Consider the following 57,671-nt stretch of genomic DNA (forward strand, 5'->3'; position numbering starts at 1 on the left):
GATCATCATCCACGCGTCGGGTAAACAGACGCGTATTGCACTGCTCGAAAACAACGAACTCGCCCAACTATTCATAGAATCCGATGAGAACCAGCGCACGGTAGGCAACATCTACCTCGCCAGGGTTCACAAGGTGATGGCCGGCATCCGCGCCGCCTTCATTGACATGGGCACCCCCAAGGACGCCTTCCTTCACTTCTCCGACGCCGGGGACCATCTCAGGGAGTATGTTCAGATGCTTAATGGACGGGACGCCATCAACCCGCGTGTCCGCGCTCAGCTGGAGAAGACCAACTTTGACAAAATCTCCAACTACGAGAAGCAGAACTGGGCTGGAAAGATCCTGCAGCCCGGCCAGCAGGTCATGGTGCAGATCGTCAAGGAACCCATCGGTTCCAAGGGGCCCCGCGTTTCCACCGACATTACCATCGCCGGACGCTTCCTGGTGCTCATTCCCATGGGCGACTATGTGGCCGCCTCCCGCAAAATCAACAACTACAAGGAGCGCCGCCGCCTCAAAGGCATCGTAGGATCCATGCTGCCGGAGGGTTTCGGAGTGATCATTCGCACCGTGGCCCAGGAACAGGACAAGCAGGCCATCGAGGACGACATGCGCAATGTGCTCAAGAAGTGGGAGCGCATTCTGGAGCGCCTGGAAGAGTCCAAGCCCACCTCCCTGCTCTACAAAGATCTAGACATGACCGAGAGCCTGGTACGGGACCTCTTCGCCAAGCAGTACGATCGCGTACTCATCGACGATCCCAAGATGCACAAGAAGATCAAGAACTATGTGGGGCAGATCGCCCCGCAGATGATTCCCAACGTGGAGCTCTACAACGGCAGGGAGCACATCTTCAACTACATGAACATTGCCAAGGATGTGGACTCCATTTTCTCGGCGCGGGTACGTATGCCCTCCGGAGGCTACCTGATCTTCGAACAGACCGAAGCCATGTATGTGGTGGACGTCAACTCAGGTCCCTATGCAGCCAAGAAGCGCCAGGAGGACAACTCCCTGAAGACCAACCTGGAGGCCGCCCGCGAGGTGGCCAAGCAGCTCCGGCTGCGCGACATCGGCGGAATTATCGTGGTAGACTTCATCGACCTGCGCAGCGACAAAAACCGCAAGAAGATCTACGACGAGATACAGAAGGAATTCAAGAAAGACCCGGCCAAGACCAACGTCATCGGGATGAGCGACTTTGGCGTGGTGCAGATCACCCGGCAGCGTATCCGTCCCAGCGTGGTCAACTCCGTCTCCAAGATCTGTCCCATGTGCGGCGGCTCGGGCAACGTGGTCACCCAGAACACCATCGTGGCCGACCTGGACGCATGGCTCAGCAAGTTTCGCCACAACACCGGCTACCGGGCGGTGGACATCTACATCAATCCCTACCTGAAGTCGTTCCTGGAGAAGGGCTTCATCAGCATCAAATGGAAATGGATGCTTCGCTACAAGGTGAAAATCTCCCTTGTCACCGACGAAACCATCTCCCTGAACGAATTCAAGGCTACCCTGGCCGGCTCCGACATCGACATCACGACCGTGGTGATGCGCGGCGAAAATCTGGAGGAGGTGATCGCCGACGCACATGAGGAGCTGGAGGAGCTCGACTCGGGCAAACCGCGGCGGGGACGCGACAAGCTGGATTACGACGATGAAGAGGAGGAGGGCGGACCCTCCACCAACGGGAGGGAGCACCTACCCGAACGTCCCACGGGGAACAGCTTCGGCTCGAAGTATTAATGAGGCCAACTAGAACGCGAGGCAGACGTCTGAACGCAAACATTCTCGATGAGCATATCCCCTCTTAAAGCCACCACCGTGGTGGGCGTCATCCACAACGGGGAGGCCGCCATCGGCAGCGACGGACAAGCAACCATGGACAAGACCGTCATGAAGGCCACCGTCACCAAGGTGAGACGGCTCTACGAAGGCAAAATCGCGGCCGGATTCGCCGGATCCACCGCCGACGCCTTTACGCTCTTCGAGAAGTACGAAGAGAAGCTGGAGCAATACAACGGTAACCTGAAGCGGGCCGCCGTCGAGATGGCCAAGGAGTGGCGCAGCGACAAATTCCTGCGCAAGCTCGAAGCCCTGCTGGTGGTCATGAATCGCGATCAGGCCCTGCTCATTTCCGGACAGGGCGATGTGATCGAGCCCGACGACCAACTTCTGGCCATCGGAAGCGGGGGATCCTACGCCCTGGCGGCCGCCCGCGCCCTCAAAAACAACGCGCAGAATTTAAGTGCCCGCGAGATCGTTGAAAAATCGCTGCACATCGCAGCCGATATCGACATCTATACGAATCACAACCTGAGCATCCTCGAGATAGAAGAATAGACTGTGAGCCCATTCCAACAGACCGTCAAACAACAGAATCTCACCCCGCGGCAAATCGTCTCGGAACTGGACAAGTACATCATCGGCCAGCATGAGGCCAAACGCTCCGTGGCCATCGCGCTGCGAAACCGCTGGCGCCGCATGCACTCCGATGAGGAGCTGCGTGATGAAATCCTCCCCAACAACATCCTTCTCATCGGGCCCACCGGCGTGGGCAAGACCGAAATCGCCCGCCGGCTGGCCCGGCTGGCCGACGCCCCCTTCATCAAGGTGGAAGCCTCCAAATTTACCGAGGTGGGCTATGTGGGACGCGATGTGGAGTCGATGATCCGCGATCTGTGCGACATCTCCGTAAACATGGTGAAGGAGGAGATGCAGGAGCGGGTGCGCGAAAAGGCCGAGAAGATCGTAGAGGAGCGTATACTGGACATTCTCATCCCTCCCGTAACCAAGGGAGGCGAGAACAACAGCAAACCGGGTTTCCAAAAAAAGGACGGCGACTTCAATCCCGAGCAGGCCAGCGACCGCGAACTCAACCAGCGCACGCGCGAGAAGTTCCGCGAGAAGCTGCGCAACGGCGAGCTGGAAGACCGCAAGATCGAGATCGAGGTGAAATCCAGCCGCGCTCCCATGATGCAGGTCTTTGGTCCACAGGGCGGCATGGAGGAGATGGGCATCAACCTGCAGGACATGCTGGGCAACCTGGGCGGTAAAAACAAGACCAAGCGGAATGTCACCATCGAGGAAGCCCGCGAGATTCTCCTGGACGAGGAAGCCGAAAAGCTGATCGATCACGAATCGGCCGTGCAGGAGGCCCTTGAGCGGGTGCAGACCCAGGCCATCGTCTTCATCGACGAGATCGACAAGGTGGCCGAATCGAGCAGTGACGGCAAGAGGGGCGGCGGCGGACCCGACGTGAGCCGCCAGGGCGTGCAGCGCGATCTGCTGCCCATCATAGAGGGCAGCAACGTCTCCACCAAGCATGGTATGGTCAAAACCGACCACATCCTCTTCATTGGCTCCGGCGCCTTTCATGTCTCCAAGCCGTCGGACCTGATTCCTGAGCTGCAGGGACGCATGCCCATCCGCGTGGAGCTGAATTCCCTGACCGAAGACGACTTTTTCGACATTCTCACCAAACCCAAGAACGCCCTTACCAAGCAGTACCAGGCCATGCTGGCCGCCGAGGGCGTGACCATCGAATTCACCGGCGAGGCCCTGCGCGAAGTGGCCTCCATTGCGGCCCAGGTGAACCAGGCCGTCGAGAATATCGGGGCGCGAAGGCTGCATACCATCCTCTCCTCCCTGCTCGACGAGCTGCTCTTCGCTGTGCCGGACGACATCGGCAGCGGGGAGATCACCATCGACCGCGACTACGTGAACAAACAGCTGGACGACCTTGTTAAGGACAAGGATCTGAGCCACTATATACTCTGAACCGTCCCGGGCGTTACGGCCGCAGGACACGCGCCCGTGCGGCCCGGGTATTCGGTCTACAGTTGCTTATAACCGCAGAAAGAGGGTTATTACCCGTTGCGGCCCTTTTTAAAAGCCGTCGTAAATAATTTGACCTTACCTGCGTTCTTGAACGAAACGGAACCCTACGGATAGCTTTCATGACCTTGAAAAAATTTGCAGCCCCCAATATCGCCGTCCTGCTTCTCCTGTCCCTTTTCTGGATCGGGGGGATAGACCGCGTCGTGCAGACGGACGAGGACGAGCTCAAAAAGAACCTGATGAAGTACGTGCAGACCACCAAGAGCGTACAGGACAATTACGTGGAGCCGGTGAGTCTCACCTCACTCTTTAAAAGCGGTATCAAGGGACTGGTCAAAAACCTGGATGACAGCACCGCCACCCTGGAGGGCACGCCGGCCGACACCACCTTTTCCGGGGAGCTTGACATCAGCAGCATCACCGAATCCACCCGTCGCTTCGAGAACGCCTACCTCTACCTGGCCAACAACTACCCGGACGAAAACATGACCGAGCGTACGGAGGATGCCATACGCAGTCTTCTGAGCACCCTAGATCCCCACTCCATCTACCTGGAACCCGAAATAAGCGAGCAGGAGCAGGAGGCCTTCGAAGGTAAATTCCAGGGCATTGGCATCCAGTTTAACATCATACAGGACACCATTACCGTGGTGACGGCCATTAGCGGTGGGCCCAGCGATCAGCTGGGAATCCGCTCGGGTGACCGCATCATCGCCATCGAAGACAGCAGCGCCCTCGGCTTTCAAAACGAGGACGTTCGCAATGCTCTGCGCGGACCCAAGGGCAGCGAAGTTGACGTGACCATCAAACGGCCCGGAACCTCAGGCACCCTCAAATACACCATTACGCGCGATGAGATTCCGCTCCATACGGTAGACGCGTCCTACATGCTGGACGAGCAGACCGGCTACATTAAAATCAGCCGCTTCGCCGCCACCACCCACGAGGAGTTCATGACGGCCATGCGCAAACTGGAAGATCTGGGCATGGAGCGGCTGATGCTCGACCTGCGCGGCAACGGCGGGGGGTACATGAGCCAGGCCGTGGCCATCGCCGAAGAATTTTTTCCCGGCGGCACCAAATTGGTCTCCACCAAGAGCCGCCACGCTCGTTTTACCCAGGACTACTTCTCCAGCCGCACCGGCAACTACACCGATATGCCCGTCATCGTGATGGTCAACGAAACCTCGGCCTCCGCCAGCGAAATCGTCAGCGGGGCCATTCAGGATCACGACCGCGGACTGATCGTCGGCAAGCGTACCTACGGGAAGGGCCTGGTGCAGCAGCAGTACGCCCTCTACGACACCAGCACCATAAGAGTGACCATCTCACGCTACTACACCCCCTCCGGCCGGCTTATCCAGAAACCCTATGCTGACGGGCGCGAGAATTACGTCTACGAAATATACCAGCGTGATAATGCCAGCAGCGACGCCATGGAGTTCACCGAGCACGTGCCCGACTCCCTGAAGTATCACACGGATGCGGGCCGTACCGTCTACGGGGGAGGCGGGATCGTCCCCGACCACCCCATCCAGGAGGATACCACCCAGTCGGCCGCTGTGGTTAATTTCATGCGCGGCAAGCAGGTGGCCTTTGACTTCGTACGGCAGTACCTCGACGAAAACGGCGACACCTTTCGATCCGAATGGGCAAACGACTACGAAGGTTTCCGGGAGCAGTTCCAGTGGACCGATGCGCAGATGGACCAGGTCTACGGCATGCTGCGCGAAAACAACATGGTGGTCACCGACACCGTCCAGAGCCCTGAATTCCGTTCCGATTCCCTGATGGTGCCGCCCGGCCATTTCGAGAAAGTTCGCTGGATGTCCGAAGGAATCATGAAGGCCGAATTGGCCCTGCAGGTCTGGGACCGCAAGCACTACTTTCCCGTGTTCAACGACGTCTTCGACAACATGCTCGACAAGGCCATGAACCTGTGGGACGAAGTGCGGGCACTCGAAGAATACGCCGCCGCCCACACCACCGGCGTCAATCGCGGGGAAGGCGGCTGAGGCAGGCCCCTCCCTTCCACCCTACCCTTCCGGCAGCATGCGGCTGAGCAGAGCCACAGCGGCGGTCTCCGTCCTCAGGCGATAACCGCCCAAGCGTACCGGCTCGGCACCCGCCTCCAGGGCATGTCGCATCTCCTCCTCCGAAAATCCCCCCTCCGGTCCCACCAGCAACAGGAAGCTGTCCCCCTCCCTGTCAGGAAGTTCTTCAGGATATCCGCCCTCCCCCTGGCGGGCGAGCAACGGGCGGGTATCTGGATGACTCTCCAGCACCTGCGCAAGAGAATCGTGCAGCGTGATCCCGGGCAGCCAGGCGCGCCGGCTCTGCTTCATGGCGGCCAGGGCCGCAGACTCCAGGCGGTCCATGCGCACATTCTCCTTGACCGTATGCTGGCTGCGGAAGAGAGCCACGTCCCCCGCACCCAGCTCCACCGCCTTCTCGACGGCAAATTCCATGCGGTCCCTTTTTTTCAGGATTCCCATGGCCAGCACGCAGTAAGGGTCCGGGCGCGGCAGCTCCTCGCGGGAGGCCCACTCCACGATCACCCCATTCTTGCCTGCGGAGACGACGCTGCCCTGGTAGCGAGTGCCCCGTCCATCAGCGACTGCCACCGGATCGCCCGGCCCCAGGCGCAGTACCCGCGCGGCGTGATGTGCCTCCTGTCCCTCGAGCCGTATACGGCGGCCGGATACCTGTACGGGGGGAGCATAGAATAGCGGTCCCATTTATACGTCCTCCTTTTTCCGGTAAAACTCGCCGGGCTCGAATACCGTCCTGCCGCTGCACAGCAGGTGCGCAACGTAGGGTTCGCAGAGGCCGCAGCTGTCGGAACAGTAGGACCTCTCCTTGAGGACCTCCACCGAGTCGATGTCGTTGCGGCGCGCGTAATCCCGAATCTCTTCGAAAGAGCGATTGCGGCAGATGCACCGATCAACCTTGTAGCGTGACATGCGCGTGCGTGGACCTGGCGTTGCGGTTACTGTTTGAAGTGCTTGCCCAGCTTGAGTCCCTGTCCCTGGTAGTTGCTCTCGATATCCTCCCCGTAGATATACTCGGGAACTTCGGTGTTGGGCTCAAAGCGCATGCTGCAGAAGGTCTGCCCGTCCTCGATCAGGAAGGGCACGTCGTGGGATCGCACCTCCAGCACGGCGCGTGCGCCGCCCGCCTTCACGCTGCCGCCGAAGCCGCTGTCAAAGAAGCCCGCATAGTGGGTGCGCAGCTCCCCGGAGCCGGTGTCGTAGGCAATCATTTCGGCGGCCAGGGTCTCCGGTATGCGGCATCGCTCCTTGGAGGCAAAGATGTAGAAGGCCTCGGGTTCCAGGATCAGATGGTCGTCGCGGCGCGCTTGGATGGGCTCCCAGAAATCGGCCACCTCGTAGTGACCCACCTTCTCCAGGTCGATGATGTCGCGGTGCTTTCGCGCCTTGTAGCCTACGATGTCCCGGCCGCCGCCCAGCAGGTTCACGCTCAGGAAGAGTCCGCTGCTTACCTTCACCTCGTCCAACGGCAGGGGATCGCCTGCCGCATTGAAGAGCAGGGGATCGGTGCCGTGGGTGTGCAGGATATCCTGGTCGCTGAGCACCTGGTGTCCATGGCGTATACGCAGCTGGTTCAGCCGCTGGCCCGTTTGCACCCGGATGGGAAAGGACTTGGGCACCACCTCCAGGAAAAGGGGTCCGCTGTAGCCCGGCCGCACCTCCTCGAAACGGTGGGAGCCGTCGGTGACCACCCGCGTGAAGATGTCCAGGCGGCCCGTGGTACTCTTGGGATTGGCCTTGGCCGAGAGACGTTCTTCGGAGACGATACGAAAGTATTCCTCGGAATCACCGTTGAAAAGAGACTTCTGCGGTGAGATCTGGGCCGGCAGGTGCACCTCCTCCAGCAGGGGGATGATATAGACGCAGTTGGTTTCCAGGATGGCCCCGCCCTCCAGGGATATTTCGTACTGGCGGAGTTTGTCCAGCTTGTCCTGCACGCTTTCGTCTTCGGGCAGGAAGCTGCTGCGCACGCGGTAGGCGGTCTCTCCCAGGCGCAGGTCAATGGAGTTGGGCTGAAACTGGTCCTCCTCGATGGGATAACCCTCCCGCCCGCGGATCACGCCGGCCTCCACCAGCGTGCGGAGCTTCTGCACGGGCAGGATGCCCTTGGTACGAAAATAGACGTCGTTGGAAACTTCGCTCACGGCCGGCCTCACAAAAGGGGTTCGGCGCCGGCCATCTCGTGGATCTTCTTCCACTCGGTTCCGGTGACCGGGGTGATGGAGAGGCGAAAGCGGTTCAGCAGCACCATGTCCTGCAGGGTGGGCTCCCCCTTGACGGCGTCGCGGGTGACGGGATCGTCGAATTTCTGCACAAACTCCACATCCACCAGCTCCCAGGTGGGGTCCGACTCGCTGCTGTCTTCGTCAAAATATTTGGAGTCGGGGTTGAACTGGGTGGGATCCGGGTACGGCTCGCTGGCCACCTTCATCGTGCCCACGATGACCGGGGGACGCACCTGCGAGTGGTAGAACAGGATGCCGTCGCCCACCTGCATATCGTCTCTCATATGGTTGCGGGCCTCGTAGTTGCGGATGCCGTCCCAGGGCTCCGTACCCACCTCCTGCAGGTCGTCAATGCTGAATGCGTCCGGCTCCGATTTCATCAGCCAGTACTGTCGGTCGCTCATAGGAAGTCGCTGCTAATTGTTATCTTTTCAAATGCCCTTGAATATAGAAGTTAGAACAGAGAATTCAGAATGAACTACCTCTTTTGGAGTGGCGGCAAGGACGCCTTCCTGGCCTGGCATTTCTGGCGCGAGCGCCGGCCCGAGGCGGAACTCACCCTGCTGACCACCTACAACGAAGAGACCGGGGTGGTGCCCCACCAGCAGATCCCGATGGAGAACATCCGCCGGCAGGCCGGGATGATGGCTCTGCCCCTGGCGGAGGTGGCCCTGCCCCCGGAATGTCCCAATGAAACCTACCTGGAGAAGGTGCGGGAGGCCTTTGCCGAGCACGGACAGCCCGGCGAGCTGATCTTCGGCGACTGGAAGCTGGAGGAGGTACGCGCCTGGCGGGAGAAGCATTTCGGGGAGCGGTGCCGGTTTCCCATCTGGAAAAAGGACCTTGACGAGCTTATGACGCTGCTCACACTGCTGCCGGTGGAGGTGCGCATCAGCGCGGTGCGCGAGGAGTTCCGCCACCTGCTCAAGCCCGGGGAGCGCTATGGCCAGGGACTGGTGCGCCAGCTGCTGCACCTGGGCGGGGAGATCGATCCCATGGGCGAAAACGGGGAGTTCCACACGGAGGTGCGGTTCGCCGATCCGCCGAAGCCGGTGTGAAGCCCGTGCGCCTGCCGGCGCCGGAGGGAGAGGACGAATCAGCCGGAACGGCCGTAGCGGTCGAGGTACCACTGCAGGGTCTCCCGCAGGCGGTCCTGGAAACTGCCCTCGGCCTTCCAGCCCAGCTCGCCCTTGATCTTGGAGGCGTCGATGGCGTAGCGGAAGTCGTGTCCCGGCCGGTCCTCCACAAAGGTGATCAGCGACTCGTGCCCGCCTTCGGGCGCATCGTCCGTCAGCTCGTCGAGCTGCCGGCACATGAGGCGCACCAAATCGATGTTCTTCCACTCGTTGTCGCCCCCCACGTTGTAGGTCTCCCCGGAGCGCCCTTCCCGGAAGGCGAGGTCGAGGGCCCGGCAGTGGTCGACCACGTAGAGCCAGTCGCGCACGTTCTCCCCGCGCCCGTAGACGGGAATATCGTCGTGCGCCAGGGCCGTGCGGATCACCGTGGGAATGAGTTTCTCGTCGTGCTGGTGCGGGCCAAAGTTGTTGGAGCAGTTGGTGGTCACCACATTCATGCCGTAGGTGTGATGGTAGGAGCGCACCAGAAAATCGCTGCCCGCCTTGGTGGCCGAATAGGGCGAATTGGGGGCATAGGGAGTGGTTTCGGAGAAGGCGCCCTCATCACCCAGGGTGCCGTAGACCTCGTCGGTGGAGACGTGCAGGAAGCGGCTGTCGGACCAGCGCTCCTGGTCGCCGCTCCAGAGCCGGCGGCACTCCTCCAGCAGGTTGAACGTGCCCACCACGTTGGAGAGCACAAACGGTTCGGGTCCCTTGATGGAGTTGTCCACGTGCGATTCGGCCGCCAGGTGAAATATCCCCCGGGGTTCAAAGTCGTGCACAGCCTTGCGCACGGCCTCGCGGTCGACCAGGTCGATCTTCTTGAAGTAGTAGCGTCCGGACGATTTCACCGGCTCCAGGTACTCGGGGTTGGAGGCGTAGGTGAGCTTGTCCAGGTTGAGGATCTCCCAGTCGGGGTGCTCCTCGAGCAGGTGCATGATGAGATTGGATCCGATAAAGCCGGCTCCGCCGGTCACGATGATACGCATGTCAAAACAGGTCTTTGAAGGTTACTTCGTTAAGGGTGGGCAGCTCGCGATCCTTTTCGGAGAGGACGGGGTCCTCCACCTGCCAGTCGATGGCCAGGTCGGGATCGTCCCAGCGAATGCCCCGCTCCCCCTTCGGAAAATAGTAATCGCTGCACTTGTAATACACCACGGCGCTTTCGGAGAGCACGGAAAAGCCGTGGGCAAAGCCCTCGGGTATGTAGAGCTGGTACATGTTGGTGCCCGAAAGGCGGTGGGCCGTATGCAGCCCGTAGGTGGTGGACCCCTCGCGTAGGTCCACCGCCACGTCGAGGATCTCCCCGCTCACGGCCATCACCAGCTTGGCCTGCGGGTGCTCGATCTGGTAATGTAGCCCGCGCACTACACCCTGCCGGGAGCGGGAGAGGTTGTCCTGCACGAAGTCCAGGTCCGCGGGAAATTCCTCACGCCGGTAGGTCTCGGTAAAAAAACCGCGGTCGTCGTCGTACTTCTCCGGCACCAGCAGGAGTACGCCGTTGAGAGGGGTTCGTTGAATATTCATGTGGGGCGTCAGCTTTCGTGGTTTTCCTTGAGTTCCTCCAGCAGCGAGCCGAGCCCCTCTTCCCAGGAGGCCATGGGGCGGCCGGTCGCCTCCTCCAGCCTGCGGCAGCAGAGCTTGGAGAAGGCGGGCCGGCGGGCTCTGCTCTCAAAGGCCTCCGAGGAGACCGCCTCCAGCTCCACCTCCAGCCCGGCCCGATCGAAGATGGCCTCCGCAAAATCGTGCCAGGTGAGGATGCCGGCGGAGCTGCAGTGCCAGGTGCCCTCCGCCCCATCTTCCATCAGTGCCAGGCTGCGGCGCACCGCCTGCCGGGTGAAGGTGGGGCTACCCCACTGGTCGTCCACCACCTGCAAATGGTCCCGTTCACTCGCCAGCCGCAGCATGGTTTTCACGAAGTTGCCGCCGCCGGCCCCGCAGAGCCACGACAGGCGCAGGATGAGGTGCCGGCAGCCGGAGGCGCGGATGGCCTCCTCACCCCGCCACTTGGTCTCCCCGTACCAGTTGAGGGGACTTGTGCGGTCCTCCTCGCGGTAGCCCTCCGGGCGACGCGCGCGGTCGTCGGCGCGGCCGGGAAAAACATAGTCGGTGGAGTAGTGCATCAGCATGATGCCACGTTCTGCGCAAAGATCTGCCAGGGCGCCCACGGCTTCGGCGTTGACCTGCAGGGCGCGGTCGCGCTCCTCCTCGGCACGGTCCACCGCCGTATAGGCGGCGCAGTTAACCACCGCGTGGGGCTCCTCCCGGTCCAGTTCAGCACTCACGGCCCCGGCGTCGGTAATGTCCAGCCCGGAGGCGTCACGGGGCGCCAGACGCAAACCGGAACCCTCCGGCGAACGGGCGTGGCGTACCCACTCCACTCCCAACTGTCCTCTGGCGCCCGTAAGCAGTATATTCATCAATAATTTCGTATCATTAAGCAATGTTGAGGGGCCCGCAGTCCGCATCAGGAGGGACACGGAAGAGAACACGGCAAACCGCCTGTAAATATATTGCGTATATCAAGAACTTCACAACGACTTCCGGGAAAGGGCACAGCCGCCGGAACACACAGACTTTCCCGCTAAAGAAGAATGGTTACAGGGTCGATAATTGCCGTAAAAACAACCTCTTGCGGCCCTCCGAGGTTAAGACATTCTAATTGAGGGCTGAGGGCGGCACTCGTTATTTTTTTATACTTCGGTGGATTCCCAATATCGCCCCATGCGTAGCCTGACCTTACTCCGTACCCTGGTACCCCTGCTGGCTCTCCTGTTCGGCGTGAGCGTGGGATCGGTCTATGCGCAGCCGGAAGACATCACGCTCCAGTACAAAAACAACAACGCCAACAACCCCACGCAGTCGCCCCAGCCCCACATGCGGCTGATCAACAACGGGTCGTCCACCCTTAACCTGTCGGACCTCACCATCCGCTACTGGTTTACCTCCGAGCCTTCGGGACAGGACGTCTACGCCCTTTACTCGGCGGCCGTGGGCAACGGCGAGGTGAACGGCACCTTCGGGACGGTCAACGGCCAACGCTACCTGGAGATCAGCTTCACCTCCAACGCGGAGATTCCGGGCTACCTGGGCGGCAACGGCAATCCCAACGACTTCCCGGCGGGTGCAAGCACAGGCAATATTCAGAATTCCTTCCACGACGACGGCTGGAATAACTACGACCAGAGCGACGACTTCTCCTTCGACCCGAACGAGACCTCCTACCCGGGCAACACCACCACCGCCAACAACACCAACATTACGGTGTACTACCAGGGCAGCCTGGTATCGGGATCGGGTCCCCCGGGCACGGCACAGGCCGAGGAGATGAGCATTACCCAGCAGCCCACCGGCGGCACAGCCGGGCAGATCTTTTCGCCGCCCCCCACCGTGCTGCTGGAAGACGCCAATGGCAACCCGGTGGAGGGCGTAGAAGTGACCGTCACCCTCAACCAGGGCAGCTTTGCGGGGGGCAGCACCACCATACTGACTACCGACGCCAGCGGAGAAGCCACCTTTGACGACCTGAGCATCAACACGGCCAACACCGGCTATGAGCTCACTTTTGACGCCGCCGCCGACCTGGTTTCCGACGAAGTCTCCAATTCCTTCAGCATTAGCGCCGCGGCGGCCGACCAGATCTCCATCTCCCAGCAGCCTCCCGCCTCCACTGCCGCGGGACAGACCCTCTCTTCCGCCCCGGCCGTGACCATCACCGACGCCTTCGGCAACCCGGTCTCCGGCTCCGACATCACCATCACCCTCAACAAGAACAGTTTTGCCTCCGGCACTCTCACCCGAAGTACCAACAGCTCGGGTGTGGCCGCCTTCAATGACCTGGTGATCACGACCAAGGCCACCGGCTACAAGATCACCTTCGACCCGGCCGCGGGGGGACTGTCCGACCGCATCACGGGCAACTTTGCCATCACGGAAGCAGCCGCCAGCCAGATGAGCGTCACCACCCAGCCGGGGGAATCGGTAACCAACGGAACGGTCGAGGGTCCCCCCACGGTGCGGGTGACCGACACCTACGGCAACGGCATATCCGGGGTGAACGTAACCGTTTCAGAGACAGGGGGCTACACCTTCGACGCCGGCACGCTGACGCGCGCCACCGGCTCCAACGGCTTCGCCGCCTTCGACGACCTGGAGATCCATACCGCCGACACCGGCTACCAGCTTACCTTCGACGCATCAGCCGGCGGGGTGTCGAACGTCAATTCCAACACCTTCGATGTGGTCTCGTCAGGCGGCAGTATGACGGTGAATGCCAGTCCCGGACAGAGCATCGCCGGAGTGACCCTCTCCCCCTCCCCGCAGGTGACCCTGGAAGACGATCAGGGGAATCCCCTCTCGGGCGTGGACATCACGGTCACCCTTAATCAGAACAGCTTCGCGTCGGGCACCCTCACGCGCACCACCAACGGTTCGGGCGTAGCCACTTTCAACGACCTGGTGGTCACCGCCGCCGAGAGCGGCTACCAGATCACCTTTGACGCCGACCAGACGGGCGTAGCCAACGCCTACACCTCCAGCTTCGAGGTGGTGGCGGCTAGCGCCTCCTCTATGAGCATGGAGACCCAGCCGGTCAACACCTCCTCAGGCAGCATCCTGGGGGGACCACCGGCCGTTACGCTCGTCGACACCTACGGCAACCCCGTCTCCGGGGTGGACATTACGGTCACCCTCAACCAGAACAGCTTCGCCTCGGGCACCACCGTGGTGGCGACCGACGCCGGCGGGGAGGCCGAATTCAATGACCTGGTGATCAGCACGGCCGATACCGGCTACGAACTCACCTTCGACGCGGACGCCAGCGGGGTTTCCAACGTGATCTCCAACAACTTTAACGTCACGGCGGGCTCGGCCAGCAACATGTCCATCTCCCAGCAGCCGACGCAGTCCACTGCCGGGGTGACCCTCTCCCCCGCCCCGGCCGTGACCCTTACCGACGGGCAGGGCAATCCCGTTCAGGGCGTGAGCGTGACGGTTAGCCTCAACAAGAACAGCTTTTCTGGGGGCAGCACCACCGTAGTCAACACCAATTCCAGCGGGGTGGCCACTTTCGGCAACCTGAAAATCGGCACGGCCGCCTCCGCCTACCAGCTCACCTTCAGCGCCAGCGGGGTAAGTAACGCCGTCTCCAACACCTTCAACGTGGTGCAGCCCAACCCGGCCTTCGGCTCCATCACCGTGGAGTACAAGAATGACAATACCAGCAGCACCTCCCAGCAGCTCGAGCCCTGGATGCGTCTCAACAACGAAAGCAACGTAGACATCAACCTGAGCGACCTGACCGTGCGCTACTGGTTTACCTCCGAACCGCCGGGGCAGGACGTGCACGTGGTGGATTTCGCGGAGATGACCAATGACGATAGCAACATCACCGGTACCTTCGGCACCATCGACGGAAACCACTTCCTGGAAGTCGGTTTCGACTCGGATATCGTGGTGCCTATCGGACTGGGCGGCGATGGCAGCACGCCGGACCTCTTTCCGGTCAACGCCAATACGGGCGCCATCCAGCAGCGCATCCACGACGACGGCTTCGCCAACTACGACCAGACCAACGACTACTCCTACGACGCCACTAAGACCAGCTACACCGAACACGACAAGATCACCATCTACTACAAGGGCAGCCTGGTCTGGGGCACCCCGCCCTCCGGCGCTGCCGAAGCGGAGGAGATGACCATCACCCAGCAGCCCACCGGCACAACCGCAGGGCAGTCTCTCTCCCCCTCGCCCACCGTGCTGCTGGAAGACGCCCAGGGCAACCCGGTGGAGGGCGTGGACGTGACGGTGACCGTCAACCAGAACTCCTTCAGCGGGGGAAGCACGACTGTGGTGACCTCCAACGCCAGCGGGGAGGCTGTCTTCGATAATCTGAGTTTCCAGAACGCGGCCTCCGGCTACGAGCTTACTTTTAATGCCGACGCGAACCTGGTAGACAACAAGACCTCCAACTCTTTTACCATCAGCGCCGCGGCAGCCAGCCAGATGAGTATCACGCAGCAGCCTCCCTCTTCGGCGACCGCCGGCGCCACACTGAATCCGGCGCCCAAGGTCACCCTCACCGACGCCTACGGCAACGTAAAATCGGGCGAGAACGTGACGGTCTCCCTCAATAAGAACAGCTTCTCCTCGGGTACACTGACCCGCACCACCAACAGTTCAGGGGTGATCACCTTTTCGGGACTGGTCATCACCGCTGCCGCCTCGGGCTACAAAATCGTATTCGACGCCGCCGCCTCCGGCGTAGCCAACAAGGAGTCCAATACCTTTACCGTCAACCCCGCCGCGGCCAGTACGGCCACCATCACCACCCAGCCCGGGGAATCGGTGACCACGGGCTCGGTCGAGGGGCCTCCGGCGGTCAAGATCACCGACACCTACGGCAACCCCATTTCAGGGGTTAATGTCACTGTTTCAGAGACCGGAGGCTACACCTTTGACGCAGGAACGCTGACCAGGGCAACCGGCTCAAACGGTATCGCCACCTTCAATGACCTGGAGATTCACAGCGCCGCCTCCGGCTACCAGCTTACCTTCGAACCGGCGCCGGGCAGCGTCTCCAGCCTCAACTCCAACACCTTTACCGTAGTAGAGCCCGCAGGCTCGATGACCATCGACGCCGAGCCGGGTCAGACCACCGCGGGACAGACGCTGAGTCCCGCACCCTCGGTCACCCTGGTGGACGGCCAGGACAATCCCCTCCAAGGGGTAAACATTACCGTGAGCGTCAACCAGAACAGCTTTGCATCGGGGACCGTAACCGTGCAGACCAACAGTTCGGGCGTGGCCACCTTCAGCGACCTGGTGATCGAGGCGGCGGCCTCCGGCTACCAGATCACCTTCGATGCCGACGAGACGGGAGTACCCAATGTGGTGACCAGCTCCTTCGAGGTGGTGGCGGCCAACGCCACCGCACTGAACATTACCACCCAGCCGGCCAACACCGAAACGGGAAATACCCTGGAGGGTCCCCCTGCGGTGGTCCTGACCGACAACTTCGGCAACCCCGTGCAGGGCACCAATATTACGGTCAGCCTGAACAAGAACAGCTTCGATTCGGGCACCACCACCCTGGCGACGGACGGATCCGGTGAGGCGGTATTCGACGACCTGGTCATCTCCACTATCGCCACGGGCTACGAGCTCAGCTTTGACCCCGATGCCCAATACGTCTCCAATGCCCTCTCTGACGATTTTGACGTGACGGCAGGGGCGGCGGACGACCTGGAGATCACCACGCAACCCAGCGAATCCACCTCCGACGTAACCATCTCCCCGGCCCCGGTGGTGCTGGTGACCGACGGCGGCGGCAACCCGGTTTCAGGAATAAATGTGAGCGTCAGTCTGAACAAGAGCAACTTTACGGGAGGAAGCACTACCGTAGCCACCAGCGACGCCAGCGGCGAGGCCGTTTTCAACAACCTGAGCATCAGCACGGCCGACACAGGCTACGAATTGAGTTTCAGCACCACCGGCCTCACCTCAGTCACCTCCGACGCCTTTGAAGTGGTGCAGCCCAATCCGCCCTTCGGCAGCATTCGCCTGCAGTACCGGAACAATGCAACCAACACCACCAGCGAGACCATCCAGCCCTGGATCAAGATTTTCAACGACAGCAACCTGGACATCAACCTAAGCGACCTGACCGTGCGCTACTGGTTTACCTCCGAACCTGCCGGATCGGATGAGTATGTGGTAGACTTCGCCGAGATGACCAACGACGAAAGCAACTTCAGCGGATCCTTCAATACCGAGGAGGGGCGCTACTTTCTGGAAGTCGGTTTCGACTCGGATATCGTGGTGCCTATCGGACTGGGCGGCGACGGAAGCACGCCCAACCTCTTTCCCGCCTCGGCCTCCACGGGCGGCATCCAGCAGCGCATTCACGACGACAATTTCCAGAATTACGACCAGAGCGACGACTATTCCTTCAATCCCACCATCACCAACTACTCCGACTTCGACTCCATCAACGTCTACTACAAGGGACAGTTGATCTGGGGCGACGCACCGCCCATGACCGAGACCTATTACAGCCGGCAGACCGGCAGCTGGGGCAACGCCACCAACTGGTCCACTGTCAGCCACACTGGCGCCGTGGCCACCGTGCCTCCGGGCCCCGAGGACGAGGTGATCATCGGCAGCGGACACAAGATTACCCTGACCGACAACATAACCAACGATAATTCGGTCACCGTCTCCGGGACCGGCAAGCTCTACACGGGCAACTGGGTGCTGGACGGCACGGGAGATTTCGTACTGGAGCCAGACGGTACGCTGCAGGTGGGCTCAGTCAACGGAATCAACGCAAACATCTCCTCCGGCAGCATCCAGAGCGATGGCACGCGCAGCTACAGCGCTTCGGCCGATTACATCTTCCAGGCCGGGTCACCCCAGACCACCGGCGACGGGCTCCCCGCCACCCTGCAGGGCGATCTGACCATCGACAATTCCACCGGCGTGACGGCCGACAAATCCTACGAGGTAAACGGCACGCTTTTCCTCAATAGCGGTCCCTTCATCTTCGAAGACGGCGACGAGCTGCTCGCCAACGACAAGACGGTCAGCTCAGGCGAGCTTACCTTCCGCCTGGAAGTGGACAGCCCGCGCGGCTACCGCCTGCTCTCCTCCCCCATTGACACCGATTTCGATAACTTCCTGGACGGCGTACACACCCAGGGCTTCACCGGGGCGACCTACGGCACCAGCTACCAGCCCAACGTGCTCTGGTACGACGAAACCTACGAGGGTACCGACAACCAGCGCTGGCGGGCCCCCTCCAACATTACAGACGACGTGGGCACCGGCCGCGGCTACCACGTCTACATGTTCGGCGACATCCCATCCGACAGCGACTACAACGACCCTTTCCCCTACACCCTGGAGGTGAACGGGCAGGAACACGAGGGACCGGTGGACCTGAATGTCACCTTCACGGCGGCCGCCGACAGCGGCTGGAACCTGGTGGGCAACCCCTACGGGGCCACGCTGGACTGGGAAGACGCCTCGTGGACCAAAACGAATATCGATCCCAACATTTACGTGTGGGATCCCGCTACCAACCAGTACAAAACATGGAACGGCGCGGCCGGTGACATTACCGACGGACTCATCGCCCCCTTCCAGGGCTTCTGGGTGAAGGCCAACGACACCAATCCGCAGCTGGTGGCCAGCGAAAACGCCAAGACCACCGGCGGCGAGTTCATCGGAAGCGACCCGGCGGCGGGCGCGGAGCGGCCCGAGGTCCCCAGTATCAGCCTGCGCGCCTACCATTCGAAGAACCTGCAGTCTACCGTGCACTTCTCCTTTACCGAGGACGGCACGACCGAGCTCGACCGCATGGATGCCTACAAGCTGCTCCCGCCTCCCAACGTCACCGACTACGTGGAGGCCTACTCGCGGGCAGAGAACCGCGAGCGCCTGGCCATCAGCAACCTGCCCCGCTGGTTCGGCAAGGTGATTGAAGTTCCCATCGAGGTAAATGCTTACCGCGACGGACAGCCCCTGGCCGACGAGCTCTGGCTGAAAGTAGACAAGGTACGCAACCTCCCCAACCACTGGGAAGCCGAGCTGGTGCACCAGGCCAGCGGGAAACGCATCGCCGTGAACAACCTCAGGGACTCCATCCGGGTTTCCCTTGAACACCTGGCCGGACAGCAGGCGCTGGCGGCCCCAGCCACGGGCGGCACCATCACCACCAACGACGAACGAAACCACGTTCGATTTACCCTGCGCATACAGTCCATCCAGGTCACCTCCGACTCCCCGCAGCAGTACGAGGTGGGCAACAACTATCCCAACCCCTTCTCGGAATCCACGAACCTGCGCTTCGGAACCCCGCGCGAGGGGCGCGTGCGCCTGCACGTTTACACCGTGATGGGACGGAAGGTCGAAACGCTGGTGGACGAGGTACTGCCGGCGGGCTACCATGAGGTGCCCTGGCGGCCGAGGGGACTCTCCAGCGGGGTCTACCTCATCGTGCTGGAATCGGAGCATGGCGCGGCCAGTGGCAAGGTGACCTACATCAAGCAATAATCATGGGTGCCAGAGCATTATAATGTGCTAATTCCAGTAATTAGTCCGCAATGTTAAATGAATATTGAAAAATCTTTGTTAAATTATATAGGAGTGCCTGGATCATCCCGGACGGGGACATCTGAATTGGTTGTCTGCCGGGAGAGACGGTAGTGTCAAATGTTGACTGACCGCACATGTTAAATTACTACACGGCAAAAATAACGAGTTTTGCGACGCTGAGGCACGCCTTGGGGGCGATCCTATTTATATTTTTGTTGCTGGCTGGATTCAGTTACACGACACATGCTCAGGACAATATCCCCCGTTCTTCCAGTGCTTCTGCCGAGGTATCTGCAAATATCCTGGAAATCAACATAACGCTGGTCACCTTGCGAGATATTCAATTTGACAGGGTGCAGCCCAGTCAAGGCATTATATCGGTGAATCCCGTCAGTAATTCCAATGCCGGACTTATGATGGCGGACGGATCCCCCAACACCCCTATCAGCGTAAGATTCCAGCGGCAGGTTACCCTCGTACACCAAACAGGCGTGAACACCCTGCAGTTTGAATACCAGCTCTCGGGTTATTCGGAAAGAAACCAGTCTGCTTCGGAACTCGTCGCGGGCAATTCGCAGAACTTCCGTCTGAACGAGGATGGCGAATTCTACATATGGGTAGGAGGCCGGGTGGATATCACCAATGCAGTGAGCGGTAACTACGAAGGTGATTTAACCGTGGAGGTCGAATATATTTGAGGTACTGCATATACCTGATATGCCTGTGCGTTCTGTGTATGCTGGCACCCAGCCAGGGTACAGCCCAGGAAATCGATTTCAGTCAGTTTGGAAGTTACACGATTACCCTTGAACCCGTTCCGGGCTATGAATCCCTTGATTTTGGATCGGTAATCAACGGAGAGGGTAATGTTTCCGTTGACTTGGGTGACGATCCCGGAATGGCGGTACTCTCGATCACCGGTGTCAAATATCTGGACGTGGTGGTCACCATCACCAAACCTGACGCCCTTCTGCCTATCGACCCCGGTGTTACAGACGAAATTCCGTTCACCACCCTGGAAGCAGCATACGCCAACCACGGAGACAACGACTACCTCAAAGCCAAGATGATGGGAAACCTTCAAGCCCGATTCCCCATACTTGAGCGACAGTTTCTGCCACCCGGACCACCGCCGGATCCCCCCATTGAAGGGGTGTCACCTCCCTCGGAGACTGCCTATATCTATTTATGGGGGAGTATAAATGTAGGCAACGTAGCTGCAGGAGACTATTCAGCCACCATTGACATCACCGTGGAATACAACTGATCGTCCCATGGCTGTTCCAAAGCGCATACGAACACATTCGAAGCGTCTGATTTTCCTTTGGATAGCAGCTTTTATGCTGGTATTGCTTCCCGCAGAAAAATCGGAGGCGCAATTCCTGCGCATCGTTATGGAAGTGGAACCGGAGCTCAGTGCCCAGACCCTGCAGCCCCTGGATTTTGGTCAGCTGTATCAGAACGCAGGCCCCATCGAGGTTAATATGGGAGAGAATAATATGGGTATTTTCACCGTCATGGGATATCCGAACCAGAGCGTACGTGTATCTCTGCATAGCCCCGAGTTGCTTCGTCACGCCGACAGATCCTTTTCTGACAGCCTGAATATATCCATCCGTGCAGCCTACGCCAACCGTGGAGTAAACCGTATAGAAGACGCCCGTTTGTTTAATGGAAATACAGCTCAATTTCAAATGATGGAGAGTACCGGGGGCCTTACTCCCACCCAGATGATGCAAAATGCCACCGCATATATATTTATTTTTGGAAGCATATCGGTTGGCGATGTGCAGCCTGGTCATTACGATGGTATGGTCGTCATGGAAGTAGAATATCTTTAAGTAAGGGGAAAAATTGTGCGATAACACTTGTTGAATCTTAGTTACGGAACCTATAATATGCTGTTCATTTTGAATATTTGGTCTTACGGTACATGAAAACAGTATCCAAATCCCTGCTCATAGTATTTTTGGCCACCCTTTTTGGGACTGTTCAGGGTACAGCTCAGATTACCATAGCTCCCACCACCCTGTATCTGGATGACCAGAACCGTTTCGGTACCATGCTTGTACTTAACGGTTCCAGCCAACCCCAGGAAGTAAGCATTGAATTTGAATTTGGTTATTTGGCGGCGGATTCAGCCGGAAATCCCGAAATGGTTTACGATGATTCGCTGGCGGCCTCCGAGAAGTCCGTCGCGGATCGCATTCTGGGCTTTCCCAGCAACTTTACCCTCCAGCCTAACCAACGCCAGGTGGTCAGATTGACCGTACGCAATACCGGCAGCCTGGCCGACGGCACCTACTGGTCCCGCATACGGACTATTTCCAACCCTGTCAGCCCCTCCATTGAAGAGCAGACATCCGAGGGCATCTCCGCGCAAATCAACTTCCGGTTTGAGCAGGTAACCACCGCCTTTTTTAAAAAAGGAAATGTCACAACCGGCCTGGATTTTGGTGAGAGCAACGTATCTATTACTGACGATACCGGAATTATTCATACCCGGATGAGCCAGACCGGGAATTCCCCATACATCGGTACCATGAATCTTCGTATTCTCAACGAGCAAGGGGACCTTGTAACCGAAAGCAGCAGCACCGTCGCCATCTATTTCACGACGCAGCGCCAGTTCCAGTTCGATGCCAGCGAGATGCCCCCCGGGACCTACACGGCCGAAATGGTCTTTGAGACCACCCGAACCTCCATTGATGATGCCGAAATGGTGCAGGCGAGCCCCATCAATCACACCGTTACCTTCCGTATGCAATGACTACGGGCTTTTATTACTTAAAACCTGCATTTCCCCTTACAGGCTATCATAAAGGAATTTATTCGCCCCCCCATTAAAAATATTTAATTCACAATGCCGTGGATTAAGGCATTTTAACTTTCTGGTATGCACGCCAATAGCTATTATTACGGGTGAAATTCTCCAACACTTCAAACCAATGCAAGGACAGAGTCATGAAGAAATTACTCACCATTACCTTTATTCTCCTGCTCTTCAGCTATTCCGGGGAAGTATTTGCCCAAGACAGCGACAATACAACCGCTGACGCCCGCGTACTCGCTGATATCACCGTAACCGCTAACCGCGGCTTGAATTTCGGCGATCTCACCGCTACCGCGCAGACGCCTTCCATTTCACCGGGCGACGGAACGGACGATGCCCAGTTCGAAGTGGAAGCCGACGAATCCTCGAGCGTTACTCTTGAGTTCACGCAGCTACCCGAAGGAGCCAGTGGTGGCGACGGCAGTACTTTTACTTACTATATAGAAAACGGTGCCGGCGATGACATGGAAATGACCTTTGCCGCCACCGACGCCGCATGGACGAACAACGACACATTTACCGGCGAAACCTCCTTTGATCCGACGAGTGCCACTCCCACCGCCACCATTGACGGCGACGGAACCATCTACGTATGGCTCGGCGGTGACCTGGCTGTTACAAGTGGGCAAGCCTCAGGCGACTACACCGGTACCATCACGCTGGAAGCCACCTACAACTAGTTCCCACTTTTCCCTTTGTACGCTTAAAAGAGCCGCCCCTGTGGGCGGCTCTTTTTTTGTTTAGACGGTGGACCCTGCCGAAAGCCCCGCCCACCCCTCCAATCATAAAGCAATATAATGGTCTCCTTGGAAAAGGTGCGTTATATTGTCAGGGTTAGGGTTTATTTCCAGATGACCAGGTTGACAACTACCGTTTCCTTATACGGCGGCTTACCCATGCGACTATTCGTACGCCCCATACTTGCGTCGGTACTGGGCATGCTGTTGCTTTTGACAGCCATGCCGGAGGGGAAGCTGCATGCCGTCCCTGCAGCCCATGTCATGCAACAGTCGGACAGCCACGATCCCCAGGAAATATTTCTCTCGTTCAGCTACCGGGGCACCAAGAGCATGGTCATCACCGCTCTTTATCATAACGACCAGGTCTATCTGCCAGTAGGCGAGCTCTTCGACTTTCTGATGATTCCCTACCACACCGATACGCAGTCGTTCGTGATCTCCGGCACCTACCTGTCGGAGAACCAGGACTATGAACTGCACTTTGATGCAGAAGGGGATCCGCGTGGCAGGGTGGGCGACCGTGAAGCCGCATTCGGTGGACAGGATTTTCTGATCGGTGAACTCGATTTCTACCTGTTGCCCAAGCATTTCGAGCAACTCTTCGGCCTGAACTTCACGGTCGACATGAATAATCTCACCCTTTCGTTGACGACCGACAACGTCCTTCCGATAATCCAGCAAATGGAGCGCCAGCGACGCAGAAACCAGATCACGGAACAGCGGGAGCGCTTTGATTACTACGACCTCGCCTTCGACCGGCAGCGCCACTTCCTGCGGGCCGGTTTCGCGGATTACGCTCTAAACACCACCCTGGATCCTACAGGCACCAACCAGTACAACTACACCCTGGATGTTGGAGGCGAGCTTCTCGGTGGAGACGTGCAGGGGGCGCTGTATGGCGGATATAACAGTTCCATCGGGTTTCAGAATTATTCGGACAATCTGCGCTGGCGCTTCGTACCGGGAAACCGAAACCTGGTTTCCAACATAAGCGTGGGACAGATCCGTTCCGGAGGACTACTGACCAGCTCCAATTTCCGGGGCATCAGCATCTCCAACGAGGACATCCAGCCCCAAATCCTCTTTCAGGACTATGTAATTGACGGCACGACCGTCCCTGAATCGGAAGTGGAGGTCTACCTTAACAACAGCCTGATCGCCTTTAAGACGGCTGATATGAGCGGTTACTACCGTTTTCAGATTCCTATAACCTACGGTACGACCCAGTTGTCCCTCCGGATCTACAGGCCCGACGGTACCATTGAAACACGATCAGAACGTATACAAATACCCTATACCTATCTCCGGCCGGGTCAGGTGCGCTACAATGCCAGCGCAGGCCTTGCGGAGAGCTCGCTGCTGGAGGACCAGGACCAGTATTTCCAGGGACAGGCCAATGCGGCCGTAGGTATAGCGTCGTGGCTCACCCTGCGCACAGGGATGGACTATCTGGAGGCTGACCCTGCCTTTCAACCCCTGCTATACAGCTCCCTTTCCACCCGGTTGGCCTCCAATTTCCTTTTTAATCTGGACCTGGCCCCCCAGGCCTATTACCGGGCAGACCTGAGTGCCGTGTATCCTTCCTCGGCCAGTCTGGGGGCCACGTACACCCATTACACGCGTGACCGCAGCCTCTTTAACCCAACCTCTATCCAGCGGATCTTTCAGGGCAATATCTACCTGCCTTTCGATCTATGGGGTACACCACTCAGCGCCCGCTTATTCGGCGGCTACCAGCAGAGTAGAACTACCGACCAGACGCAATACCGGCTTGACCTGTCAGGACGCTTCGGGCGTATGAACGTACGACTTTCCATCCGGGACCGTCAGAACGGTGCGGTCAGGCCCGAGTTTTCAAATCGTGCCAATGTCAGCGCCACCGCATCCTACGTTTTTCCCCGCGGTCCCGCCACAGCCGGATTGCTGAAAGGGCTCTACTTGCGATCCCAAATGGATTACAATCCCCACCTAAATCGTATCACGCAGGCCTCCACGCAAATCTCCAAGGAACTCGGACAAAATCTGCGATTCCAGGTCTCCATGGGACAGAACTTTCTTACCAATTCGCTGTCGGGCTACGTAAACCTGACCTTTGAGCTCAACCGGGTACGCGCCACGTCCACGGCCCGCATGGCCCGCAACAGCGTACAGTTCTCCCAGAATCTGAGCGGATCGGTGGGATATGACGGCAATTACAAGGAGCTATACTTCACAAACCGGCGCCAGGTCGGACAGTCGGCTGCCTCAGTGCGACTGTTTCTGGACGAGAACGACTCCGGAACCTACAACGAAGGCGAAGAGATTCTTCCCTACAACGCTGTTCGACTGCAGCGCTCCGGGCGCACCCAGCTCGAGGAGGACGGCATCATCCGCGTGACACAGCTCCAGTCCTACTACCGGCACAACATGGAGATCAACTACGCGGCGCTGCAAAATCCAACATACGTTCCAAAATTTGATGAGTTTTCCTTTATAGCCGACCCCAACCAGTTTAAGCCCATAGACATTCCCTTCTATATCACGGGCATCCTGGAGGGCATGGTCTACCGGCAGCAGGATTCCGGACAGCGTCAGCCGGCGGCCGGCGTTCGCATCTATATGATTTCGGAGGATGGGGAGTTTGAAAAAACCTTCAATACCTTTTCCGACGGTTCCTTCTATACCTACGAGGTCCCGCCCGGGGAGTATGACATGTTCATCGATCCTGCGCAGCTGCAGCGCCTGGGCGCTGAAGCGGTCCCGGACACCATCGATCTTAAAGTGGAGTCGGTGGAGGGCGGCGATTATATTTCGGGATTGGAGTTTACCATCGTCCCCGAAGGTACTGGCCGCCCTGAAGTCATCACGGCCGCCGACCAGGATACCGCAATGGACAAACAGGGATTATCCCCGCTGGATGTATACGGGGAATACAACCACAGTGTGCAGCTGGCTAGTTTTTCAAATTTTGAAAACGCTGACCGGGCCCTGGCCACCGCCCGTGAACAATTCAACATCCCACTGACGGTCAGTCACACAAATGATCTCTATGCCTTGCGGACCCATCCCATTCAAAACCGGCAGCAAGCCATCACCCTGCTTCACCGAATAGCTGACAGCCAGTTCAGCCAACCGGTCCTGGTCCTTACGCGCAATGGGAATACCGCGATGCAGAAGGGTGCGGACCCATCAGAAACCCGAGAGGTCGTCAGCGAGGTCTATTCTCTGCAGATAGGTGCTTTCAGCAGAAAGCAGAGCGCACAGCAATTCGTCTCCGGGTCGGAGAACCCGCTGGGCGAACCGGCCTCGGTTGTTTTCGATTCCACACGCGGCCTTTACAAGGTATATGCCAACAGCCATCCCTTTGATTCACTGGAGAGGGCCCGCAATGCCCTGACAGATCTGCGCAGCCGGCCAGCGTTCGACAACGCTTTTATTGACCGGCGAACCGTACGCAGGAAGATTGCGGCTGAGCATTCTTCCCAGGATCCTGACCGAAGCTTTACTTACGAGGTGCACATACAGGGGGTGAGTGACATCTCCCGTGAGCGATTTCTGAGTGAGGCCATAACGAGCAATTTCAATCTCCTCAGCAACGGTCCCAAAGAAGAGCTGGTTGTTTTTCAGGATATTCCCGACTGGCAGACGGCAGTGGACCTAATCGGTAAATTGCGTCGCATTGCAGGAATGGGCCAACCTTTCATCGTGCTGCTCGAGACTGACAATGGGGAATAGCCTCCATTCCCACCCAGCATATAATCAGACCTGAGTCTGTCGTTCAAACACCTAATTGTACTCGATGGTAGCCATCAATTCTCCCCTGCTGTCTGTCCGTCCTGTGCTGTGGTCACTAATCCTCTCCGGCAGAATATCGTAGGTGGCGCTTCCCCCAAGCTCAACCATCGTATGGGAAATCAAATTTCCATGGATCATCTGTCCCGTATCGCTGCGAAGGGCCAGGGGTCCAGTGATCTTCAGGCTTAAAATTGCATAATCGATAGAGGGGAGCAATAGCCTGCCAAAGGAAGTAGTTAGATCAACGTCATCCCTGAAAGTTGTGTCGGGGAAGGTCACCGTGACAGGCTCCGGAGCAGGAAGCACACGTGCTGTTACTTTCATGGTGGCGGAATCGTAACCCTGGGCCCATACTATGGAGGGCAAAGATGGCACCATCACCAAGAATAATATTGCGATAAAACGCGTCATGTAATTGCTCGTAGGCGGGGGATGAATGTGTCAATCCCAATGTATTAACTTTTTCTAATATTAGAAAATATTAATATTATATATACCAGTCCTATTCAAGCAATATCGTATCTTGATGTGTTTAAGCTTCGTTTTTACATATATTAGAATTTCTAATTTATGTAAAATTACATTTGGGGGGGGTAATGGAATAAGGTAAGAAGGGAAGTCAGCGAACCAGGGTGAGCTCCTGTGAAAGTACAAAGCGGCTTCCGTCAGAACCCAGGGCCTCGAGGCGGTATATATACAACCCGCTGGCCTGATCGCGCGGACGCCAACGGACGGTATGTACACCGGGGGATATAACCTCTCGGTCCACAAGGCGAATCACTTCCCGTCCGAGCAGATCGTAGACCGTGATTCGTACCCTGGCCCGTACAGGAATCCAGAACTCGATGGTCGTCTCCTGATGAAATGGATTCGGATAATTCTGTTTGAGATCGTAGACCTTGCCGGGTACCCCCTCCACAGGAAGCACATCCAATCGAAAAACCTCCTCATCGGATAGTCCTTCGGGATCCTCGACGAAGAGACGAACCGGGATGTCACTGGCGAAGAAGAGGCGCGTAGTAGAAAAGGTCAATATTCGAGTTTCTTCGTCCAGATCCACCTTCAGGTAGTGGTCACTCTCCGTATCTGGGTTATCCAAGAAGCGCTCATCCAGCACTTGCACTTCCCATTCCAGTTGATCGATGGTCTCCGCCTCATCGCTAACAAGTGTATCGAGCGCGACCCTGAGCGTATCAATCTGGTAAAAACTCAATACCTCCAGGTCGTCAATCTCAGGCGCCCGGATATGTGCGGTAGCCCTCGCCGGTCCATATCCAACATCCAAGGTGAGGGTACCCGGAGCTGTAGCTATTTCTTTCTGAGATTCAGGGGCGTCCTGCCCCACCGCAGTTGCAGACAAGGCCGTTTCCAGCAGCACCAGAGCCGCGCTCATGAATAAATACTTCAGCGTAGATACCGTTGGAATCTGTCGGGTGCCCCATCCCGGAAACTGCCATGGATGCATGTGCCGTTGCATTAGTTCAGGAGTGTTTCTGTAGAGTATCGTTCAAAATAATCACCATGTTGAAGCGGGAAGTTTTAGGGGGAGGAAGGTGATACTTCACTCACAAGAATGATCTCTGTCCTTAGCGAAGGAAAACGGTCCTCCGATATCTCGGCCTGCTGTCGCAACGGTCCCCAATCGGTACTCATATAACCAAGTATTACCCTTGATTTTTCACCCAGATAGTGCCAGAGTTGAAGGTTCCAATCCACCCGGGGCTGCCATACCCGGTATTGGGACAGGCCCTCCTCAAGGGTCTCATAATTTCCAAGCTGCAACAGATACCGGTACGTCGGCCGGTACGTACGGGGGGGCTCTCCTCGCGCCACAAACATTTCAGCCCCGATCCCTGCATTCTGAAGCTCGTCCAGAGCCTGCTCCGCCTCAAGTATGGAGTCATAAGTCCTGCTTCGAACGCGGTACACATCGCCCTCATCAGACCGCTGAATCTGCAAGGCTGTCCCGTGACGCCGATTAACATTATCAACGTAATTGCGGGCTCGCAGACTGTCTCCGAAGGCGGCAACCTGCACCTGATAGGGTATAGGAGTCGCTTCACTTCCCTCACAAGACTGGTATACCATGGCATCCTCAAATTCTTCGGCTTCCCGCACCTCAGCCAAAAACTCCAGGCTTTCGGCCAGACTGCCCCGCTCCGATGTTCTTACGACATAGAGCATCCGGACGGAATCCAGGTAAATCCGGGGATATTCTCCTGTAAGATCCGACAAGGTCCTGACGGCCTGCAATGCGTTTGAATAGGATTCGTAGCCTCCAACCTGCACGCTGAATACACATGATGACTCATAGAGTGTATCCACCCTTACGGAGGAGTGAGGCATCTCTCCTTCACGTCCGGTACTATCCTCCTCGGCTTCTTCCTTGCCACGCTTGACCTCCACTATCTGTGGCGGAACATCTGCCTCGGGGGGCTGCGGTTCCTCCACACTACCAATCCCGTCGCGTCGTCCTCCCATGCGAATGTTTAACCCTATCGAAAATTCCATATAGTCATGGTCATACCCCTTTCCCCGAACGGGAATTTCGTTTAGCATGCGCACGCCCCCCGCGTTGACCTGTAAATGTACGTCAGTGTTGAACTGAATTTCAAAGCCCACGCCAAAAGAGAATTTCGGGGTCACGCCATCGTCCAGGGAAAAGAACGACGAGGCCGGCAGTTTGCCTCCCAGATTTCCAGTGCGGGGATCGGGGTCGGGTCTCTCCTCCACCGTTTGATGAATCAGGACGCCTGTTCCCATATAGGCGTATGGAGAAATGGCCTCCCCCCTATTCTTACCTGCTGACAGCACCGGAAGAAGGCGGACGTTAAGGCGGTACTCCAGGGGAATCAGCCGGGCTTCCCCACCCCTGCTGTTTACCGTGCCTATGGAGGCGCGTGCTTCCCCAAAAAGATCTCCCGCAAAATTATGCCGCGCCTGTATGCCGAACAGGACGTTTGAGCCCGTCAGGCCAGTGAATACGCTCCCGGTTCCGGGTACACCCCCGAGGAAGACTCCAAGGGATCGTTCCGATTGAACACCTCCGAGTGTATCGCGTTGGGTCGAGGATCGATCCGATACGGCCTGATCCTGAAGCGTGTGTGAAGAGGCCCCGGTCGGCGCCACGCAACCCAGCACAACCAGTAATCCTGTAACCAGGAAAAAAAGCCTCAGCTTCATCAATTGATAGCCAATTCGGGTTGCACAGTTACTCAGATCGGCCGGCGACGGGGCCGTCCGGGACCATACCGCCGGGCCAAGGCAGTATAAGAAAGCCTCTGCAATGTTATGTACTAATCTTCAGGGATCACCGTGGATGGGAAAAGAAATGACCTGAGTCAACGGTTAAAAGAACCAGGTAGCCTCCCTCAGTTGTAGACAATAGTGGCGGTCAGGCTGCCGCTGTAGCGTCCAACCCCTTTCTGCACCATTCTTCCGCGAAGAATATCGAGTACCGGCCTTCCCTGACGGTCCATACGGGGCACCGTCCGTACGTCCAGTTTCATCCGGCGGCCCTGGTCATCCCCCAACTCCATGCTCTTGGCAAGGTCCAGATGGTATGAACTGCGGGGTTTCTTATCCATTACCAGGCGTCCCAGCAAAATTTCAGGTGCCAGACTGTTCATGCTGCCGGGATTATAATTCGTTTGAGCTGTCTCCAACAGGAGCGAAGGAGGCGATTTGACGATCATCACCCGGACGTTCATGACGGCAGTAAGCACCCGTTGTGCCTGAGAGGGGTTCGCGCATGCGAGGAGCATCCCCGTAAGAAATAGCAAAACTCGTCTCATGAAACCATGCCATTTTCGGGAACGGGGTCTGCCGCCCCACCCCCATCCGTTGACAGATACCGTTAGTCTGGTATCTTTATCGGACGGCGAGAAGGAAACCTTAGGTGAAAACGGAAAAATATTTCCGGTCCCGCGCCCGGCCCGTGGCGCCAGACAGGGACTAAAGCAACATGCCCAGGGGATTCTCCAGCATCTCCTTGAGGGTATTGAGGAAGCGGGCGGCAGTGGCGCCGTCCACGATGCGGTGGTCGCTGGAAAGGGTAACCTTCATGCGTTTGCCGGGGACCACCTCGCCGTCTTTGACCACCGGCACATCCCGGATGGCGCCCACCGCCAGGATGCAGGCGTTGGGGGGATTGATGATGGCGGTGAACTCCTCGATGCCGAACATGCCCAGGTTGCTCACCGTAAAGGTGCTTCCCTCCATCTCTTCAGGCTGCAGGTTCCGGTCGCGCGCCTTATCGGCCAGCTCGCGGGTCTCCCGCGAGATCTGAAGCAGGCCCTTCCTGTCGGTGTTCTGGATCACCGGCGTCACCAGTCCCTCGTCGATGGCCACGGCCACCGCCACGTGCACGCCGCCGTGCTCCACGATGGTGTCGCCCTTCCAGGAGCTGTTGACCTGGGGATGGCGGCGCAGGGCCGCGGCACAGGCCTTGACGATAATGTCATTGAAGGAGATTTTCTCGTCGGCCGAATCCACCAGCTGCTTGCGCGCCGACCAGGTCGCCTCCATGTCGATGTCGATGGTCTCGTAGTAATGGGGGCTGGAGAATTTGCTTTCGGCCAGCCGGCGGGCGATGGTCTTGCGCATCTGCGAGACGCGGTACTCCTTGTCCTCCGCCGATACAGGCGCCATGGGGGCGGCTGCGGGTTCGTAGGACTCGATATCCTTCTTGACGATGCGGCCCTCGGGTCCGCTGCCGGAAACCCGTCCCAGGTCGATGCCGCGCTCTTCGGCCATGCGCCGCGCCAGCGGCGAGGCCTTGATGCGCCCGTTGCCGCCTGCAGGCCGCCCGTTGCCGCCCGCGTCGGTCGAGGGAGCGGGTGATGGGGCTCCGTCCGATTCCTTTTCCGCGGTCTCCTCGCTGCCGTCCTCCTCGCTGCCGGAAGACTCCTCCCCGGAAGCCTCCTCGCCACCCTCATCCTCGAGCAGGCCGGAGATGTCCTCCCCCTCCTCGCCTATGACGGCCATGGTGCGTCCCAGCGGCACTGCCTCCCCCTCCCCGAAAAGAATCTTCAGGATGGTGCCGCCGTCAAAGACCTCCACCTCCATGGTGGCCTTGTCGGTCTCCACCTCGGCGATAACATCGCCGGATTCCACCTTGTCGCCTTCCTCTACGTTCCACTTGGCGATCACCCCTTCCTCCATGGTGTCGCTCAACTTGGGCATTTCAACCTTAACAGCCATAAAAGGTACCTGCGGATTGGGTTATTTTCGGTAGGTGACGGTGTTGACGGCGTCGATGACCTGCTGGGCGTCGGGCAGCCATTTGTCGAATAGGTTCTTGGCAAAGGGCGCGCTGGTGTCGGGCAGGGTGACCCGCTGTACCGGGGCGTCGAGCCAGTCGAAGGCCTCGCGCTGGATGAGGTAACCCGTCTCGGCGGCGAAGCCTCCGAAGGGATGCGCCTCATCGACGATCACGCATCGGTTGGTCTTTTTTACGGAGCGCACGATGGTCTCCATGTCCAGGGGCTTGACGGTGCGGGGATCGATAATTTCCACCTCCACGCCCTCTTTGGCGAGCTGTGCGGCGGCCCCCTTGACCACGTGGTACATCTTGCCGTGGGCCACCACGGTCACGTCGCCCCCCTCACGCTTCACCTTGGCCTGGCCGATGGGGATGGTGTAGTCTTCCTCGTCGGGCACCTCCCCCTTCATGCCGTACATCTGCTCGGACTCCATGAAAAGCACCGGGTTGTCGTCGCGAATGGCCGACTTGAGCAGGCCCTTGGCGTCGCCCGGCTCGGAGGTGTAGATCACCTTCAGGCCGGGGAAATGGGCGTACATGGCGTCGTAGGAAACCGAGTGGGTGGCGCTGAGCTGGCCCGCCGAAGCGTTGGGCCCGCGGAAGACGATGGGAATCTGGATCTGTCCCCCGGTCATGTAGCGGATCTTGGAGGCGTGGTTGATGATCTGGTCGGCCGCCAGCACCGCAAAGTTGAAGGTCATGAACTCCACGATGGGACGCAGGCCGTTCATGGCGGCCCCCACCCCGATGCCGGCGAATCCCAGCTCGGAGATGGGCGTGTCGATCATGCGCCTGGGACCGTACTTGTCCAGCAGTCCCTCGGTGACCTTGTAGGCGCCGTCGTATTCGGCGACCTCCTCGCCCATCACCAGGATGTTATCGTCGCGGGACATCTCCTCGTCGATGGCCGCGCGTATCGCTTCTCGAAATTGTAATTCAGCCATGAGTACCTTCTTAGGCCGCTGGGGCCGTGTGTTCGCGTTTGCGTAACTTAATGGTGGAAAGGATAGTCGTCTTCCACGAAGACGTCGCGGAAAAGATCCTCCTCCTCGGGAAAGTCGCTCTCCTCGGCGAAGTCGATGGCGTCAAGAACGGTCTGGTCCACCTGCTCCTCGATCTCCTCCAGTTTTCCGGCCTCTGCAATATCGTTGTCGGTAATATACTGCCGCAGCCGCTCGATGGGGTCCATCTCCTCGTACTCCTTGAGCTCGTCCTTGGTGCGGTAGTTCATAGGGTCGGACATGGAGTGGCCGCGGTAGCGGTAGGTGCGAATCTCCAGCAGCCAGGGCATGGAGTTCTCGCGGATGTCTTCGGCGATTTCCTTGATGGACTCGTAGACGGTGAACACGTCCATCCCGTTGATCACCCCGCTCTTCATACCGTAGCCCTTCGCCCGCTCGTGCAGCTCGCCCACGGAGTGGCGGTGCACCGCCGTGCCCATGGCGTAGCCGTTGTTCTCGATGGCGAAGAGGCAGGGCAGCTCCCAGAGCTGGCTCATGTTGAGCGTTTCGTGGAAGGCGCCCTGGTCCACCGCCCCGTCGCCCAGAAAGCAGGCGGTCACGCGGCTGTTCTGCTTGTACTTGTTGGCCAGGGCGATGCCGGCCCCCAGCGGGATGTGTCCCCCCACAATACCGTAGCCGCCCCAGAAATGCTCCTTCACGTTGGCGAAGTGCATGGAGCCGCCCTTGCCGCGGGAGCAGCCGGTGACCTTGCCGTAGAGTTCGGCCATGCCCTCTTCCGGGGTGACCCCGCGCACCAGTCCCCACCCGTGGTCGCGGTAGGCGGTAATGATGTCGTCGTCGCCGTTGAGCGCCCGGGCCGTGCCCGTGGAGACCGCCTCCTGTCCCATATAAAGGTGTAAAAAGCCCCCGAACTTTCCCTTCTGGTACATCTGCATGGCCCGCTCCTCGAAGCGCCGCTGCAGGTACATCTCCTCGAACATCTCCACCACGTCCTCTTCGGTGAGACCGAGGGACTTGTGTTTCTTGCGGGTGGGCTTGGGGAGGTCGGTGCTGCGCATGATCTCCCCGTTGGTCCGGATGCCTGTGCCCTGGGGATGGAAAGTTATCTCCTTCTCATTGGCCATAAATAACGGTCTGGTTGGATGCTGCCTTCATTTGGGGAGCGAAAATATACCTAAAAACTTACAAAGTCTTAAAGTCTTTAAAGTCTGAAAGTCCAGAAGTCCGAGGTCTAAAAGCCTATTAAGTCTGAAGTTGCTCGCGGATGAGTTGCTCGGCTTCCTGGAGCACCTGCGGCAGCTTTTCAGGATGGCGCCCGCCGGCCGTGGCCAGGGTGGGCTGCCCTCCTCCCCCGCCGCCCAGGCGCTTGCCGAGCTCGCCCACCAGCGAACCGGCCTTCAGGCCGTCGGCGGCCAGATCTTTGGTCACCGCGGCCATCAGGTAGACCTTGCCCTCCTGCGGGTCGCGCGATCCCAGCAGGGTGACGGATTTATCGGGACGCTTTTCAAGAGCCTCGTAGCCCAGCTGCTTGAGCAGGTCCATGTCGGCCCCCTCAATCTCGCCGCGGGTCAGCCGCAGCCCTGCGGGCAGCTCCTCGGACTGCTCCATGAGCCGTTCCAGCCGGGAGCCGGCCTGCTGCATGCGCAGTCGTTCCACCTCCTTCTGGAGTTCTTTGCGCTCCTCCAGGAGACGATGCACGTCCCGTACCGGGTCGTCGGTCTGTCCCAGCTCCCTGCGTATGCCCTCCAGCTGCTCCTGCTCGCCGCGCAGCAGCCGGTCGGCGCTGCGTCCGGCCACCGCCTCGATGCGGCGTATGCCGGCGGCCGCGGAAGACTCGTCGGAGAGGCGGAAATAGCCGATCTCCCCGGTGGCCTTCACGTGCGTGCCCCCGCAGAGCTCCACGGAGTAGTCCGGATCGAAGGTAATCACCCGTACGCGTTCGCCGTACTTCTCGCCGAAAAGCATCATGGCGCCGCGCTCGCGGGCCTCCTCGATGGGAACTTCGCGCTCCTCCCCGCGGGGGATGTTCGCCTGTATTTTTTCGTTGACGATAGACTCGATCTGCCGGAGCTCCTCGCGGGAGACCTGCTCGTAGTGAGAAAAGTCGAATCGCAGGTGCTCCTCGTCCACCAGCGAACCTTTCTGGGCTACATGATCTCCCAGCACCCTGCGCAGGGCGGCGTGCACCAGGTGGGTGGCGCTGTGGTGCTTGCGGATTTCACGGCGCCGCTCGGCGTCCACGATGGCCTCCCACTCCCCCCCGGGATCTTCCGGAAGGCGGTCCACGTAGTGCACGAAGCCGCGGGGTGATTTCTGCACGTCGGTCACCCGCAGGTGCACATCACCATTGGTCAGCACGCCGGTGTCGGCCACCTGTCCCCCGCTCTCGGCGTAGAAGGGGGAGCGGTCCAGCAGCACGGCCTTGCGCTCTCCGCCCCTAACCGCGCGGATGCGGCTGGCGGTCCGCAGAGTGTCGTAGCCCTCGAAGGAAAAATCCTCGCCCTCGTGCACGCTCACCCACGCCTCGCCGGCGTCGGCATCGGCCTGGAAGGAGCCGGCCGCGCGGGCCCGCTCGCGCTGGGCCTCCATGCGCTCGCGGAAGCCCTCCGTGTCCACCTCCATCCCCCGCTCGCGTGCCATGAGCTGGGTCAGGTCGATGGGAAAACCGAAGGTGTCGTGCAGCTTGAAGGCGTCGGCGCCCGATATGCGTTCGGAATCCTCGGCCACCTCCTCGAAGAGCTCGATGCCCTGCCCCAGGGTTTTCAGAAAGCCCTGCTCCTCCGAGCGGATGACGTTGGCCACGTAATCCTCCTGCTGCGCCAGCACGGGGAAAACCTCCTCGAACTGCTCCGCCAGCACGGGCACCAGCTTGTGGAAAAAGGGCTCCTTGAGATCGAGCTTGTCCCAGCCGTAGCGGATGGCCCGACGCAGGATGCGGCGCACCACAAAGCCGCGGCCCTCGTTGCCAGGGGAGGCGCCGTCGGCAATGGAGAAGGCCACCGCGCGGATGTGGTCGGCGATCACGCGCATGGCGATGTCGGTCTCCTCCTTCCCGCCGTAGCTCACACCGGCCAGCTCGCCGATGGCCTCCAGCAGGGGTTCGAACAGGTCGGTGTCGTAGTTGGAGCGCTTCTCCTGCAGCACGGCGCAGATGCGCTCGAAACCCATGCCCGTATCCACGTGCTGCGCGGGGAGCTTCTCCAGCTCGCCGCCGGAGGTGCGGTTGAATTGGATGAAAACCAGGTTCCAGATCTCCATCACCCGCGGGTCGTCGCGGTTCACCAGCTCGGCGCCGGGCTTCTTCGCCCGCTCGTCGTCGGGACGCAGGTCGATGTGCACCTCCGAGCAGGGTCCGCAGGGACCCGTATCGCCCATCTCCCAGAAATTATCCTTTTTGTCGAACAGCAGAATCTGCTCCTCCGGTATGCCCGTTTCGGACTTCCAGAGATCAATGGACTCCTGGTCCACCGGCAGGCCGTCGGAGGCGTCCCCTTCAAAAACCGTGGCGTAGAGGCGGTCCGGGGCCAGTCCCCATCGATCCACCAGCAGCTCCCAGGCCCAGGCGATGGCCTCCTTTTTGAAGTAGTCGCCGAAGGACCAGTTGCCCAGCATCTCAAAGAGGGTGTGGTGGTAGGTGTCGTGGCCCACCTCCTCCAGGTCGTTGTGCTTGCCGCTGACGCGGATGCAGCGCTGGGTGTCAACCGCCCGCTTCCAGACCTCGCCGTCCTCCCGGTAGCCCGGCTCCCGGCCCAGGAAAATGGGCTTGAACTGATTCATGCCGGCGTTGGTGAAAAGAAGGGTGGGATCGTCCTTGGGCACCACTGGTGCGCCGGGAACGAGCAGATGCCCCTTCTCCCTGAAAAAATCGAAAAATTCCCGGCGTATCTGTTCGGAACTCTTGAAACTCATCGTCGGACCCGGTGGACTGTATGGGATTGCTCGGCGCCGCCGGACCTTCCGGAAACGCCTTGGAAAATAGAAAAATTACGGCTATAACTCACCTTGCGCAGGCGGTCTTGCAGAGCTCCGCGGGTCCTTCTATCATAGGGTGGTTCCATAACTTCAAATACGACTCCTTTCATGAAAACCCTCGCCAACTATTTCTTCCGCGGTCTCCTGGTACTTTTTCCCGCCTTTGCCACCGTCTACCTGCTGGTTGCAGGCGTACGCTGGGCCGACGGCCTGCTCAGCAACCTGCTGGCGGAGTCGTTCGGGGTGGTGGTGCCCGGACTGGGCCTGGTGATCGTGCTGGGAGGCGTCACCCTCATGGGATTTCTCTTCTCGCGCGCCTTCGTGCGTCCCATACTCTCCTTCCTGGAGCGCCTGATCACCCGCGTGCCCCTGGTCAGCATCGTCTACTCCTCCCTCAAGGAGCTGACGGAGGCCTTTGTGGGCGACAAGAAAAAATTCAACAAGCCGGTCCTGGTTCGATTCCCCGGCAGCGGCGTACACAGGGTGGGCTTCCTGACGAGGGAGTCACTGGACGATTTCGAGCTGGAAGGTCATGTGGCGGTCTACTGCCCGCACTCCTACAACTTTTCGGGCAACCTCTACCTGGTGCCGTCAGACTGCGTGAGCCGGCTGGAGATCAACGCCAGCGATGCCATGCGCTACGCGGTTTCCGCAGGCGCCACGGAGCTGGGCTAGTAGACCTCCACAAAGGTGCGGGATGCGGGTTTCACCTTTCGCCTGATCTCCTCGTCGGTCCACGTCGAGGGATCCTTGCCGTGCAGCTCCTCCCGCACGTCCAGGTACTCGGTCAGCCCCTTGAGAGCCAGCGCCTGGTAGATGCCCGACTCCATGCCCTTGAGTCCGCATATATAAAGTAAGGTGTCGTCCCGCTGCAGCAGGGGATCCAGCAGCCGGTCGTAGTCCCACAGGCAGGTCTGCACATACTTCTTGGTGCCGTCGGGACGGCGCGCCTCCCGTGAGACGTGGGGCAGGTAGTGAAAATGCTCTTTCTCCTTCGCCAGGGGCTCGAAATAGTCCGCATAAAGCAGGTCGGTCCGGTAGGGACATCCGAACACGAGCACCACATCTTTCTCCATGCCCTCCTTCATCATCTCCATGACCATGCCCCGGAAAGGCGCGATGCCGGTGCCGGTGGCGAACATCACATAGTTGAAATCCCCGCTGTTTTCGGGAAGCAGGAAGCGGCGCCCGCTCGGGCCGGTCATGCGCACGGTGTCGCCGGGCTCCAGATCGGCCAGGTAGTTCGAGCAGACCCCCAGGTAGAGAGAGTTGTCCTCCAGCTCCTCGATGGTGCGCTTGACGGTGGTGGAGATGAGACTGGACCGGCCTCCCTCCCCCTCGGTGGGTGAGGAAACAGAATACAGCCGCAGCTTGTGCGCGCGTCCGCGCTCGTTTTCCCCGGGAGGCAGAATGCCCACCGACTGTCCCACGCGCACGTGCCCCTCAAGTTCGGTGCCGGAGATGTCGAAAGTCACGTGTCGCACGAAATTGGGACTGTTCTCCTTGGTGCAGACGTAGTTCTCCACGATGGGCACCTCCACCGGGTCCCTGGGCGTGTAGATGTTCAGCTCGACTTCCGGCAGCTTGATCTCAGGCATTACCTGTGGCACGTTCGGTTGGGGCTCTTTTCAGCGGCTTGGAAATTGTGAAGTTGCCTCGTAACAAACAAGGCAAAAATAGGCCGAATAAGGTGGAATAGCCATAAAAAAACCCGTCCCCTGCCGCCGTCAAGCGGGGGAACGGGCGTATAGACTCAAATGGCCCTCAGGGGCCGGGACGGGCACTCAAAGATTGAATGTGAGGGCCAGCGAGAAGACGCTTCCGCTGAAACTGGCGTCTTCGACGTTGTTCTCATTCTGGTCGGGATTCAGGAAGAGGTAGCGGTAGTCTCCGCTCAGGGAGATGTTGTCGTTCGCCGCCAGTTCCAGCCCGAATCCAAGGTGGTAGCCCATGTTGAAGTCGCTGTCGTCGGAGCAGCCTACCAGGCCCCCGTCGCAGTCGTAGTTTTGGTAATACAGACCCAGTCCGCCCAGACCGTAGGGACGCACGCCGGCATCAAGGGGAACAAAAAGCATCAGCGATCCAGTTATAGGCACCTGGCTGACGGTCACGTCGGTGCCGTCGGGATAGCTGTAGTCCGCGGAAGTGCGGTATTCAAGCGCGGCCTCAAAGCCCACGATGCGGCTGAAACGTAAGCGCATCTGTCCTCCGAAATAGAATTGGCCCTCGTTGGCATCCTCGGCCTGGTAGTAGCCGATGCGCGGACCGATGCCAAAGGCATTGTCGGAAGAGGTGTCCTGGGCTAAAATTGCCGCGGGGACCGCCAGGAACAAGGCAATGGCTAGCAGTATGGATTTTTTCATGAAAGTCGGTGATTTGAATTAGGGGTTACGGCCTGTGTACAGCACACCGACATGCTTGTTCCGGTCTTTTTGGAATAGGGCGGTCCCCTTGCTACTGGTTGCTGATGCGGTAGCGGATGATCTCCTCAATGGTGGGCAGCTCCCCGTCCGGATTCTGTTCAATGAGCGACTCCACGTCGTCTGAAGTCGCGCCCACGTTGCGCAGGCGGATCAGCTCATCCATGGTAATATCTGGATAACCCAGGTCGTGCATGTTGCTCGTGAAAAAGGCCGTCACGCCGGCCCTCTCCAGCTGGATGAGCTCGTCCACCGACAGCTCGTAGCCCAGCTCCTGCATCATGGCGGCGAAGGTGGAACTGACCCCCTCCTGCGCCAGGCGGGTGACCTGGTCCAGCGTCAGCTGATCGTAGCCCAGGGCGCGGATGGCACGGGTATAGGTGGCCGTGACCCCCTGCTCACGCAGGACTAGCAGGTCCTCCTCGGTCAGGCCCGTATAGCCCATCTCCTCCATCGAGGCGCCCATGGCCTGAAGGAGCTGCGGGCTGGGACTGTTCGAGAACAGTTCAAAGGTGGGAAAGAGATCGGGCTGAATCTCCATGTCGGTGTAGCGGTTCCCAGCATAGATGAGAAAGGTGGTCAGGAAACCGATAAGCAGCACATACTTGATCCAGTTGGAGGCCGAAAATCCTGCCTGCAGGATACCCTCACGGGGACGGCGGCGCACGCCGGTCTCTCCAGCACCCGATTCGTTTTCCAGCGAGCGGAGTTGCTCCTTGAGCGATTTAAACTTGGTGGTCATGACTTCTTGCCCGATCGTTGCCATTCACACTCTTCCTACGAATAACATTGCTTCGGGATTCACATAGCGGAAAAGTTGGACTCAGGAAGCCTGGCTGAAGGATCGCGTCAGGTCGTCGAAGGTGACAGGCTTGGTAAGAAAATCGAGGTACTCGGAGCGCTGGATACGGTTGCGGTACATCTGGTCGGTATTGCCCGTAATGTAAATAACGGGGATGTCCTCCAGCTTGCGGATCTCGGTCATGGCCTCGATGCCGTCGATCTCCCCCTGCAGGCGAATGTCCATCAAAATAAGGTCGGGCTTGAGTGATCTTGCCGAATAGATTGCCTCCTCGCCGGAGCGGACCTTGCCGACCACCCGGTGCCCCATGTTCTTGACCATCTTCTCGATGATCAGGGAGATGATCAGTTCATCCTCTACGATAAGTATGTTTTTGCTGCTCACGATGCCAACCTCTTCTTTTTGGGGGTTGCGTTCTGAACTTACATATACAAGAGAACTTCAGGCCCCTATTGTTACAAATTTCATATTAGAGTTTTTTAATACGCTATATGGGGCCCAAAGACCATTCATCACCCGATTTTGCAACCATCCAAGCCCTTCAAAGCCGCTCGCTTCCTGCCCGACCGATTCTACAGGCACCAAGATAATCGACTCCGCGCTATACTGCCTTAAGGTTATAAATGTTTAATCCGACCTGAAGGCCGAACTGTGCAAATTGCCCCCCGTGCAACTCGATTTGCGGACTCCGAAAAATTGTCTATTATCGGAGTACAGCTGATCCTCAACGAGCGCATAGGCCATGGACGGAGAAACCCTTACCCTCATTTTCCTCGTAGGAGGCCTGTTGCTGATGCTGCTGGAAACAGTAGTCCCGGGCGGGGTCTCGCTCTTCCTGGGACTCAGCGGATTGTTCGTGGCAGCCCTTCGCTGGTTCGGCATCATGGCCGACCCGGCCACCTCCGTGCTTGTCTGGCTCTTTTCTTCCATAGGACTCATCCTGCTGATGCGGCCCCTCTTTATGAAATACTGGGGAGGCGAAACCTCCTGGAAACCGGCAGACGAAGACCTGGAGGCCATGGACCAGCTGGTGGAGGTGACACAGCCGATCAATGCACACGACAGCAGCGGACGGATCCGGTTTCAGGGCAGCGACTGGCAGGCCCGCACGCTGGAAGGAAAAATTGAAGCCGGCCAAAAGGCGGTCATCAAGTACCGCGACAACGTCACCTGGATTGTCGAGCCTGCGGACGACTACCTGGACGATTTCTGAAACGCGGGCGAAGCCTCTCCGTACACTCTTTTCATCCCAACCCCAAATAAACCAGCTTATGTGGACCGCCATTCTAATCCTGGTTGCCCTGGGCGTCTTTATCTTTACCAAGGTCTTCAAGATTGTGGAGATGCGTGAGGAGGTCATCAAGGAGCGCCTGGGCAAGTACAACAAGACCCTCAAGCCGGGTTTTCACTTTCTCATTCCCTTTATCGACCGCCCCGCCTACCAGCAGGAAATGCGCGAGCAGGTCATCGACGTGCCCAGCCAGACCTGCATCACCAAAGACAATATCGAAGTGGAGGTCGACGGGCTGGTCTACGTGAAGGTGATGGACTCCTACAAGGCCAGCTACGGCATCGGCAACTACAAGATGGCCGCCGTCAACCTGGCCCAGACCACGATGCGCAGCGAGATCGGCAAGATAACGCTCGACGACACTTTTTCGGAGCGTGAGAAGATGAACGAAAATATCGTCGAGGAGATCGACAAAGCCTCCGATCCCTGGGGCATCAAGGTGATGCGCTACGAAATCCGCAACATCCGTCCTTCCGACAACCTGATCAATACCCTGGAGAAGCAGATGGAGGCCGAACGGGAGAAACGGGCGGAGATCACCGAGTCGACGGGATCGCGCGATTACAAAATCAACGAATCGGAGGGCGACAAGCAGAGCGCCATCCTTCATTCGGAGGCGCAGCGTCAGAAACGCATTAACGAAGCCAAGGGCAAGGCGAAGGAGATCGAGCTGATCGCCACCGCAACGGCTAAAGGACTCAAGCGCGTCTCCTCGGCCATCGCCAAGCCGGGCGGCGACCTCGCCGTCAAGACCAAGCTGATCGAACAGTTTGTCGGGCAACTGGGACGAGTCATGGAGCAAGCCAACGTTTCGGTACTGCCTACCGAAACCGCCAACCTGAAAACCTTCTTTGAAGGGGCCAGCAAGATTACCGAGCACACGCCAACCAAATCCAAGGGTGACTCCTGATGGACATTATCGAAATGATCAGTAAAATTGTACTGGGACTCCTCTCGGTCTTCGTTCTATTTAAATTTATTCAGTCCATTCAGCTCGTACCCAACCAGAAGGCGTACATTGTGGAGCGGCTGGGTTACTTCCAGAAGACGCTTGGTCCCGGTTTCCATGCTCTCATTCCCTTCTTCGACAAGGTGAAGTACCGCCAGGACCTCCGCGAGGAGACCATCGAGGTTCAGCCCCAGGAGTGTTTTACGCAGGACAACGTAAAGGTGGAGGTGGACGGGGTGATCTACCTCAGCGTCATCGACCCGGTCAACGCCTCCTACGGGGTGACCGACTACCGATTTGCCGCCGTGCAGCTGGCGCAGACCACCACGCGCTCCATCATCGGGACGATGGATCTGGACGATACGTTCGAAGATCGCGCGCGCATCAACAAGGAGGTGGTGGGCGTGCTCAGCGACATGGAAAAGCCGTGGGGCATCCGGGTGCACCGCTACGAAATAAAAAACATCATGACCCCGCGTACCATCCAGCAGGCGATGGAGCGGCAGATGACCGCAGAACGGGAGCGCAGGGCCACCATATCACGCTCGGAGGGCCTGATGCAGTCCACCATCAACGACGCCCAGGGTACGAAAGCAGGAGATCATCAACCAGTCGGAGGGTGAGATGCAGCGACAGATTAACGAAGCGGAGGGTGTGGCGCAGGAGATCGAGTCGCTTGCCGAAGCCACAGCCGTATCCATCGAGCAGCTCGCCGAAGCGCTGAACTCCGAAAAAGGGAAAGAGGCGATGCAGCTGCGGCTGGCTGAAAAATACATTGACCAACTCTCCAAGCTCGCCCGCAAGGAGAACGATATCATCATTCCCACCGACATCACCAACTACGACGACATCATGAAGGGTCTCTCGCTCGACAAGATTTCCATTGTGCCTGGGGAGGGTGACCTGGATATGCGATCGGACTGAGGCTGGGAGTCCCCGCGGCATACACGACATTATATAGGTAAAATAGCGTACGCATATAATCTTATTGATATGTATAATTTTTGTTAAAAATCCAAAAAAATAAGTTAATTTCTCTAAGATTTATATGCCCCAGCATCCCCTCAGGTGCGATTTTATCCATTCTGAAAGTCAACATATTTAAATTTGTGTGATGTATGGGGATCAGTTAAATTAGATTCACAACTTAATGTCGGGGTTAATATGGTATCAAGAGTAGATATTACTTTATTGCCGCCCCCACCTACATCTGAACAATCACCACAACCAAAACTGGGATTATGAATACCTTTAAAAAAATCATCACACTCAGCTCCCTTTGCTTGGGATTGATCCTTTTCACCATGGCGGACGCCACCGCCCAGGACGGTGACTTCGATCCTCCTTTCAGCCAGGGCGACGTGGTTATTAACGCCGGTATCGGACTTGGCACCACCTATTCCTGGGGCGGCGGACTGGGACTGCCTATCGGCGGCGGAGTCGAGTTCGGCGTTGCCGATCTGGAGACCGGTACCATAGGGGTTGGCGGTTCCGTAGGATACGTGGGCGGAACCGGCCTTAGCATCCTCTATATAGGCGGAAAGGGAAGCTACCACTATCCCTTTGAGAATTCGCCGGACCTGGATGTATACGGTGGACTTAGTCTTCTCTATCGTAACTTCAGCTGGGACTCCTCTTTCATACAGAGCAGCAGCGGCCTGGTCGTAGGTTTCCACCTGGGGGGACGCTACTACTTTGCCGACAACATCGGCGCCTATGCCGAGCTGGGCAACAACTGGGCCTGGCTCAATGCCGGTATTGTTTTCAAGCTGTAAGTCACAGTCAAGGGCCGGACACCGCTGCAAAAGGTTCCGGCCCATTTTTATATATCGGTCCTTACTTCGTTAAAACGACTGCTCACCAATTTAGTTGACCGGGACCTCCAGTTCCTCCTGACTCCCTATCATTATGGATGTTCAAAACACTTTCGATCGCATCAAGGCCATTTTGCTGAATCCAAAAAGCACCTGGCCTGAAATCAAACAGGAGAGCAGGACCAACAAGAATCTTATCATCTTTTACGCCCTGCCGCTCTCCATACTGGCCGGTTTGGCAAGCCTGGTCAATTTCCTGTCATCGGCAGGGATGGGCTTCGGATATGGACTGCAAATGGTGGTTCTTCAAATCGCTTGGCCGCTGATCACCATTGTTATCGCATCTTTCGTAATCAACACCCTGGCCGAAAATTTCAATTCCACAAAGGATCTGAACAGCGCCTTCAAGCTTGTAACCTACTCCTATACCCCATCGCTACTTGCGGCCATCATAACCAACCTCTCCTGGACCCTGGGATGGGTGGGTATCGTCGGCCTTTATGGCATATACCTCTTCTGGATCGGCCTTCCCGTGCTGATGGAAACACCCGAGGAAAAGAGGGGAGGGTACGTACTGGCCGCCGCTGTCATCATCATCGTGGTCAATCTGGTCATAGGAGCGCTGCTTGGATTCGGATCGATGGGGAGGGCGGGCTACCTGGGCTGATTTTCCACCCCAATGGATTTTTAATACCTTTTAAACACTGATTAACGCGAACCTGGGTAGTTGCAGAACCGCTCAAGTTCCTACAACCATATAACTCAATTTGAGGAATCTACTATGATTACTTGGGTAAAAAAAGCACGCGGACTACTCATCCTGTTACTTGGATTGTTCCTGATTCAGGGATGCTCTGATGAATCAAACTCCGAAAGCACCGGTTCCTTTACCATTGAGATCACTGGTGACGTGAACAAGACCATCGAAGGCACAGCCATCTTCGGCGGCGCCACCGACCCCGAAACGAACCAGTCAGGCTTTGTGCTGGTAATGAGCACCGCCGATGACCCCGAACAGTCCAGCGGAACCTCCGAAGGAGTTTGGATCGGCACCGACGACTCCGATCGTCCCGGTGAAGGCACCTACTCCCTGCTGAATACCGACAACTACGAAGAAGGCGACTCCGGTTTCTGGGGTTTCTCCTTCCTGAATGAGGGGCAACAAATGTCTACCATTATATACTCCACTTCGGGTTCCGTCGAAATCACGTCGTCCTCTTCCGACAACGTGAGCGGCACCTTTACCATGCAGGCGGAAGGCTTCCGCACCAGCGGCCAAGGATCCGAGGAGATTACCGTGACACTCTCCGGTGATTTCAGCGCAATCGGCGGGAATGCTTTCGTGCCCGGATCATTCTAAAAAGGTCTACAGGCAACGCTATATCAGTAAAAGGAAGTGACCATGGATAAACGCAACCCTCCGTTCCTCATCCCCGTACGCCAAAAAATTCCGCTGTTGCTGCTACTCGCCTTCGTCCTGACGGCATGGGGCTGCACCACCAGCGGATCCCTGCTCAACCAGATCCCCATCCACTCGGTGACGGTTCAGGTGCTCGACCAGCAAGGCAATCCCATACAGGGCGCCCAGGTGCAGACCTCCAGTGGCCGGGCCTCCTCCACTAACGAGGAGGGCATGGCCGAAGTGAACTTTGGCGCTGTGGGCGTGCACAGCATTACGGTGCTGGCCGACAACCATCTGCCCTCCAACTTTGTGGTGACCATGCCCGCCGACAACGGGGAGACCTATACACGGCGGCTGGCCGAAGAGATACAGATCGGCACCATCAGCTTCGGGTCGATCAACCTCTACCCGATGATCTTCAACTACATGTTCAGCAGCTACGGCTACAGCCACGCCGTCGAAGATTACGAGGAGGGAGAATACACCACCTGGAGCGTCTACACCGAAGAGGCGCAGGAAGACTCCATCACCATGACCCGCGCATTCCTTACCGAGAACGACAACGGGCAGCAGTGGTGGCGCATCGAAATGCGCTATCCCGATCGGGACGACAACTACACGGCTGAAATGCTCTTTTCGGAAGACCGCACCTCCATCCTGCGCTACCGCGAGCGCATCGGCCAGGGTGAACCGCAGGAGAAACCGGTGTCCGACAACTGGTACTCCAAGCCGGTGCAGCTGACTGAGGAGTCCATGGAGGGCGCCGTCAGCCAAAGCGATGTTTCGGTCACCGTGCCCTCCGGCACCTTCACGGCCGACCTGCTTGAGTTCGGGGTGGCATCCGAGACCACCCTGCGCATATGGCGGGTCCGGGACGGATCGGTGCCCGGAGGCGCCGTCAAGTATGAAACCGTCGAAGGTTCTGAATTGGATTACAGCAGCGAGCTGGTGGACTACGGCACAGACGCCGAAACAGTCCTCAACAGTTACTAGGCTGCTACGAATTACCTTTGGGGGACCAAAATGAATCAGGCACCGCCTTTTCGGGCGGTGCCTGATTCATTTTCGGGAGGTATTTCATCCCTCAGGGGTTCTCGGGATCGAAGGGGGGCGGGAGCTTGGTATCGCTGCCGTTGTCCACAATAGGCTGGTCCCAGCCGTCAAGGCTATTGCCGATTAGCTTGGTATTGCCGCTGTTGGCAAATACATAGATACCCCAGGTCCCCCCGTCGGCACCCAGGCTATTCTGAACAAGTTTGTTGTTGCTCCCGGATACGTAAACTCCGAGGTTCACAGTGGAGCGGGCGTCGTTAACCACACGGTTGTGCAACACCTTGTTGCCATTTCCTGCCAGGGCTATGCTGTAGTCGTTGTTACTCAGCTCGTTGTCCCTGATATGCACGTCGTCCGATCCATTTACGATGATGCCGGACGAACCGAAGTTGTTCAGGTCCCACCAGTGGTCGGAGACAGTGTTTCCGCTGATCTTGCCAGTAGCTCCCCGGGAAATCTGTATGCCGTTTTCGGCCCATCCGGTAGTCTGGGCTCCGGTGCCCGTGACGCTGTTGCCCGTTACCCGGGCGTCGGTGCCCTCACGGTCAAGCAGGATGCCGACGCGGTGGGCGCCCTCGATGGTGTTGTCCGCTATGCTGCCTGAAGCGCCGTAAAGATAGCCGATGGAGATGAACTGGTGGGGGTAGTCATCCTCAACCGTAACATCCGTATGGCTGACGTCCAGGCTGGCGCCGTTGCTGTAGACACCGAACTGCTCCGATTTGGCGCCGTCAGTGGTTCCCGTGATGGAAACACCCCGCACGGAGTGGCCGTCCTCGTCGTAGTAGGTGCCGATATCGCAGGGAGCCACCGTCATGGAGCCCCCGTTCAGCGTCGTGTTTACGTATTTGGCGGTAAGTCCCTCATGTCCGGTCTCCTGGCATGTCTGCAGGTCCTGCGCCTCTACGCCACCCGTGATTCCCGGGCCGTTTCCGTTTCCGCCTCCATTGCCCGCTCCGCGTCCGTTCGGTGGACCAGGCTGGAAGCCCAGTTCGCTGCAGCCCGTAAAAAGCACCATGGCGAACAGGACCAGCAGTGCGCAGGTTTTTGTGATGCGCCTGTCGTCGATAATGGAATGTATCATACTACCCTCCTTGATGGGTTAATTTCAGGTGAGTTGAATGGAAATATCTGCTATTCATTGGGATATATAAAAAAAGGCGGCCTAAAAGCAAAGTGCGGCCGGTCGGATCCGCGCCAAATACCCCTCAGTTGCTCCAGAGCCAGATGGCTGCGGCCGCCAGGGCCAGGAGCACGGCCCACGCCGCCAGGGCTATACGCGTGGCCTTTCGCGCCTTCTCGGCCTCCCACCAGGTTCTGGGACGCACCCCCTGCACCAGGAAGGTGCCCACCCCGGCCAGGTTGATGCAGATCAGGTTGGTGGCCGTCAGGATCGCCGCGCCCACCGCCTGGCCCCCGTAGCCGGACCCCAGAAGCAGTCCCGCGTTGACCAGGGGCGGCAGCAGAGCCACCGCCACCATAACCCCGACAATAGCCGCGGGGACGTCCCTGGTGAAGGCGAGCACACCCGCGCAACCTGCCGCCAGGGCGATGATGATGTCGCTTAGGCTGACCGTCGACCGGGAAAATACCTGATTCGAAGAAGGATCCACCGTCAGCAACAGCCCCATCAGACAAGCTACGCCGAAGGCCAGCAACAGACCCGCCAGGTTGGTTTGAAGCGCACGCCAGCCCAGCTTGACGTCCCCAAGTGTTACAGCCAGCGACATGGAGACATTCGGACCCAGCAGCGGAGCGATCACCATGGCCCCGATGATAACAGCCACATCGTCGCGGAGGAGTCCCATCCCCGCCACCAGGGCCGAAAGCACCACCAGTCCGATGTAGACCGGCGTCAGATCCCCGCCTTCCGAAACATCGTTGTAGAGCTCCTCCCGGCTGATGCGGCCGGACGAGGACTGGGACTCCCCGGAGGTATCGTCCGGCTTTTCCGCATCCTCTGCTTCTTCGGGTACGGGGAGGGTGGCCTCCACAGCATAGAGCATGATGCGAAAGCCCTCGGTGTGGGAATAGCGGTTACTTAGCTCGTCGCTGAGTCCCTCGATGCGCTCGGCGTCCAGCAGGAAACGAATGCTGGACCGCTCGTCCGAAAGCTGCTGCATCCAGGTTTCGATGGGCTTGTACTTCTCGGCCATCTCCCCCGCCTCCTCCACGGCCTCGGGGGTTGAAACCATTTCCAGGATACGGTAGCTCATGGGTACGAAAATCGAGTTGCGAAGGTCCGGGTGCGTCTGCGTGCGCCCCTACGAGGCCTAATGGTACAAAATTTCGACCACTATCCGGTACCGGACTACGCAACAGCCTCGATCTCCAACAGCATGTCGGGATCGATCAGGCGGCTCACCTCCTGCATAGAGCTTCCCGCCTCCTCCAGCGCCCGTCGGATGTTGGCCAGGGTCTGTACAGCCTGGGCGTACATGTCGCCCCGGCCGACCACCTCCCCTTTATCATCGGTGGCGGTGGTTCCGGAGACAAAGATATGGTTTCCGGCGCGTACCGCGCGCGAGTAGCCCACGATGGGCTCCCACCGGGTGCCGGTGTTCACTCGTAGTCTTGACATGGCTGATGTGGGTTGGATTGGCATAGAAAAACCCCGCCTCCCATTCAGGAAGAGGGGTTTTTAAAATAAGTAGTGGAGGTGCGGGGAATCGAACCCCGGTCCGAGATGGTATATCGTTCAAGCATCTACATGCTTAGTTGCCGAATTGGGTTTTGCCCGGGGCAACGCTCGGCAACAAACAACCCCGGACTAGTCCGCTGAGAGTTCACATGGGTTAAGACGGACGGCTCAACCCATGCTATCCTGTCATAGTCGACGCTCCTACAGCACTAACAGGCAAGAAGCTGAAGGAACGGCTTGGCTGCGTTACGCAGCCAGGCTATAGGAATAGTTGGTATCAACTACATTTAATGCAGGATGATTATTTACGAGTGTCATCGCGCAAACTCGGCATGCAGCCTGCGATGCTACTCACCCCGTCGAATCCATTACACCCCCAATATGTCAAAGAACACGCCTCACCGGGTAACGTCCACCCAGTTCGTGTTGGTACATCTAAAATAAGAAATAACCATGCCAATCCAATGACCTCCGCCATCTTATCAGATTACTGGCAAGCCTGCAGTCCCCCCTTTGCGATTGTATAGCAGATTTGCCATGTTTGAAGATACATTACATATCATACCGGCAGACGAGGGGTTCCAGGGCAGGGATCTCTCCCATCTTTCATGACATTCCCCTCTGCCGCATTTTTCGTGCTTCCACCGGGTTGTACGGAAAGTGGACCGACGGGCAGCCGGCCCTTCTGGCCCCGGCCGTACGGCGACGGGCTTCAGTTTTTCCCCGTTATGCCGATACTTATGGTAGAACGTCATTTATTCATTACCCCTGAACCTGACTGTAAGAGAGCAATGCCATGGCACACCCGTCTTCCTCGCTAAACAAGATCCTTCTGGGCCTTTTCACCATCGCTTTCCTCCTGCCAGCCCTCCAGGGCAATGTCCGTGCCCAGGACAACGGCACGACGGTTCACGATTCCGGGCTGGACAATCTCCAAACCGTGACCCGGTCCCCGGGAGAGCTGTCAGCCCTGGCCTATATCGTCCAGGTGGGCAGCGGGGGAAGCGCCACCATCATCCAGCAGGCTGGTGCATCGGCGGCCGGAGCTGCCTTCGGCGAAGCGCACATCCGCCAGCTTGACGGATGGGGAAACGAAGCGCTTATACATCAGGAAAGCGCAACCGGGCCCCACGACCATGAAGTTGTGCAGAGGGGCGACCGCAACACCGCCACCCTCCGGGCCCGGGCGGGCGGCCAGCAAGGTACGGTGATCCAGGAGGGCACATCCAATACCGTGCGCCTAGAGCAGTATGGGGCGGCCGGAAGTCGTGCCTACGTGCGCCAGGGCAGATCGGAACCGGGTGGAGATGTTTCCGGAAACCTGATCGAAATCTACCAGGGCATGGGCGGCGACCACACGCTTCGCGTCATACAGACCGGCAGCCACAACTCGGGCGACATTATCCAGTACGGGACCGGGGCTGACGCCTTCCTGCATCAGGCCGGGGACCGAAACAACGCGCGAATCCTGCAGGGTAGCAGTCCCCAGCGAGGCGGGCACCAGCGATAGTCCCATTCAGATCATCTCTTCGGAGGCGGGTGGGCGCAGGTTGTAAGAGGAGCTCATGACCCGCCCGTAGGCGCCCGCATGGGCGATGAGGATCACATCTCCCTCCTGCGACTCCGGCATGTGGCGGTCGATGCCCAGCTTGTCACCCGACTCGCAAATGGGTCCCACCACGTTTACCACGCTGTCTGAGGGCTCTTCGAGGCGACTCAGGTTGACGATGGTGTGGCGGGCGCCGTAGAGTGCGGGACGGATGAAGGAATTCATGCCGGTGTCCACTCCCAGGTAACGCACGTTTCCCTTGCCTTTCAGCTGGGTCACCCGCGTCAGGAGCACTCCCGCCTCGGCCACCAGGTAGCGCCCCGGCTCCACCCAGATCTCATAGCCGGGCCAGGCGCGGCGGAAGGCGTCCAGGGCCTCATCCACCCGCTCCAGGTCGACGGCGCTCTGGGTCTCGTTTTCGCGGACGCCGAATCCTCCGCCCAGGTCCAATATATCCACCCCGCCCAGCTCCTGCGCCACTTCGTGCAGGGCGAGGGCGGTGTTCTTCCAGGCGAGGGGGTCCTTGATGCCACTGCCCGTGTGGGCGTGCAGGCCGCGCACCTTCAGGCCGAGCTCCTCAGCGCGCCGGGCCACCTCAGGTATTTCGAAACGGGGTATGCCGAACTTGGAATGCGTTCCGCCCGTCTTTACGTGGCGATGGTGCCCGTGGCCGTAGCCTGGGTCGATGCGCAGGAAGACCTCCCGGCCCTCGAAGAGTTCCGGCCACTGGCGCAGCGGGTAGATATTGTCCAGGGTCACACGCACCCCCAGCCCAAATCCCCTGACGTACTCCCCGCGTGGGGCGAAGTTGGGGGTGAAAAGCACCCGCCCGGGGTCGATGTCGGGGAAAAGCTCCAGCACGCACGCCACCTCCCCGATGGAGACGCACTCCAGTCCCAGTCCCATGCCTTCCAGCTCGCGCAGCACGCCGGGATGGGCGTTGGCCTTCATGGCGTAGAAGATGCGGTCAACCGACGACATCTCCAGCATCTGCAAGGCGCTGCCGCGCAGGGTCTGCCGATCGTAGACGTAGCGCGGGCTGCGCTCACCGCCCAGGCGGAGCAGCTCCTCGCGGCGGCGGTTCCACCAGGCGGTTTTGACCGGGTCTTCGGGCTGTCCGTCGCCCATCAATTCGGTCCACGTCGGACCGAAAGAGTGACGGTTGCCCGACTGGGTGATCACCTGCTCGTGCAGCTGGCGTACCAGGCGCCCGGCCTGGCTGCTGTCCACCACAAAAGTGAAGTTGAGATCGTTGGCCGCCTGGCTGAGCAGGTAGACGTGCTGCTCCTGAAAGACCTCGAAAGCGGGCCCCAGCTGGTGCAGGATAGTGCGGATGTTGCGTCCCAGCAGGCTGACAGCGGAGACCCCTCCGATGATCTTCACCCGGCAGTGCTCCTGCAGTTCACCTACGAACGCCTCCTCCACCTGCCGGAAATGGGCGTTGAGCCCGGGATCCAGCGATACGGTCACGTTCGATTCGGAGGTCGAAACCAGGTCGATGGAGAGGCCGTGCTTCTTGAAAACCGCAAAGGTGTCCGACAGGAAGCCCACCTGCTGCCACATGCCCAGCGATTCCATACTCACCAGGACGACGTCGCTGCGCACCGCCAGCGCCTTGACCATGGCCTCCTCATCGGCGGAACTTCCCGATATAACCGTCCCCTCCAGTTCGGGCCGCTGGGTGCAGCGCACGTGGATGGGTATGGCGTGCTCGCGGGCTGGCCGGATGCAGCGCGGGTGCAGCACCCGGGCCCCGTTGGTGGCGATTTCCTGGGCTTCGGCGTAACTGAGCCGGCGCAGCAGCCGCGCGGAGGGCACCTGGTGCGGATTGGCCGAGAACATACCCGGCACGTCGGTCCAGATCTCCAGGCGTTCCGCCCCGATCTTGGCCGCCAGGTAGGCTGCCGAGGCGTCCGATCCCCCGCGCCCCAGCAGTACGGTTTGTCCCCCGGGATCGCGGGCAATGAATCCCTGCGTCAGCACCACAGGACCCGCCTCGGAAAGCCGGCGCCGCACCTGGGGGTCCGGGGCGATGTCGCATACCGCCGACAATACCTCGGCCCGCTCCCCGACATTGCGCTGGGGTACGCTCTCCAGCAAGTCGCGGGCGTCCACCAGCGCAGCACCGTCCAGCCGACGGTCCAGCCAGGCTGCGCCCAGGGCGGTGGCCATGAGCTCGCCCAGTCCCATGAGCCGCGCCTGCACCCGGTAGCCGGCCTCCCCCACCAGCTCGATGCCACGCACCAGGCGTTCCAACTCCCCCAAGTGCCCGCCCAGCAGGGTCTCCCCGTCCAGTTCCAGGTCCCGCGCCAGCTCCAGGTGCTGCTCCCGGATGGCGTCCACAGCCGCCCCGCGTCCTTTCTCCGTATCGCCGTCAATGAGCTCCTGCAGGCGGTTGGAGACACCGGCCAGGGCGGAGTGGACCACACAGACACGCGCCCCCTCCCGGCGCCTCACGGCCACTACCTCCGCAATGCGCTCCCAGTTTTCACGGGAAGAGACGCTGGTCCCCCCAAATTTAAGTACCATCCACTTTTCGATGTCGGTGCCCATAACGTGTTCCAAAAGTTCGAGCGGAGTGCGTTCGCGTGCCCGCACAGCCGCATGGTCTGCCATACTGGCTTAAAGATAGCAAGGCTGAGTCGGATATATTACCCTGCCGCCTAAAAATATCCCTTCCGTGCCATTTAGCCTTGAAGGGAACGAACCCCGGTCCCCTGCGCATTCGTATAGCCTTGCACCCCGAACCCCGAATCCGAGGTACCTTGCGCACCGTTTGCTCTGTTGTCCTCCTGGCGGTTCTGCTGCCGGCGTTGCCCCTGTACGCCCAGCAAACCGCAACGCTGAACGGCTACGTAAGCGATGCGGAGTCGGGCGAAACCCTTATCTCAGCCAACGTGGGCATAGGCGAGGGCACGAAGGGCAGCTCTTCCAATACGTCGGGATACTACAGCATCACCGGTATCGAACCCGGTACCCACACGGTTATCGCCACCTATATAGGCTACCGCCGCTTCGAGCGGGAGGTCACCTTTGCCGAAGGGGAGAAGGTGCGGCTGGACATCGAAATGGAGCCTGAGACCTTGCAACTCGATCAGCTTGTGGTGGAGTCGGAAGAAGAGAAGGAGGAGCAGAAGGACCTCGGGGTCTCCCAGCTTGAAATCCAAACCATCAAGAAGGTGCCTTCGGTATTCCAGGCCGACGTCTTCCGCGCCCTGCAACTGGTGCCGGGCGTAAAGTCGGCTTCCGACTTCTCCAGCGGACTCTACATACGGGGAGGCAGTCCCGATCAGACTCTCATCCTTCTCGACCGCACAGTGGTCTATAACCCCACGCACTTTTTCGGCTTCTTTTCCACCTTCAACCCCGACGCCGTCAAGGACGTGCGCCTCTACAAGGGAGGCTACCCCGCCCGCTACGGGGGACGCCTCGGGTCGGTGCTGACCGTCTTCAACAAAGACGGAAACCGCATGGAGACCGAAGGCTCGGTCACCCTCGGTCTGCTCTCCTCGCGCCTCTCCCTCGAAGGACCCCTCAAGAAGGGCTCATGGATGGTGGCGGCACGCCGCTCCACCCTGGAGCCCCTGCTGGCGGGGCTGCGGCAGGTGGAGGAGAACATCCCCTCCCGCTTCTGGTTCCTCGACCTGAACGGTAAGATCAACTACGACCCGGACCCCGACAACCGGCTTTCGCTGGCCTTCTATTCGGGTGCCGACAACCTCTCCTTTCCCTTCGCCGACGACGCCGGCATACGGCTCAACTACGGCAATCAGACCCTCAGCGGGACGTGGACCCACCTCTTTTCCGACCGGATCTTCGCCAACTTCACCGTCACCGGCTCGCGCTATTTCAATTTCCCCTCTTTTGAAATCGCCGCTACCCCCTTTAAGAGGTCGAACAACATATGGGACTTTTCCGTGAAGGGGGATCTGGAGTACCTGGCCTCCGACCGCCACGACCTCTCCGCCGGCCTCTGGAGCGGCATCAAGACGCTCAAGGTGCGGGACTCCTTCGACGGTACGGAAACCTTCTCCTCGCGCATCCAGGCCCCCTACCACTCCTTTTACCTGCAGGACACCTGGACGCCTTCCGAACGATGGGAGGTGACCGGGGGAATCCGCCTGAATGGTTTCGCCGAGGGCGGATACTGGCGACTCTCCCCGCGGCTTTCAGCCGAATATCAGCCCTCCGATCGTATCCGCCTGCAGGGAGCGTACGGACGCTACCATCAGTTTCTCACGCTCATCAGCAACGAGGCCTTCACCGGCTTCGATACCTGGCTCACCACCGACGACGGGGTGCCGCCGGCATGGGGGGACCAGTTCGTGGCGGGCGTCAAAACCATACCCCGGGAGGGGTGGGGGCTGGACGCCGAGGTCTACTACCGCACCATGAAGGACCTTTTCGAACTGGACCCTTTCCTGCCCGACATTGCCGGTCTGGAGTACGAGGAGATCTTCCGCTTCGGGGAGGGCTACGCCTGGGGGGCGGAGCTACTGCTTGAAAAACGTGTCGGGCGTCTCACCGGTTTCCTGGGCTACACCTTCAGCGTAACCCGCCGTAAATTCCCCGGCTTCAACGAGCCCCTCACCGGCGGGGAAGGCGCCCGATTCTACCCGCCCAAGTTCGACCGGCGTCACGACTTGAACCTGGTGCTCAGCTATCGTCTCGGTTCGCGCTGGGAGGCCACCGCATCCTTCAACTACGCCACCGGCCAGGCCTACACCGAACCGCTGGGACGCACCCTGGCCGTCGATTTCCCCACCTCTTCAGCCAACCTGGACCAGCTGGTGGTGGGTCGCGTCAACGCTTCGCGCCTGCCTTCCTATCACCGCCTGGACCTCTCCTTCAGCCGCAGCGGCACCTTTTTCGGGCTGGGCGAAGCGCAGTGGCAGTTTCAGCTTATCAACGCCTATTCGCGGCGCAACGTCTGGTTCTACAACTTCAACTTCGAAGAGAATCCCGTGGAGCGGAGCGAAGTCCCCCTGCTGCCCATACTTCCCTCGGTCTCCTACACCGTTAACTTTTAATGACCCCGTGAACGCAATACGCCCCCATACCGAATCCAAAGCCGACCCGACCCCGGGCCTCCCCTCCATTCGCCTGCCGGCCGTCCTGCTGCTGGCAGCCGCGCTGCTGGCCGGACTTTCCGCCTGCGATCCCTATGCGCAGGACTCCTACCGGGAGTACCTGGTGGTGGAATCCTACCTGGTGGCCGGGGCGCCCCTCCCGGAAGTGCGCCTTACGCGCACCCTCCCACTTGAAGAGGAGTACACCCTTCAGAAAGCGGGGGTGCCCGACGCTTCAATACGCATCATGCAGTTGAACGAGAGCGAGAGCGCCGTGAACACCTACACCTACCGCTACGACGAAGAGGGGACCTACCTGCCCGTGGACAACAGCGCCCGTATCCGGGCCGGCAGGCGATACCGCCTGGTGGCCGAGGTTGCCGGGGAGGAGCCGGTGCGGGCGGAAACCCTGGTACCGGGCGCATTCCAGGCCACGGACGTTGCGGTGGACAGTGCGGCCTACCAGTCCGACAACCAGATCGAAGTCACCACCACCCCCAGCTACTACCCGGGGAGGCAGTCGTTTTTCCTGTTCACCCTTGAGGTGCAGGATCCTACGGTAGTCGAGCTCACCCCCTTTTACCTTGACCAGTACGTCCAAACCGACGACGGGGAGGAAAGGCGGCAGCTGCTGGAGGAACTGGCGAAGAACTCTTCAGGCATCATCAACGAGCGAAACTACGAACGCAACGACAACCAAACCATCACCCTGCGGCTGCCGTGGATTGCCGTGGCCTACTACGGTCCCAATGATCTTATTGCCAGTGCCATAGACGACAACATGTACGATTTTCTGCGCTCACAGTCCGTGCAGACGGGGGGCTCCACCCTTCCGCCCGGGGAGGTCCAGAACGTGCGCTATCATGTGGAGGGCGGCATCGGTATCTTCGGGAGCCTGGCAACCGACACGGTCAGCATTTATATTGTTCGCAACCATGACCTTCCGTAGCAAAGCCCTGCTTATCACACTCCTGCTGACGCTGGCGGCCTCCGATCCGGCTCACCATCTCCTGGCCCAGTCGTCCGGAGAGGATGACCTGCGCATCGCGCGCGTCAAGTACCGGGGCGGCGGCGACTGGTACAACGACCCTTCCTCGCTGACCAACCTGGTGGAATTCACCCGCAGCCACGCCCCCCTGGCCATGGGTACGGAGTTCCGCGACGTGGCCCTCGGCAGCAGCGAGCTGCACAAGTATCCCTTCGCCTTCATCACCGGCCACGGCACCATCAGCTTCAACAGCGCCGAGGTGGAGAACCTGAGGTCCTTCCTGGAAAACGGAGGCTTTCTCTACATCGACGACGACTACGGGCTCGACTCGCATTTCCGCGAGCTCATAGGTGCGGTTTACCCGGGCGAAGAACTGGTGGAAGTTCCCTTCGACCACCCCATCTATCACCAGATTTTCGATTTTCCCAACGGCCTGCCCAAGGTTCACGAACACGACAACGAGGCGCCGCAGGGCTTCGGCCTCTTCCGCGAGGGACGCATGGTGCTCTTCTACACCTACGAGTCCAACCTGGCCGACGGCTGGGCCAATCCGGAGGTGCATCAGAATCCCGCCTCTCTCCGCGAGCAGGCCCTGCGAATGGGCGCCAACATCCTGGTATACGCCCTCACAAGCGGGCGTTAGGAGCGGCAGCCGGTCGGTTTCTCTCCCATTTTTATCGCAGTACGCCATTTTTTTCAAAGGCTTTTTTTGGTGATATTTAGCCTTTCGCTGCCCCTTTGCCCAGGCAGGCGGTAGCCGGCCCGCCGGCCGTTGTCCGGAGGGCATTCATACCAATGTCCAGATCCCCACGCCATGATCAT

The 57,671-nt window shown here is 59.0% G+C and carries 48 protein-coding genes, 1 other RNA gene and 1 pseudogene (1 of these 50 running past the window's edge); 26 read left to right on the forward strand and 24 right to left on the reverse strand.

From position 1 onward, the window contains the following. Position 1: 1 nt before the first annotated feature. From U5K31_03885 to U5K31_03900, 4 genes are all read left to right on the forward strand, one after another. Positions 2–1,747 carry an Rne/Rng family ribonuclease gene (locus tag U5K31_03885; protein MDZ7771866.1) on the forward strand — a complete coding sequence of 582 codons (1,746 nt, stop codon included), beginning with the start codon at positions 2–4 and terminating at the stop codon, positions 1,745–1,747. 48 nt (positions 1,748–1,795) lie between these two features. Further along, entirely contained in the window at positions 1,796–2,344 is a 549-nt protein-coding gene (hslV, locus tag U5K31_03890; protein ID MDZ7771867.1) for an ATP-dependent protease subunit HslV, read from the forward strand. Positions 2,345–2,347: 3 nt separating this feature from the next. Continuing rightward, positions 2,348–3,781 (forward strand): ATP-dependent protease ATPase subunit HslU, encoded by a 1,434-nt coding sequence (hslU, locus tag U5K31_03895; GenBank protein MDZ7771868.1) that lies wholly within the window; start codon positions 2,348–2,350, stop codon positions 3,779–3,781. A 179-nt stretch (positions 3,782–3,960) separates the two neighbouring features. After that, on the forward strand, positions 3,961–5,856 hold the full coding sequence (locus U5K31_03900; GenBank protein ID MDZ7771869.1) for a S41 family peptidase: 1,896 nt from the start codon (positions 3,961–3,963) through the stop codon (positions 5,854–5,856). Between the two features lie 21 nt (positions 5,857–5,877). Here the strand turns inward: U5K31_03900 and U5K31_03905 are convergent, their stop codons facing one another. From U5K31_03905 to U5K31_03920, 4 genes are read right to left on the reverse strand one after another with little or no spacing between them, the layout of a single operon-like run. Beyond that, positions 5,878–6,579, reverse strand: a complete 702-nt coding sequence (locus U5K31_03905) for an RsmE family RNA methyltransferase (GenBank protein MDZ7771870.1) — start codon at positions 6,577–6,579, stop codon at positions 5,878–5,880. After that, positions 6,580–6,804 carry a (2Fe-2S)-binding protein gene (locus tag U5K31_03910; protein ID MDZ7771871.1) on the reverse strand — a complete coding sequence of 75 codons (225 nt, stop codon included), beginning with the start codon at positions 6,802–6,804 and terminating at the stop codon, positions 6,580–6,582. It abuts the gene before it with no gap. Positions 6,805–6,830: 26 nt separating this feature from the next. Beyond that, complete coding sequence (locus U5K31_03915) at positions 6,831–8,036, reverse strand: 2'-deoxycytidine 5'-triphosphate deaminase (GenBank protein MDZ7771872.1); 1,206 nt, start codon at positions 8,034–8,036, stop codon at positions 6,831–6,833. An 8-nt stretch (positions 8,037–8,044) separates the two neighbouring features. Then, positions 8,045–8,521, reverse strand: a complete 477-nt coding sequence (locus U5K31_03920) for an EVE domain-containing protein (protein MDZ7771873.1) — start codon at positions 8,519–8,521, stop codon at positions 8,045–8,047. Positions 8,522–8,590: 69 nt separating this feature from the next. On the opposite strand from U5K31_03920, the gene U5K31_03925 reads away from it, so the two are divergent. Continuing rightward, on the forward strand, positions 8,591–9,175 hold the full coding sequence (locus U5K31_03925; GenBank protein ID MDZ7771874.1) for a hypothetical protein: 585 nt from the start codon (positions 8,591–8,593) through the stop codon (positions 9,173–9,175). Positions 9,176–9,213: 38 nt separating this feature from the next. Here U5K31_03925 and rfbB read toward each other — a convergent pair whose 3' ends face one another. The 3 genes from rfbB to rfbD are packed head-to-tail and all read right to left on the reverse strand — an operon-like array spanning position 9,214 to position 11,652. Next, the gene (rfbB, locus tag U5K31_03930) at positions 9,214–10,221 is read right to left on the reverse strand and encodes a dTDP-glucose 4,6-dehydratase (GenBank protein MDZ7771875.1); all 1,008 of its coding nucleotides are present in this window, start codon (positions 10,219–10,221) and stop codon (positions 9,214–9,216) included. Between the two features lies 1 nt (position 10,222). Further along, positions 10,223–10,759 carry a dTDP-4-dehydrorhamnose 3,5-epimerase gene (gene rfbC / locus U5K31_03935; GenBank protein ID MDZ7771876.1) on the reverse strand — a complete coding sequence of 179 codons (537 nt, stop codon included), beginning with the start codon at positions 10,757–10,759 and terminating at the stop codon, positions 10,223–10,225. Positions 10,760–10,767: 8 nt separating this feature from the next. Next, complete coding sequence (gene rfbD, locus U5K31_03940; protein MDZ7771877.1) at positions 10,768–11,652, reverse strand: dTDP-4-dehydrorhamnose reductase; 885 nt, start codon at positions 11,650–11,652, stop codon at positions 10,768–10,770. Positions 11,653–11,956: 304 nt separating this feature from the next. Between rfbD and U5K31_03945 the strand changes: the two genes are divergently transcribed. The 7 genes from U5K31_03945 to U5K31_03975 all read left to right on the forward strand — a co-directional run bounded on the left by U5K31_03945 (position 11,957) and on the right by U5K31_03975 (position 26,614). Next, on the forward strand, positions 11,957–19,285 hold the full coding sequence (locus tag U5K31_03945) for a cellulose binding domain-containing protein (protein ID MDZ7771878.1): 7,329 nt from the start codon (positions 11,957–11,959) through the stop codon (positions 19,283–19,285). Between the two features lie 176 nt (positions 19,286–19,461). Next, positions 19,462–20,025 carry a hypothetical protein gene (locus tag U5K31_03950; GenBank protein ID MDZ7771879.1) on the forward strand — a complete coding sequence of 188 codons (564 nt, stop codon included), beginning with the start codon at positions 19,462–19,464 and terminating at the stop codon, positions 20,023–20,025. 38 nt (positions 20,026–20,063) lie between these two features. Next, positions 20,064–20,594: a hypothetical protein gene (locus tag U5K31_03955; protein ID MDZ7771880.1), complete on the forward strand. Its 531-nt coding sequence runs from the start codon at positions 20,064–20,066 to the stop codon at positions 20,592–20,594. Between the two features lie 7 nt (positions 20,595–20,601). Continuing rightward, positions 20,602–21,168, forward strand: a complete 567-nt coding sequence (locus U5K31_03960; protein MDZ7771881.1) for a hypothetical protein — start codon at positions 20,602–20,604, stop codon at positions 21,166–21,168. 128 nt (positions 21,169–21,296) lie between these two features. Continuing rightward, positions 21,297–22,097: a hypothetical protein gene (locus U5K31_03965; GenBank protein ID MDZ7771882.1), complete on the forward strand. Its 801-nt coding sequence runs from the start codon at positions 21,297–21,299 to the stop codon at positions 22,095–22,097. A 194-nt stretch (positions 22,098–22,291) separates the two neighbouring features. Continuing rightward, the gene (locus U5K31_03970; GenBank protein MDZ7771883.1) at positions 22,292–22,840 is read left to right on the forward strand and encodes a DUF4402 domain-containing protein; all 549 of its coding nucleotides are present in this window, start codon (positions 22,292–22,294) and stop codon (positions 22,838–22,840) included. 216 nt (positions 22,841–23,056) lie between these two features. Next, positions 23,057–26,614: an SPOR domain-containing protein gene (locus U5K31_03975; GenBank protein MDZ7771884.1), complete on the forward strand. Its 3,558-nt coding sequence runs from the start codon at positions 23,057–23,059 to the stop codon at positions 26,612–26,614. Between the two features lie 51 nt (positions 26,615–26,665). Here U5K31_03975 and U5K31_03980 read toward each other — a convergent pair whose 3' ends face one another. From U5K31_03980 to alaS, 8 genes and pseudogenes are all read right to left on the reverse strand, one after another. Further along, entirely contained in the window at positions 26,666–27,085 is a 420-nt protein-coding gene (locus tag U5K31_03980) for a hypothetical protein (protein ID MDZ7771885.1), read from the reverse strand. Positions 27,086–27,293: 208 nt separating this feature from the next. Then, a complete protein-coding gene (locus U5K31_03985) occupies positions 27,294–28,139 on the reverse strand; it encodes a T9SS type A sorting domain-containing protein (protein ID MDZ7771886.1) in 846 nt (281 codons plus the stop codon). A 74-nt stretch (positions 28,140–28,213) separates the two neighbouring features. Continuing rightward, positions 28,214–29,857: an SPOR domain-containing protein gene (locus U5K31_03990; protein MDZ7771887.1), complete on the reverse strand. Its 1,644-nt coding sequence runs from the start codon at positions 29,855–29,857 to the stop codon at positions 28,214–28,216. A 188-nt stretch (positions 29,858–30,045) separates the two neighbouring features. Then, a complete protein-coding gene (locus tag U5K31_03995; GenBank protein MDZ7771888.1) occupies positions 30,046–30,384 on the reverse strand; it encodes a hypothetical protein in 339 nt (112 codons plus the stop codon). A 244-nt stretch (positions 30,385–30,628) separates the two neighbouring features. Further along, positions 30,629–31,876, reverse strand: a complete 1,248-nt coding sequence (locus U5K31_04000; protein ID MDZ7771889.1) for a pyruvate dehydrogenase complex dihydrolipoamide acetyltransferase — start codon at positions 31,874–31,876, stop codon at positions 30,629–30,631. Between the two features lie 21 nt (positions 31,877–31,897). Further along, a pseudogene (locus U5K31_04005) lies at positions 31,898–32,911 on the reverse strand (pyruvate dehydrogenase complex E1 component subunit beta). Positions 32,912–32,928: 17 nt separating this feature from the next. Then, positions 32,929–34,023 (reverse strand): pyruvate dehydrogenase (acetyl-transferring) E1 component subunit alpha, encoded by a 1,095-nt coding sequence (gene pdhA / locus U5K31_04010; GenBank protein MDZ7771890.1) that lies wholly within the window; start codon positions 34,021–34,023, stop codon positions 32,929–32,931. 118 nt (positions 34,024–34,141) lie between these two features. Next, positions 34,142–36,808 (reverse strand): alanine--tRNA ligase, encoded by a 2,667-nt coding sequence (alaS, locus tag U5K31_04015; GenBank protein ID MDZ7771891.1) that lies wholly within the window; start codon positions 36,806–36,808, stop codon positions 34,142–34,144. A 171-nt stretch (positions 36,809–36,979) separates the two neighbouring features. On the opposite strand from alaS, the gene U5K31_04020 reads away from it, so the two are divergent. After that, the gene (locus tag U5K31_04020; GenBank protein ID MDZ7771892.1) at positions 36,980–37,546 is read left to right on the forward strand and encodes a DUF502 domain-containing protein; all 567 of its coding nucleotides are present in this window, start codon (positions 36,980–36,982) and stop codon (positions 37,544–37,546) included. On the opposite strand, the gene U5K31_04025 is transcribed toward U5K31_04020, so the two are convergent. The 4 genes from U5K31_04025 to U5K31_04040 all read right to left on the reverse strand — a co-directional run bounded on the left by U5K31_04025 (position 37,543) and on the right by U5K31_04040 (position 40,477). Further along, positions 37,543–38,469: an FAD-binding oxidoreductase gene (locus U5K31_04025; GenBank protein MDZ7771893.1), complete on the reverse strand. Its 927-nt coding sequence runs from the start codon at positions 38,467–38,469 to the stop codon at positions 37,543–37,545. The two genes, U5K31_04020 and U5K31_04025, sit on opposite strands and share 4 nt — an antisense overlap. A 186-nt stretch (positions 38,470–38,655) precedes the next feature. Then, a complete protein-coding gene (locus U5K31_04030) occupies positions 38,656–39,234 on the reverse strand; it encodes an outer membrane beta-barrel protein (GenBank protein MDZ7771894.1) in 579 nt (192 codons plus the stop codon). A gap of 91 nt (positions 39,235–39,325) precedes the next feature. After that, a complete protein-coding gene (locus U5K31_04035) occupies positions 39,326–40,033 on the reverse strand; it encodes a hypothetical protein (protein ID MDZ7771895.1) in 708 nt (235 codons plus the stop codon). Positions 40,034–40,114: 81 nt separating this feature from the next. Beyond that, positions 40,115–40,477 carry a response regulator gene (locus U5K31_04040; protein MDZ7771896.1) on the reverse strand — a complete coding sequence of 121 codons (363 nt, stop codon included), beginning with the start codon at positions 40,475–40,477 and terminating at the stop codon, positions 40,115–40,117. A 358-nt stretch (positions 40,478–40,835) separates the two neighbouring features. On the opposite strand from U5K31_04040, the gene U5K31_04045 reads away from it, so the two are divergent. The 8 genes from U5K31_04045 (at position 40,836) to U5K31_04080 (ending at position 46,542) form a co-directional block, all read left to right on the forward strand. After that, entirely contained in the window at positions 40,836–41,306 is a 471-nt protein-coding gene (locus U5K31_04045) for an NfeD family protein (GenBank protein MDZ7771897.1), read from the forward strand. 58 nt (positions 41,307–41,364) lie between these two features. Then, positions 41,365–42,294 carry an SPFH domain-containing protein gene (locus U5K31_04050; GenBank protein ID MDZ7771898.1) on the forward strand — a complete coding sequence of 310 codons (930 nt, stop codon included), beginning with the start codon at positions 41,365–41,367 and terminating at the stop codon, positions 42,292–42,294. Beyond that, on the forward strand, positions 42,294–42,956 hold the full coding sequence (locus U5K31_04055) for a paraslipin (protein ID MDZ7771899.1): 663 nt from the start codon (positions 42,294–42,296) through the stop codon (positions 42,954–42,956). The genes U5K31_04050 and U5K31_04055 overlap by 1 nt, the downstream gene beginning before the upstream one ends. 1 nt (position 42,957) lies before the next feature. Further along, the gene (locus U5K31_04060) at positions 42,958–43,257 is read left to right on the forward strand and encodes a band-7 C-terminal domain-containing protein (GenBank protein ID MDZ7771900.1); all 300 of its coding nucleotides are present in this window, start codon (positions 42,958–42,960) and stop codon (positions 43,255–43,257) included. A 317-nt stretch (positions 43,258–43,574) separates the two neighbouring features. After that, positions 43,575–44,108: a hypothetical protein gene (locus tag U5K31_04065; GenBank protein ID MDZ7771901.1), complete on the forward strand. Its 534-nt coding sequence runs from the start codon at positions 43,575–43,577 to the stop codon at positions 44,106–44,108. A gap of 133 nt (positions 44,109–44,241) precedes the next feature. After that, the gene (locus U5K31_04070; GenBank protein ID MDZ7771902.1) at positions 44,242–44,814 is read left to right on the forward strand and encodes a Yip1 family protein; all 573 of its coding nucleotides are present in this window, start codon (positions 44,242–44,244) and stop codon (positions 44,812–44,814) included. 114 nt (positions 44,815–44,928) lie between these two features. After that, positions 44,929–45,507 carry a hypothetical protein gene (locus tag U5K31_04075; protein ID MDZ7771903.1) on the forward strand — a complete coding sequence of 193 codons (579 nt, stop codon included), beginning with the start codon at positions 44,929–44,931 and terminating at the stop codon, positions 45,505–45,507. 42 nt (positions 45,508–45,549) lie between these two features. Then, positions 45,550–46,542 carry an Ig-like domain-containing protein gene (locus U5K31_04080; GenBank protein MDZ7771904.1) on the forward strand — a complete coding sequence of 331 codons (993 nt, stop codon included), beginning with the start codon at positions 45,550–45,552 and terminating at the stop codon, positions 46,540–46,542. A gap of 91 nt (positions 46,543–46,633) precedes the next feature. Here U5K31_04080 and U5K31_04085 read toward each other — a convergent pair whose 3' ends face one another. The 4 genes from U5K31_04085 to ssrA all read right to left on the reverse strand — a co-directional run bounded on the left by U5K31_04085 (position 46,634) and on the right by ssrA (position 49,621). Further along, the gene (locus U5K31_04085) at positions 46,634–47,686 is read right to left on the reverse strand and encodes a right-handed parallel beta-helix repeat-containing protein (GenBank protein ID MDZ7771905.1); all 1,053 of its coding nucleotides are present in this window, start codon (positions 47,684–47,686) and stop codon (positions 46,634–46,636) included. Positions 47,687–47,810: 124 nt separating this feature from the next. After that, a complete protein-coding gene (locus tag U5K31_04090; GenBank protein ID MDZ7771906.1) occupies positions 47,811–48,818 on the reverse strand; it encodes a TIGR00341 family protein in 1,008 nt (335 codons plus the stop codon). Positions 48,819–48,913: 95 nt separating this feature from the next. After that, positions 48,914–49,183 (reverse strand): Rid family hydrolase, encoded by a 270-nt coding sequence (locus U5K31_04095; protein ID MDZ7771907.1) that lies wholly within the window; start codon positions 49,181–49,183, stop codon positions 48,914–48,916. Positions 49,184–49,253: 70 nt separating this feature from the next. After that, positions 49,254–49,621, reverse strand: a transfer-messenger RNA (tmRNA) gene (gene ssrA / locus U5K31_04100). Positions 49,622–50,039: 418 nt separating this feature from the next. On the opposite strand from ssrA, the gene U5K31_04105 reads away from it, so the two are divergent. After that, complete coding sequence (locus U5K31_04105) at positions 50,040–50,753, forward strand: hypothetical protein (protein MDZ7771908.1); 714 nt, start codon at positions 50,040–50,042, stop codon at positions 50,751–50,753. Between the two features lie 6 nt (positions 50,754–50,759). Here the strand turns inward: U5K31_04105 and U5K31_04110 are convergent, their stop codons facing one another. Beyond that, positions 50,760–53,357, reverse strand: coding sequence for a bifunctional aspartate kinase/diaminopimelate decarboxylase (locus tag U5K31_04110; protein ID MDZ7771909.1), 2,598 nt, complete (start codon positions 53,355–53,357; stop codon positions 50,760–50,762). A 200-nt stretch (positions 53,358–53,557) separates the two neighbouring features. Here U5K31_04110 and U5K31_04115 point away from each other — a divergent pair, with 200 nt between their 5' ends. The 4 genes from U5K31_04115 to rpiB form a co-directional block, all read left to right on the forward strand. Then, positions 53,558–55,822 carry a TonB-dependent receptor gene (locus U5K31_04115; protein ID MDZ7771910.1) on the forward strand — a complete coding sequence of 755 codons (2,265 nt, stop codon included), beginning with the start codon at positions 53,558–53,560 and terminating at the stop codon, positions 55,820–55,822. Positions 55,823–55,829: 7 nt separating this feature from the next. Continuing rightward, positions 55,830–56,810: a DUF4249 domain-containing protein gene (locus U5K31_04120; GenBank protein MDZ7771911.1), complete on the forward strand. Its 981-nt coding sequence runs from the start codon at positions 55,830–55,832 to the stop codon at positions 56,808–56,810. Further along, positions 56,797–57,492 carry a DUF4159 domain-containing protein gene (locus tag U5K31_04125; protein MDZ7771912.1) on the forward strand — a complete coding sequence of 232 codons (696 nt, stop codon included), beginning with the start codon at positions 56,797–56,799 and terminating at the stop codon, positions 57,490–57,492. The genes U5K31_04120 and U5K31_04125 overlap by 14 nt, the downstream gene beginning before the upstream one ends. Positions 57,493–57,663: 171 nt before the next feature. Further along, positions 57,664–57,671, forward strand: the beginning of a protein-coding gene (gene rpiB, locus U5K31_04130; protein MDZ7771913.1) for a ribose 5-phosphate isomerase B. Its footprint extends 436 nt past the window's final position; the window shows 8 of its 444 coding nt (coding positions 1–8); the start codon lies at positions 57,664–57,666; the stop codon falls past the right edge of the window.

The organism is Balneolaceae bacterium (assembly GCA_034521445.1).
Lineage (GTDB): Bacteria > Bacteroidota > Rhodothermia > Balneolales > Balneolaceae > JAXHMM01.

Bases quoted from the DNA above. Each gene is read 5' to 3' on its own strand.
- U5K31_04000 (MDZ7771889.1), bottom strand. From the start codon at position 31,876: ATGGCTGTTAAGGTTGAAATGCCCAAGTTGAGCGACACCATGGAGGAA.
- U5K31_03975 (MDZ7771884.1), top strand. From the start codon at position 23,057: ATGCGACTATTCGTACGCCCCATACTTGCGTCGGTACTGGGCATGCTG.
- U5K31_03950 (MDZ7771879.1), top strand. From the start codon at position 19,462: ATGTTAAATTACTACACGGCAAAAATAACGAGTTTTGCGACGCTGAGG.
- U5K31_03960 (MDZ7771881.1), top strand. From the start codon at position 20,602: ATGGCTGTTCCAAAGCGCATACGAACACATTCGAAGCGTCTGATTTTC.
- alaS (MDZ7771891.1), bottom strand. From the start codon at position 36,808: ATGAGTTTCAAGAGTTCCGAACAGATACGCCGGGAATTTTTCGATTTT.
- U5K31_03945 (MDZ7771878.1), top strand. From the start codon at position 11,957: ATGCGTAGCCTGACCTTACTCCGTACCCTGGTACCCCTGCTGGCTCTC.
- U5K31_03900 (MDZ7771869.1), top strand. From the start codon at position 3,961: ATGACCTTGAAAAAATTTGCAGCCCCCAATATCGCCGTCCTGCTTCTC.
- U5K31_04080 (MDZ7771904.1), top strand. From the start codon at position 45,550: ATGGATAAACGCAACCCTCCGTTCCTCATCCCCGTACGCCAAAAAATT.
- rfbC (MDZ7771876.1), bottom strand. From the start codon at position 10,759: ATGAATATTCAACGAACCCCTCTCAACGGCGTACTCCTGCTGGTGCCG.
- U5K31_04025 (MDZ7771893.1), bottom strand. From the start codon at position 38,469: ATGCCTGAGATCAAGCTGCCGGAAGTCGAGCTGAACATCTACACGCCC.
- U5K31_04105 (MDZ7771908.1), top strand. From the start codon at position 50,040: ATGGCACACCCGTCTTCCTCGCTAAACAAGATCCTTCTGGGCCTTTTC.
- hslV (MDZ7771867.1), top strand. From the start codon at position 1,796: ATGAGCATATCCCCTCTTAAAGCCACCACCGTGGTGGGCGTCATCCAC.
- U5K31_03990 (MDZ7771887.1), bottom strand. From the start codon at position 29,857: ATGAAGCTGAGGCTTTTTTTCCTGGTTACAGGATTACTGGTTGTGCTG.
- U5K31_04045 (MDZ7771897.1), top strand. From the start codon at position 40,836: ATGGACGGAGAAACCCTTACCCTCATTTTCCTCGTAGGAGGCCTGTTG.
- U5K31_04030 (MDZ7771894.1), bottom strand. From the start codon at position 39,234: ATGAAAAAATCCATACTGCTAGCCATTGCCTTGTTCCTGGCGGTCCCC.
- U5K31_04090 (MDZ7771906.1), bottom strand. From the start codon at position 48,818: ATGAGCTACCGTATCCTGGAAATGGTTTCAACCCCCGAGGCCGTGGAG.
- U5K31_03905 (MDZ7771870.1), bottom strand. From the start codon at position 6,579: ATGGGACCGCTATTCTATGCTCCCCCCGTACAGGTATCCGGCCGCCGT.
- rfbD (MDZ7771877.1), bottom strand. From the start codon at position 11,652: ATGAATATACTGCTTACGGGCGCCAGAGGACAGTTGGGAGTGGAGTGG.
- U5K31_03970 (MDZ7771883.1), top strand. From the start codon at position 22,292: ATGAAGAAATTACTCACCATTACCTTTATTCTCCTGCTCTTCAGCTAT.
- U5K31_04055 (MDZ7771899.1), top strand. From the start codon at position 42,294: ATGGACATTATCGAAATGATCAGTAAAATTGTACTGGGACTCCTCTCG.
- U5K31_03925 (MDZ7771874.1), top strand. From the start codon at position 8,591: ATGAACTACCTCTTTTGGAGTGGCGGCAAGGACGCCTTCCTGGCCTGG.
- U5K31_04095 (MDZ7771907.1), bottom strand. From the start codon at position 49,183: ATGTCAAGACTACGAGTGAACACCGGCACCCGGTGGGAGCCCATCGTG.
- U5K31_04060 (MDZ7771900.1), top strand. From the start codon at position 42,958: ATGCAGCGACAGATTAACGAAGCGGAGGGTGTGGCGCAGGAGATCGAG.
- pdhA (MDZ7771890.1), bottom strand. From the start codon at position 34,023: ATGGCCAATGAGAAGGAGATAACTTTCCATCCCCAGGGCACAGGCATC.
- U5K31_04065 (MDZ7771901.1), top strand. From the start codon at position 43,575: ATGAATACCTTTAAAAAAATCATCACACTCAGCTCCCTTTGCTTGGGA.
- U5K31_04020 (MDZ7771892.1), top strand. From the start codon at position 36,980: ATGAAAACCCTCGCCAACTATTTCTTCCGCGGTCTCCTGGTACTTTTT.
- U5K31_04075 (MDZ7771903.1), top strand. From the start codon at position 44,929: ATGATTACTTGGGTAAAAAAAGCACGCGGACTACTCATCCTGTTACTT.
- U5K31_04125 (MDZ7771912.1), top strand. From the start codon at position 56,797: ATGACCTTCCGTAGCAAAGCCCTGCTTATCACACTCCTGCTGACGCTG.
- U5K31_03980 (MDZ7771885.1), bottom strand. From the start codon at position 27,085: ATGACGCGTTTTATCGCAATATTATTCTTGGTGATGGTGCCATCTTTG.
- U5K31_04085 (MDZ7771905.1), bottom strand. From the start codon at position 47,686: ATGATACATTCCATTATCGACGACAGGCGCATCACAAAAACCTGCGCA.
- U5K31_03920 (MDZ7771873.1), bottom strand. From the start codon at position 8,521: ATGAGCGACCGACAGTACTGGCTGATGAAATCGGAGCCGGACGCATTC.
- U5K31_04050 (MDZ7771898.1), top strand. From the start codon at position 41,365: ATGTGGACCGCCATTCTAATCCTGGTTGCCCTGGGCGTCTTTATCTTT.
- U5K31_04070 (MDZ7771902.1), top strand. From the start codon at position 44,242: ATGGATGTTCAAAACACTTTCGATCGCATCAAGGCCATTTTGCTGAAT.
- U5K31_04035 (MDZ7771895.1), bottom strand. From the start codon at position 40,033: ATGACCACCAAGTTTAAATCGCTCAAGGAGCAACTCCGCTCGCTGGAA.
- U5K31_03995 (MDZ7771888.1), bottom strand. From the start codon at position 30,384: ATGAACGTCCGGGTGATGATCGTCAAATCGCCTCCTTCGCTCCTGTTG.
- U5K31_03910 (MDZ7771871.1), bottom strand. From the start codon at position 6,804: ATGTCACGCTACAAGGTTGATCGGTGCATCTGCCGCAATCGCTCTTTC.
- U5K31_03955 (MDZ7771880.1), top strand. From the start codon at position 20,064: ATGCTGGCACCCAGCCAGGGTACAGCCCAGGAAATCGATTTCAGTCAG.
- U5K31_03985 (MDZ7771886.1), bottom strand. From the start codon at position 28,139: ATGCATCCATGGCAGTTTCCGGGATGGGGCACCCGACAGATTCCAACG.
- rfbB (MDZ7771875.1), bottom strand. From the start codon at position 10,221: ATGCGTATCATCGTGACCGGCGGAGCCGGCTTTATCGGATCCAATCTC.